The 57,671-nt window shown below is 43.8% G+C and carries 45 protein-coding genes and 1 riboswitch (1 of these 46 running past the window's edge); of the genes, 26 read left to right on the top strand and 19 right to left on the bottom strand.

Annotated features, from left to right (window positions below; translation table 11 throughout):
* Together MSG37_RS07575 and MSG37_RS07570 are read left to right on the top strand one after the other, a co-directional pair.
* Nucleotides 1-82, top strand: the final stretch of a protein-coding gene (locus tag MSG37_RS07575) for a VC0807 family protein (protein ID WP_248469973.1). Its footprint begins 614 nt before the window's first position; only the last 82 of its 696 coding nucleotides appear in the window; the start codon falls outside the window, past its left edge; the stop codon is at nucleotides 80-82.
* A 434-nt stretch (nucleotides 83-516) separates the two neighbouring features.
* Nucleotides 517-2,088, top strand: a complete 1,572-nt coding sequence (locus tag MSG37_RS07570) for a hypothetical protein (protein ID WP_248469971.1) — start codon at nucleotides 517-519, stop codon at nucleotides 2,086-2,088.
* 259 nt (nucleotides 2,089-2,347) lie between these two features.
* On the opposite strand, the gene MSG37_RS07565 is transcribed toward MSG37_RS07570, so the two are convergent.
* The gene (locus tag MSG37_RS07565; protein ID WP_248469970.1) at nucleotides 2,348-2,845 is read right to left on the bottom strand and encodes a GNAT family N-acetyltransferase; all 498 of its coding nucleotides are present in this window, start codon (nucleotides 2,843-2,845) and stop codon (nucleotides 2,348-2,350) included.
* Nucleotides 2,846-3,247: 402 nt separating this feature from the next.
* Nucleotides 3,248-4,402 carry a methionine adenosyltransferase gene (gene metK / locus MSG37_RS07560; protein ID WP_248469969.1) on the bottom strand — a complete coding sequence of 385 codons (1,155 nt, stop codon included), beginning with the start codon at nucleotides 4,400-4,402 and terminating at the stop codon, nucleotides 3,248-3,250.
* A gap of 505 nt (nucleotides 4,403-4,907) precedes the next feature.
* Between metK and tkt the strand changes: the two genes are divergently transcribed.
* The 8 genes from tkt (at nucleotide 4,908) to MSG37_RS07520 (ending at nucleotide 15,072) form a co-directional block, all read left to right on the top strand.
* Nucleotides 4,908-6,899, top strand: coding sequence for a transketolase (tkt, locus tag MSG37_RS07555; RefSeq protein WP_248469968.1), 1,992 nt, complete (start codon nucleotides 4,908-4,910; stop codon nucleotides 6,897-6,899).
* Between the two features lie 212 nt (nucleotides 6,900-7,111).
* The gene (epd, locus tag MSG37_RS07550; RefSeq protein WP_248469967.1) at nucleotides 7,112-8,134 is read left to right on the top strand and encodes an erythrose-4-phosphate dehydrogenase; all 1,023 of its coding nucleotides are present in this window, start codon (nucleotides 7,112-7,114) and stop codon (nucleotides 8,132-8,134) included.
* A 134-nt stretch (nucleotides 8,135-8,268) separates the two neighbouring features.
* Complete coding sequence (locus tag MSG37_RS07545; RefSeq protein ID WP_248469966.1) at nucleotides 8,269-9,444, top strand: phosphoglycerate kinase; 1,176 nt, start codon at nucleotides 8,269-8,271, stop codon at nucleotides 9,442-9,444.
* Nucleotides 9,445-9,740: 296 nt separating this feature from the next.
* Nucleotides 9,741-10,805: a class II fructose-bisphosphate aldolase gene (gene fba, locus MSG37_RS07540; protein WP_028765784.1), complete on the top strand. Its 1,065-nt coding sequence runs from the start codon at nucleotides 9,741-9,743 to the stop codon at nucleotides 10,803-10,805.
* Nucleotides 10,806-11,057: 252 nt separating this feature from the next.
* Nucleotides 11,058-11,798, top strand: a complete 741-nt coding sequence (locus MSG37_RS07535) for a DUF481 domain-containing protein (RefSeq protein ID WP_248469965.1) — start codon at nucleotides 11,058-11,060, stop codon at nucleotides 11,796-11,798.
* 329 nt (nucleotides 11,799-12,127) lie between these two features.
* A complete protein-coding gene (locus MSG37_RS07530) occupies nucleotides 12,128-12,865 on the top strand; it encodes a winged helix-turn-helix domain-containing protein (protein ID WP_248469964.1) in 738 nt (245 codons plus the stop codon).
* A gap of 4 nt (nucleotides 12,866-12,869) precedes the next feature.
* The gene (locus MSG37_RS07525) at nucleotides 12,870-13,385 is read left to right on the top strand and encodes a hypothetical protein (RefSeq protein ID WP_248469963.1); all 516 of its coding nucleotides are present in this window, start codon (nucleotides 12,870-12,872) and stop codon (nucleotides 13,383-13,385) included.
* Between the two features lie 223 nt (nucleotides 13,386-13,608).
* Complete coding sequence (locus tag MSG37_RS07520) at nucleotides 13,609-15,072, top strand: hypothetical protein (protein WP_248469962.1); 1,464 nt, start codon at nucleotides 13,609-13,611, stop codon at nucleotides 15,070-15,072.
* 384 nt (nucleotides 15,073-15,456) lie between these two features.
* On the opposite strand, the gene MSG37_RS07515 is transcribed toward MSG37_RS07520, so the two are convergent.
* From MSG37_RS07515 to MSG37_RS07490, 6 genes are all read right to left on the bottom strand, one after another.
* On the bottom strand, nucleotides 15,457-17,676 hold the full coding sequence (locus MSG37_RS07515) for a PAS domain-containing protein (RefSeq protein WP_248469961.1): 2,220 nt from the start codon (nucleotides 17,674-17,676) through the stop codon (nucleotides 15,457-15,459).
* Between the two features lie 354 nt (nucleotides 17,677-18,030).
* Nucleotides 18,031-18,639, bottom strand: a complete 609-nt coding sequence (locus MSG37_RS07510) for a TatD family nuclease-associated radical SAM protein (RefSeq protein WP_248469960.1) — start codon at nucleotides 18,637-18,639, stop codon at nucleotides 18,031-18,033.
* A 119-nt stretch (nucleotides 18,640-18,758) separates the two neighbouring features.
* Nucleotides 18,759-21,920, bottom strand: coding sequence for an efflux RND transporter permease subunit (locus MSG37_RS07505; RefSeq protein ID WP_248469959.1), 3,162 nt, complete (start codon nucleotides 21,918-21,920; stop codon nucleotides 18,759-18,761).
* A complete protein-coding gene (locus tag MSG37_RS07500; protein ID WP_248469958.1) occupies nucleotides 21,920-23,143 on the bottom strand; it encodes an efflux RND transporter periplasmic adaptor subunit in 1,224 nt (407 codons plus the stop codon). The genes MSG37_RS07505 and MSG37_RS07500 overlap by 1 nt, the downstream gene beginning before the upstream one ends.
* A 204-nt stretch (nucleotides 23,144-23,347) precedes the next feature.
* Nucleotides 23,348-24,574: an ATP-dependent RNA helicase SrmB gene (gene srmB, locus MSG37_RS07495; protein ID WP_248469957.1), complete on the bottom strand. Its 1,227-nt coding sequence runs from the start codon at nucleotides 24,572-24,574 to the stop codon at nucleotides 23,348-23,350.
* Nucleotides 24,575-24,650: 76 nt separating this feature from the next.
* Nucleotides 24,651-25,376 carry a methyltransferase gene (locus MSG37_RS07490; protein ID WP_248469956.1) on the bottom strand — a complete coding sequence of 242 codons (726 nt, stop codon included), beginning with the start codon at nucleotides 25,374-25,376 and terminating at the stop codon, nucleotides 24,651-24,653.
* 519 nt (nucleotides 25,377-25,895) lie between these two features.
* Between MSG37_RS07490 and brnQ the strand changes: the two genes are divergently transcribed.
* The 4 genes from brnQ to recJ all read left to right on the top strand — a co-directional run bounded on the left by brnQ (nucleotide 25,896) and on the right by recJ (nucleotide 31,177).
* Nucleotides 25,896-27,239 carry a branched-chain amino acid transport system II carrier protein gene (gene brnQ, locus MSG37_RS07485; RefSeq protein ID WP_248469955.1) on the top strand — a complete coding sequence of 448 codons (1,344 nt, stop codon included), beginning with the start codon at nucleotides 25,896-25,898 and terminating at the stop codon, nucleotides 27,237-27,239.
* 180 nt (nucleotides 27,240-27,419) lie between these two features.
* Nucleotides 27,420-28,322, top strand: a complete 903-nt coding sequence (xerD, locus tag MSG37_RS07480; protein WP_248469954.1) for a site-specific tyrosine recombinase XerD — start codon at nucleotides 27,420-27,422, stop codon at nucleotides 28,320-28,322.
* A gap of 290 nt (nucleotides 28,323-28,612) precedes the next feature.
* Complete coding sequence (gene dsbC, locus MSG37_RS07475) at nucleotides 28,613-29,338, top strand: bifunctional protein-disulfide isomerase/oxidoreductase DsbC (RefSeq protein WP_248469953.1); 726 nt, start codon at nucleotides 28,613-28,615, stop codon at nucleotides 29,336-29,338.
* Nucleotides 29,339-29,452: 114 nt separating this feature from the next.
* Complete coding sequence (gene recJ / locus MSG37_RS07470; protein ID WP_248469952.1) at nucleotides 29,453-31,177, top strand: single-stranded-DNA-specific exonuclease RecJ; 1,725 nt, start codon at nucleotides 29,453-29,455, stop codon at nucleotides 31,175-31,177.
* A 121-nt stretch (nucleotides 31,178-31,298) separates the two neighbouring features.
* On the opposite strand, the gene MSG37_RS07465 is transcribed toward recJ, so the two are convergent.
* Nucleotides 31,299-31,778: an Lrp/AsnC family transcriptional regulator gene (locus MSG37_RS07465; protein ID WP_220778627.1), complete on the bottom strand. Its 480-nt coding sequence runs from the start codon at nucleotides 31,776-31,778 to the stop codon at nucleotides 31,299-31,301.
* A gap of 217 nt (nucleotides 31,779-31,995) precedes the next feature.
* On the opposite strand from MSG37_RS07465, the gene MSG37_RS07460 reads away from it, so the two are divergent.
* The 5 genes from MSG37_RS07460 (at nucleotide 31,996) to MSG37_RS07440 (ending at nucleotide 37,755) form a co-directional block, all read left to right on the top strand.
* Nucleotides 31,996-33,306 carry an L-serine ammonia-lyase, iron-sulfur-dependent, subunit alpha gene (locus tag MSG37_RS07460; protein WP_248469951.1) on the top strand — a complete coding sequence of 437 codons (1,311 nt, stop codon included), beginning with the start codon at nucleotides 31,996-31,998 and terminating at the stop codon, nucleotides 33,304-33,306.
* An 831-nt stretch (nucleotides 33,307-34,137) separates the two neighbouring features.
* On the top strand, nucleotides 34,138-35,397 hold the full coding sequence (locus MSG37_RS07455) for an amino acid permease (RefSeq protein WP_248470233.1): 1,260 nt from the start codon (nucleotides 34,138-34,140) through the stop codon (nucleotides 35,395-35,397).
* Between the two features lie 694 nt (nucleotides 35,398-36,091).
* Nucleotides 36,092-36,454 (top strand): hypothetical protein, encoded by a 363-nt coding sequence (locus MSG37_RS07450; RefSeq protein ID WP_248469950.1) that lies wholly within the window; start codon nucleotides 36,092-36,094, stop codon nucleotides 36,452-36,454.
* Between the two features lie 110 nt (nucleotides 36,455-36,564).
* On the top strand, nucleotides 36,565-37,293 hold the full coding sequence (locus tag MSG37_RS07445) for a hypothetical protein (protein WP_248469949.1): 729 nt from the start codon (nucleotides 36,565-36,567) through the stop codon (nucleotides 37,291-37,293).
* A gap of 51 nt (nucleotides 37,294-37,344) precedes the next feature.
* Entirely contained in the window at nucleotides 37,345-37,755 is a 411-nt protein-coding gene (locus tag MSG37_RS07440) for an NUDIX domain-containing protein (protein ID WP_248469948.1), read from the top strand.
* 117 nt (nucleotides 37,756-37,872) lie between these two features.
* Here MSG37_RS07440 and MSG37_RS07435 read toward each other — a convergent pair whose 3' ends face one another.
* A complete protein-coding gene (locus MSG37_RS07435; RefSeq protein WP_248470232.1) occupies nucleotides 37,873-38,292 on the bottom strand; it encodes a hypothetical protein in 420 nt (139 codons plus the stop codon).
* A gap of 266 nt (nucleotides 38,293-38,558) precedes the next feature.
* Nucleotides 38,559-40,019, bottom strand: coding sequence for an N-acetylglucosamine-binding protein GbpA (gene gbpA / locus MSG37_RS07430; RefSeq protein ID WP_248469947.1), 1,461 nt, complete (start codon nucleotides 40,017-40,019; stop codon nucleotides 38,559-38,561).
* A 114-nt stretch (nucleotides 40,020-40,133) separates the two neighbouring features.
* Nucleotides 40,134-40,247: riboswitch (cyclic di-GMP riboswitch) on the bottom strand.
* A gap of 363 nt (nucleotides 40,248-40,610) precedes the next feature.
* Here gbpA and rarD point away from each other — a divergent pair.
* Nucleotides 40,611-41,549, top strand: coding sequence for an EamA family transporter RarD (gene rarD, locus MSG37_RS07425; RefSeq protein ID WP_248469946.1), 939 nt, complete (start codon nucleotides 40,611-40,613; stop codon nucleotides 41,547-41,549).
* A 102-nt stretch (nucleotides 41,550-41,651) separates the two neighbouring features.
* Here rarD and rpiA read toward each other — a convergent pair whose 3' ends face one another.
* Complete coding sequence (gene rpiA, locus MSG37_RS07420) at nucleotides 41,652-42,311, bottom strand: ribose-5-phosphate isomerase RpiA (protein ID WP_248469945.1); 660 nt, start codon at nucleotides 42,309-42,311, stop codon at nucleotides 41,652-41,654.
* 331 nt (nucleotides 42,312-42,642) lie between these two features.
* On the opposite strand from rpiA, the gene MSG37_RS07415 reads away from it, so the two are divergent.
* Both MSG37_RS07415 and MSG37_RS07410 read left to right on the top strand, forming a co-directional pair.
* Nucleotides 42,643-43,581, top strand: a complete 939-nt coding sequence (locus MSG37_RS07415; protein WP_248469944.1) for a DUF808 domain-containing protein — start codon at nucleotides 42,643-42,645, stop codon at nucleotides 43,579-43,581.
* Between the two features lie 44 nt (nucleotides 43,582-43,625).
* The gene (locus MSG37_RS07410) at nucleotides 43,626-44,768 is read left to right on the top strand and encodes an endonuclease/exonuclease/phosphatase family protein (protein ID WP_348984457.1); all 1,143 of its coding nucleotides are present in this window, start codon (nucleotides 43,626-43,628) and stop codon (nucleotides 44,766-44,768) included.
* Nucleotides 44,769-44,794: 26 nt separating this feature from the next.
* On the opposite strand, the gene MSG37_RS07405 is transcribed toward MSG37_RS07410, so the two are convergent.
* Both MSG37_RS07405 and MSG37_RS07400 read right to left on the bottom strand, forming a co-directional pair.
* Entirely contained in the window at nucleotides 44,795-46,354 is a 1,560-nt protein-coding gene (locus MSG37_RS07405) for an ankyrin repeat domain-containing protein (protein WP_248469943.1), read from the bottom strand.
* Nucleotides 46,355-46,419: 65 nt separating this feature from the next.
* Entirely contained in the window at nucleotides 46,420-46,920 is a 501-nt protein-coding gene (locus tag MSG37_RS07400) for a toxin-antitoxin system YwqK family antitoxin (protein ID WP_248469942.1), read from the bottom strand.
* Nucleotides 46,921-47,324: 404 nt separating this feature from the next.
* Here MSG37_RS07400 and MSG37_RS07395 point away from each other — a divergent pair, with 404 nt between their 5' ends.
* Together MSG37_RS07395 and MSG37_RS07390 are read left to right on the top strand one after the other, a co-directional pair.
* Nucleotides 47,325-49,088 carry an alkaline phosphatase D family protein gene (locus MSG37_RS07395; protein ID WP_248469941.1) on the top strand — a complete coding sequence of 588 codons (1,764 nt, stop codon included), beginning with the start codon at nucleotides 47,325-47,327 and terminating at the stop codon, nucleotides 49,086-49,088.
* Nucleotides 49,089-49,464: 376 nt separating this feature from the next.
* Nucleotides 49,465-50,025: a phosphoribosyltransferase family protein gene (locus MSG37_RS07390; protein WP_220778598.1), complete on the top strand. Its 561-nt coding sequence runs from the start codon at nucleotides 49,465-49,467 to the stop codon at nucleotides 50,023-50,025.
* 69 nt (nucleotides 50,026-50,094) lie between these two features.
* Here MSG37_RS07390 and MSG37_RS07385 read toward each other — a convergent pair whose 3' ends face one another.
* The 5 genes from MSG37_RS07385 to MSG37_RS07365 all read right to left on the bottom strand — a co-directional run bounded on the left by MSG37_RS07385 (nucleotide 50,095) and on the right by MSG37_RS07365 (nucleotide 55,763).
* Complete coding sequence (locus tag MSG37_RS07385) at nucleotides 50,095-50,307, bottom strand: hypothetical protein (protein WP_248469940.1); 213 nt, start codon at nucleotides 50,305-50,307, stop codon at nucleotides 50,095-50,097.
* A gap of 172 nt (nucleotides 50,308-50,479) precedes the next feature.
* Nucleotides 50,480-53,080 carry an aminopeptidase N gene (gene pepN, locus MSG37_RS07380; RefSeq protein ID WP_248470230.1) on the bottom strand — a complete coding sequence of 867 codons (2,601 nt, stop codon included), beginning with the start codon at nucleotides 53,078-53,080 and terminating at the stop codon, nucleotides 50,480-50,482.
* A 210-nt stretch (nucleotides 53,081-53,290) separates the two neighbouring features.
* The gene (gene lpoB / locus MSG37_RS07375) at nucleotides 53,291-53,884 is read right to left on the bottom strand and encodes a penicillin-binding protein activator LpoB (RefSeq protein WP_248469939.1); all 594 of its coding nucleotides are present in this window, start codon (nucleotides 53,882-53,884) and stop codon (nucleotides 53,291-53,293) included.
* Between the two features lie 23 nt (nucleotides 53,885-53,907).
* Nucleotides 53,908-55,275 carry a hypothetical protein gene (locus MSG37_RS07370; protein ID WP_248469938.1) on the bottom strand — a complete coding sequence of 456 codons (1,368 nt, stop codon included), beginning with the start codon at nucleotides 55,273-55,275 and terminating at the stop codon, nucleotides 53,908-53,910.
* A 275-nt stretch (nucleotides 55,276-55,550) separates the two neighbouring features.
* Nucleotides 55,551-55,763: a SlyX family protein gene (locus MSG37_RS07365; RefSeq protein ID WP_248469937.1), complete on the bottom strand. Its 213-nt coding sequence runs from the start codon at nucleotides 55,761-55,763 to the stop codon at nucleotides 55,551-55,553.
* Between the two features lie 484 nt (nucleotides 55,764-56,247).
* On the opposite strand from MSG37_RS07365, the gene fkpA reads away from it, so the two are divergent.
* Nucleotides 56,248-57,012 (top strand): FKBP-type peptidyl-prolyl cis-trans isomerase, encoded by a 765-nt coding sequence (fkpA, locus tag MSG37_RS07360; protein ID WP_248469936.1) that lies wholly within the window; start codon nucleotides 56,248-56,250, stop codon nucleotides 57,010-57,012.
* A gap of 154 nt (nucleotides 57,013-57,166) precedes the next feature.
* On the top strand, nucleotides 57,167-57,538 hold the full coding sequence (locus MSG37_RS07355; protein ID WP_248469935.1) for a YacL family protein: 372 nt from the start codon (nucleotides 57,167-57,169) through the stop codon (nucleotides 57,536-57,538).
* The last annotated feature ends 133 nt before the right edge of the window (nucleotides 57,539-57,671 follow it).

Here is a 57,671-nt window from a genome sequence, read left to right as displayed (position 1 = left end):
GATGGGCACTTTTTATTATTTATGGCGCACGATTCGAGATCTGACCGGGCTTAAGCTGGAAGAGGTTTTGGCCAACCAATAGTGGTTGTGTCAGGTTGCGTCTGACCTTTTAAGTTAGACTTCGTCTAACAACTAACGTCGTGGGATTCCATCCCAAACCCTAGCGGGTAATCAAACTTCGTTTGATAAAAGTCGTGAGCTTCCAGCTCACACCCGGGCAAGGAGGACTGCTCGTCCTTATCCTCCTTGCATCCACCATGACGCCCCTAACGAAGTTGTTGATCCTCAGTTATTTTCGACAATCGCTATCGCCTCATATTCGCCGTCCATGGCTCACCTAAGGCTATCTCGGCATCCATGCCTCGCTCACGCGATTGACTTCAATAACCTCGGCAACTCCGATGGGGAACAGGTGTTTTCTGTTAGCCTTTTATCAAATTAATATTCTTTTCTTTTATACACTTAATAGATAAAGTGTTGTGGTTTATTTATTTAAAATCACATAGGTTTCAGTGGATGGTTTCAAACCATAAAAGACATGACTTTTCTGATAAAACAAAACGCTTGCTGAGAGAGAATGTAGCAAGTTTATGCTCAAAACCAGACTGCAGAATTCTAACTGTTGCATCGAAAAGTGATGGGTTCTCGTCTTCAAATGTTGGGGTGGCAGCTCACATATGCGCGGCTGCACCAGGAGGGCCTCGCTACAAGTTGGAACAAACAGAAGCTGAAAGAAAACACTATGACAATGGTATTTGGCTTTGTAATACATGTTCTAAGCTTATTGATGTTGATGAAGCATCTTATTCGGAAGCTTTATTAAATAATTGGAAGAATCAAGCTCTTGTTTATGTGAGAGAGAATATTGGTAAAAAACTTCTTCCAGCAGAAGAAGTTGAGTCAAAGGCATTAATGAGCACTTTAGATTACGTATCTGGCAGGGGCTCTCTATACTCTAGCAGTACACCATCTAAGATGGTTGGCTTTATTGATGAACACCTCAATAATTTGGATAGTAGGTTTTCTGTTCAAACTAACGTTATTAATGGCTCTACATTTCGAAATATTACTGCTTTAACAAATGATGCTGGTTTTTCTATATCGATGAATCAAACGGATGGAGAAGCATTTAAAGCTAATCTTGAACTGATGAGAGAAACGGGGAAGCCTGTAAAGTTATCAGATGATAGCTTTAAGTTTACTGGCTCTAAATTGTTTGAGACGATTGGTAATGGCGAAGGTGTAAATAAAGAACTAATTATAGAGCCCAAATCTACGAAAATAATGGTCGACTTATATGCTATATCACCATCTAGCCAAATCTATTTAGGGAGCTTTAAAGGAAAGCAAATTTGTTTGAACGGTGGCCTTAAGTTTGAAGCGTATGCATTTAGTCAGTTGATTAAAATAACTTATTTTTACAATCTCACTGATGCTAATAACCCTAAAGCTACATGTAAGTTCATCATCAATACCTCTTTATGGAATGGAAAGAGCTTTAGACGGTTACCATTTTTTAGCAAGCTCCTAATGGCCAAAGATATTCTCCGAAATGGGGGAGAGCTAAGCCTTGGTTTGGAACTTGAGGAAGGTCAAGTTATTGGTCCTATGCTGATAGATGAAAGCCATTATTCCGAATTAAAGTTTTTCGAACGATTTGGTAACCTTATTCATATCATTGAGTGTTATATGAAAATTGCAGATAAATATAACCTTTCACCACCTGTTTATGGTGACTTTAATTTATCTGATGAGGATTTCAACAGTTTGTCTTATATATCGAGTTTACTTGAAGGTGAAGAGATTGTTTTAGGTGAAAATATAGAGCCTTTTGAGTTCAATACTAGTTTGACAGAGTATGAGAAATTTATGGAGAGTAGAAAAGCAGGCAGACCAAATCACTTGCGTATTTCTAACGTGGATTTTTTACCTGAAAACTTCGGGCTTGAATTGAAGTCACTGAAATTTGAACGTACCTATTTTGATATGGATATAGTTGCGACTGAGGGGGATGGAAGCGTGAAACTAAACTTTACTCCTAGTAGCAATTCAAAATCAGTTTCGACCTTGTCGTTCTCAGGTGATTAATTGCATATAATTAGTCATTTACAATGTAACTGACTTCTAGAAATGCAAATAAGGATAAAAAAGGTTTGGATAATACTGCTTTGCTAACTCGGTGTAGATACGGCCATGACGTCCATGACATGGACGTCATGGCCGAGCTTACAGGGATGTATTTATAGCGTGTCACGGCTGTGTCTGCACATGCGCTGACCGCAGGTCATTGGAACCCGTGTTGCCGAACGTTGCAACTGAGTATTACCATGGCGGTATAGCAACAGGTTCACTGAGAAGATGGGGTTAATCCCATTAACACCAACCTTTCACCATCCCCCAGATACTTTAAAAACAACTGCTGAATATCATTGGGCGCTGATGACACAGTGCTAAACCCATGTTGTGCGTAAAAACCTTCTAAATGCGCTAAGGCAAAAATATACGTCTTACCATCACAGAGAACTGATCCTAGTTCTCGCATCAAACGATGCCCCACACCTTGGCCGCGAAAATCTGGGTGCACTAACATGCCGGTTAAAATGGCTAACTGACCAATAGGTCGAATACGGGCACTAGCGACTATGTTGGAAGAAGTGATTTCGCCAACACTATCTATTTCGTCAACACTATCAAGGTTAGGGTCAGCTTGCGTTAATACACAGACAGACTCTTTCTGCAACAAGCGTGCATAAGGCATGTGCTGGCGGTAGAACTTCTTCACCTCTATACGCTCGTCAGGCGCTAACCAAGTTAATTGCAGCTTTGTATTTATTGCAGTTGTCATAAACAAAATGGTTGTGAGTCTATTTCTGAAAGTTAAATTGTCGCATTAAAGTCGGTTTTCTACTATCAATGGCGTATTAGTATAGCCTGCTCTAGTTCATTAATTACTTTGGTGGCAGGGATAGTGTTTTGTAACTTAGTGTAGATGCGGCCGTGACCGTCCATGACATGGACGTCATGGCCGAGCTTACAGGGATGTATTTATAGCGTGTCACGGCAGTATCTGCACATACGCCGACCGCAGGTCATTGGAACCACTGTAGATAAAATGAGCACTTAGTTTCATGTGCCTAACTAAGTTAGAAATCTTGCATTTCTTAATGTCTGCAATAGACATAAAAAAACCGCCAAGTGGCGGTTTTTATTAGCGTTGAACCAGCAACGCTAAATTAATCGATAACGATTATAGACCTGCGTCAGCGCGTAGTGCGTCAACTTTGTCTGTTGCTTCCCATGGGAACTCGTTACGACCAAAGTGACCGTACGCTGCAGTCGCTTGGTAGATTGGACGAGCTAGGTTCAACATTTCTGTTAGACCATATGGGCGTAGGTCGAAGTGACGACGTACTAGATCGATTAGTAGCTCTTCAGCAACTTTAGCAGTACCGAATGTTTCGATGCTGATTGATGTTGGCTCTGCAACACCAATTGCGTAAGACACTTGGATCTCACAACGGTCAGCTAGACCTGCTGCAACGATGTTTTTAGCAACGTAACGTGCTGCGTATGCTGCACTACGGTCAACTTTTGATGGGTCTTTACCAGAGAAAGCACCACCACCGTGACGAGCCATACCACCGTATGTATCAACGATGATCTTACGACCAGTTAGACCACAGTCACCTACTGGACCACCGATAACGAAACGGCCAGTTGGGTTGATGAAGTATTTAGTGTCTTTAGATAACCACTTAGCCGGTAATACAGGCTTGATGATGGTTTCCATTACACCTTCAATTAGGTCTGCTTGTGTTACATCTTCGCTGTGCTGCGTAGATAGAACAACTGCATCGATACCAGCAACGCTACCGTCACTGTTATAAGCAAAAGTCACCTGACTTTTCGCATCTGGACGTAACCAAGGCAAAGTCTTGTCTTTACGTACTTCAGACTGACGCTTTACTAGCATGTGCGAGTAAGTGATAGGTGCAGGCATGTAAACATCAGTTTCGTTGTTTGCATAACCAAACATTAGACCTTGGTCACCAGCGCCTTGCTCTTTAGGGTCAGCACGGTCAACACCTTGGTTGATGTCTGGAGACTGCTTACCAATCACGTTTAAGATTGCACAAGAGTCTGCATCAAAACCCATATCTGAATGAGTGTAGCCGATGTCACGTACAGTCTTACGGGTGATCTCTTCGATATCAACCCAAGCAGAAGTAGTAACTTCGCCGCCAACCATAACCATGCCAGTTTTGACATAAGTTTCGCATGCTACACGAGCTTTTGGATCTTGCTCCAAAATTGCGTCTAGTACCGCATCAGAAATCTGATCGGCGATTTTATCTGGATGACCTTCTGAGACCGACTCAGAGGTGAACAAGTGCTTTGCCATGATGGAAAATCTCGTCTTTAAACAATTCGAATGTGTAGAAGTATCTACATCTAGACGGCTATTCTAGTGTAAAACGGCGTTGATAACACCCCCTTCGCTAAATTTTGTGCGGTCTCTCGCGCTATTTATTTTATAGGTGCATCATGAATGTTATTTATGATTAGGCTTATCGTTATGTAACTTAAGGCTATTTTTGTACTTTACTTGGCAGTGTTCTGCATATAAAAAGATAAAAATTTACCCTTTATCGGTCAAATTTTACCTGCTCGTAGAGCGAGACATAAACTCTAGCACTAATATTTGCTTAGCTTTCATCGTACAAGCTTTATGCAAGCTTGTTATAAGTAGCAATATTTTTAATTGTTGGTGAATTAAATTTGCGTCCTACAGCCTAGTAGGCGAAAATATGGCTCCCTAATTTGTGTGTGAACGGCAGAGTGGCTTTAAAGTTACCGCCTTTCACTCAATCTAAGCCTCAAAACCTCAAAAACAAGCAGGAGAGAGCATGTCATCTCGTAAAGAACTCGCAAACGCAATCCGCGCATTGACCATGGATGCTGTTCAAAAAGCCAATTCAGGTCACCCAGGTGCACCAATGGGGATGGCTGATATTGCTGAAGTGCTATGGAATGATTTCCTAAAGCACAACCCTAACAACCCTGAGTGGGTTGATCGTGACCGCTTTATTCTTTCTAACGGTCATGGCTCTATGCTTATTTACTCTTTGCTACACCTTACTGGTTACGCATTGCCTATCGAAGAGTTGAAAAACTTCCGTCAGCTTCATTCTAAAACACCAGGTCACCCAGAATACGGTTACACACCAGGTGTTGAAACTACCACTGGTCCATTAGGTGCAGGTATCAGTAACGCTGTAGGTATGGCGATTGCTGAGAAGACATTGGCTGCACAGTTTAACCAGCCAGGTCACGACATTGTTGATCACTTCACTTACTGCTTCCTAGGCGATGGCTGTTTGATGGAAGGTATCTCTCACGAAGCATGTTCACTAGCGGGCACGTTAGGTCTTGGTAAGCTAATTGCATTCTGGGATGACAACGGGATCTCTATCGACGGTCACGTAGAAGGTTGGTTCACTGATGATACACCTAAGCGTTTTGAGTCTTACGGTTGGCACGTAATTGCTAACGTAGACGGTCACGACAGCGACGCGATCCGCGCGGCTATTGAAGAGGCTAAGTCAGTCACTGACAAGCCAACAATGATCTGCTGCAAAACCACAATTGGTTTTGGTTCTCCAAACAAGTCTGGCAGCCACGACTGTCACGGCGCACCACTAGGTGACGAAGAAATCGCAGCGGCACGTGAATTCCTAGGTTGGAACCACGGCGCATTCGAAATCCCTGAAAACGTTTACGCGGGTTGGGATGCTAAAGAAGCGGGCGCTGCTAATGAAGCAAGCTGGAACGACAAGTTCGCTGCTTATGAAGCTGCATTCCCAGAATTGGCTGCTGAATACAAGCGCCGTGTAATCACTGGTGATTTACCAGCTGATTTTGAGGAAAAAGCGCAAGCTTTCATTCAAGAGTGCCAAGATAAAGCTGAAGGTATTGCTAGCCGTAAAGCTTCACAAAATGCCATTGGTGCATTTGGTGCCATCCTACCTGAAATGCTAGGTGGCTCTGCAGACCTTGCTGGTTCTAACCTAACGCTTTGGTCTGGCTCTAAAGGTATCCAAGACGATCCTGCTGGTAACTACATTTTCTACGGTGTACGTGAATTTGGTATGAGCGGTATCATGAATGGTGCATCACTTCACGGTGGTTTCATCAACTACGGCGCAACGTTCATGATGTTCATGGAATACGCACGTAACGCTGTTCGTATGTCGGCACTAATGGGCATCCAAAACATCTTCGTTTACACCCACGACTCTATCGGTCAAGGTGAAGATGGTCCAACTCACCAGCCAGTTGAGCAGCTTGCTAACCTACGTATGACACCAAACATGAACGTATGGCGTCCATGTGATGCGGCTGAAACAGCTGTATCTTGGAAGAATGCAATTGAGCGCCGCACAGCGCCAACATCGCTAATCTTCAGTCGTCAAAACCTGCCTGCACAAGCACGTACTGCTGAGCAATTAGCTAACGTTGCTAAAGGTGGTTATGTACTAAGTGATTGCGCTGGCACACCAGACCTAATCCTTATTGCTACTGGTTCTGAAGTACAGCTAGCACTTGATTCTGCTGCTGCACTGACTGAGCAAGGTCAAAAGGTACGTGTTGTTTCTATGCCGTCAACTAACGAGTTCGACAAGCAAGATGCAGCTTATAAAGAGTCGGTATTACCAAGCTCTGTGACTAAGCGTGTTGCGATTGAAGCGGCTCACGTAGACTTCTGGCACAAGTATGTTGGTTTTGGTGGTGCAGTTGTGGGTATGACTACCTTCGGCGAATCAGCTCCAGGCGGCGACTTGATGAAGCACTTCGGCTTTACTGTTGAGAACGTTGTTGCAACCGTTAACGGCTTATAATCCGTAAGCGTGTTAAAGCAAGGGATGCATTGGCGATTTAAGCAAGTTATGCAACTGGCTAACTTAGTTAATGCATCATGCAATTGCTCAATGATACAGAATATCTGTTTAAGTATGTTTAAACTTAAACTTTTATGATACAACGGCTTACCTATTTAGGTAGGCCGTTGTTGTATCAATAAATCAGCTGTTAAAGGGAAAATAAAGCTTACATGATCAGAGTCGCTATTAATGGCTACGGCCGCATTGGTCGGTCAATTCTTCGTGCAGTGTACGAATCTGCAAAACGCGATCGCATTCAGATTGTGGCGATTAACGAGTTGGCAAAACCAGAAGCGATGCTTCATTTAACCCAGTACGACACCACTCATGGTCGTTTTCATACTCAGGTAAAGCTCGAAGATCAACATATGGTCATCGGCGATGACGCCATTAAGCTGTTGCATGAGCCCAATCCTGAAAACCTGCCTTGGCAAGAGTTAGGGATTGATATTGTTTATGAGGCAACGGGTGTACTTAACAGCAGAGAAGAATGTGAGGCCCACTTAAAAGCTGGGGCTAAGCAGGTGCTAATTAGCCATCCATCATCCCATGATGTCGATGCCACCATAGTATATGGTGTGAATCACGAATTGCTCAAAGCTGAACATACGGTAGTGTCGAATGCCTCTTGCACCACTAACTGTATCGTGCCAGTGATTGATGTACTTGATAGACACTTTGAAGTAAAAAGTGGCGCTATCACTACAATCCATTCTGCAATGAATGACCAACAGGTTATTGATGCATACCATGATGATTTGCGCCGTACTCGCGCTGCAGGTCAGTCAATTATTCCAGTAGATACTAAACTTGCTCGCGGTATTGAGCGCATCTTGCCGCACATGAAAGACAAGTTTGAAGCAATCTCAGTACGGGTGCCTACCATTAACGTCACCGCAATCGACCTTTCCGTAACGCTGAATAAGCGCGTCGATATCGACACCGTTAACCGAGTACTTAAGCAAGCGACTGAAGGCTCGTTCCTTGGTGTTGTTGGCTTTACTAATGAGCCATTAGTATCGTGTGATTTTAACCATGACCCACGTTCAAGCATTGTTGATGGCACGCAGACCCGAGTTAGCGATGGCCATTTGGTTAAGCTACTGCTGTGGTGTGATAACGAGTGGGGGTTTGCTAACCGTATGCTCGACACCAGTTTAGAGATGATCCGCGCGGTACGTGAAGCGCAATAAGAGCAACCTATTTTAACGCTGACTGAGTCTAGCTAAGCCTGATTGAGTCCGCAGTTTAGCTGTTTGAAAAAGCTTTTACTTTAGAATTTAACTTTAATTTTTAACTTTAACTTAGATAGTAAGGAAGCATGAACATGGCGATTCTTAATATGAAAGATTTGGACCTTCAAGGTAAGCGCGTGCTTATTCGTGAAGATCTAAACGTACCAGTAAAAGACGGTGTGGTCACTAGTGATGCACGTCTGCGCGCATCATTACCGACTATTAAGCTTGCACTTGAAAAAGGTGCAGCTGTAATGGTTATGTCGCATCTTGGTCGCCCAACAGAAGGTGAATTCAACGCTGAGTTTTCAATGCAGCCAGTGGTTGATTACCTAACTAAAGCACTTGATTGCAATGTGCGCTTAGCGGCTGACTACCTTGACGGTATTGAAGTTGCCGTTGGCGAAGTGGTTGTTTTTGAAAACGTACGTTTTAACGTAGGTGAGAAGAAGAACGACGAAGCATTGGCTAAAAAGATGGCAGCACTGTGTGACGTATACGTAATGGATGCATTTGGCACGGCGCACCGCGCACAGGCATCTACTCACGGTGTTGGCCTGCACGCGCCTATCGCTTGTGCCGGCCCGCTACTTGCTGGTGAGCTAGAAGCTTTAGGTAAAGCACTTGATAACCCAGCGCGCCCAATGGTAGCAATTGTTGGTGGTTCTAAAGTGTCAACTAAGCTAACAGTACTTGAAAGTCTTTCAACTAAAGTTGACCAACTTGTAGTGGGCGGAGGTATTGCTAACACTTTCGTTGCTGCAGCCGGTCATCAAGTAGGTAAGTCACTTTATGAAGCTGACCTGATTGAAGAAGCTAAGCGCCTAGTTGCAAACGCGCAAAGCCGCGGTGGTGACATTCCAGTACCAACAGACGTGGTTGTTGCAGGCGAGTTCAGCCCTACAGCGGCAGCAACGCTAAAAGATGTAAGCGCAGTATCTGACAGCGATATGATTTTTGATATCGGCCCTGACAGCGCTGAAGCACTTGCTGAAATCATCAAAAATGCCGGTACTGTTGTATGGAATGGCCCTGTAGGTGTATTTGAATTTGATCAATTCGGTGAAGGCACTAAGCGTATCGCTCAGGCGATTGCAGAATCAAATGCATTTTCTATTGCGGGTGGTGGCGACACATTAGCGGCAGTAGATAAATATGATATTGCTGATAAAGTGTCTTATATTTCAACAGGTGGCGGCGCATTCCTTGAGTTTTTAGAAGGCAAAGAGCTTCCAGCTGTAGCAATGCTTGAAAGTCGCGGTCAGTAATTATTAAACAATAAGCGCAAGCTTACAAAATAATTACCAAACTGTTTGTTGGTGGGCTTTAAATCGACATTTGTCGGGGTTACACTAGCCGCCAACAAAACAGTGATGATAAACGCGTATTACAGCGATAATAAAAGCCAATAAAAAGCTGTATATAGCGACTGTAAATAATACTCAAAATTAAAAGTAACCGCTTTAATGTTAGTCGGCTTAAAACTGACAATGTTAGAGCATAAAAATCCATCCAAACGATAGTGACCTTGGTGAGGCGACTCACCCTATTATTGGAGTAAAAAATGGCCTTAATTTCCCTACGTCAAATGTTAGATCACGCAGCAGAGCACGGATATGGTGTTCCTGCATTTAACGTGAACAACCTTGAGCAGATGCGCGCAATTATGCAAGCTGCTGAAGCAACAGATAGCCCTGTTATTGTTCAGGCGTCAGCTGGTGCACGTAAGTATGCACGTCCACAATTCCTTAAGTATCTAATGGCGGCTGCTCTTGAGCAGTATCCAGATATTCCTGTATGTATTCACCAAGACCACGGTACTGATCCTGATATTTGTCAGCGCTCTATCCAGCTTGGTATGTCTTCAGTAATGATGGACGGTTCTTTGATGGCAGATGGCAAAACACCTGCATCATACGAGTACAACGTTGACGTAACTCGCCGCACAGTAGCTTTTGCTCATGCTTGTGGTGTGTCTGTTGAAGGTGAAATCGGTTGTCTAGGTAGCCTAGAAACGGGTATGGCGGGTGAAGAAGACGGTGTTGGTGCAGAAGGCGTACTTAGCCATGACCAACTACTAACTACTCCAGAAGAAGCTGCACGCTTTGTTGCTGACACTCACGTTGATGCACTAGCTATTGCTATCGGTACTAGCCACGGCGCGTACAAGTTTAGCCGCAAGCCTACCGGTGACGTACTACGTATTGACCGTATTAAAGAGATCCACGCACGTATTCCTAACACCCACCTTGTAATGCATGGTTCGTCTTCAGTACCGCAAGAGTGGTTAGAGATCATCAACCAATACGGTGGTGCTATCCCTGAAACTTACGGCGTACCTTTAGAAGAGATCGTTGAAGGCATCAAGCACGGTGTGCGTAAAGTTAACATCGATACCGATCTACGTCTTGCATCAACAGGTGCGGTACGTAAGTTCCTAGCTGAAAACCCAGCTGAATTCGACCCACGTAAATTCCTTAAAGCGTCAATGGAAGCAATGGCTGACATCTGTACGACTCGTTACGAAGCGTTCGGTTGTGCGGGTATGGGTTCTAAGATCAAGCCGAAGTCACTACAAGCTATGTATAAAGCTTACCAGTCAGGCGAACTTGATCCACAAATCAAGTAAGTTTTACGGTTAATGGTCTTTGTGACCAGCAATAAAAATACCTGCCCAGTGCAGGTATTTTTTTGTCTGCAATTTGTTGAGTTAGCGTAGGCTGAAAGCAGCTTTGTTCTGATTACGAAATAGCTGCGATAGCGCCCTAATTTTTAGTATTAGCTAAGGCGGTGCATTTGTAAGCAAGGTTTTCAATTGTTGGTGTTAAATGTTAATATTGCGCGGATTTTTAGGGAACTAGGTAAACGGAGTACAACAAATATGAAAAAAATGCTTACAGCTATGGCAGTGGTAATGGCAGCTCCTTTTGCTGTGCACGCTGGTGCCGATTTTGTAGAAGGCGATAAGACTTTCGCAGGTGAAGCTGAACTGGGTGCTACATTAACCACTGGTAACACTGATACTTCTTCAGTTAAAGCGCGTTTGAAGATGATGCAGGAGCTAGGTAACTGGGAAAACGTTTACCTATTTGAAGGTCTATATAAAGAGGACACTGATGAAGTAACTGCAAAGCGTTACTACGGTGGTGTTCAAGGTGATTATAAGTTCGATGAGAAGAACTATATGTATATCACCGGTAACTATGAAGTTGACCCATTCACCGGTTACGATCATAAAGCTGTTGTTTCTACCGGTTACGGTCATAAGTTTATCGATAGCGGCGATATGTTCCTAAGTGCTGAAATTGGTCCTGGTTATATCTATAAAAAGCTGGATGACGAGCAGTCTGCATTGTTAGGCTACGATAGTGAAGACAGCGTCGTGGCTCACGGTGCGATGAACTTTACTTATGACATTAGTGATAGCTCGCGTTTTAGCCAGTTATTTGTTGCCGATTACGGTGATAGCTTTGAAGGCCGATCTGAAACTGCAATCACAGCCAATATCATTGGTGCGTTAGCAATGAAGTTTGCGGTTATCGTACGTTATAACGATTCTCCGCTAGATGATAAGAAAAGTACTGACACTGAAACTAACATGACACTGTTATACGCTTTTTAAAAATGTTAACAGTTGCTCAAGGGTAGCTGTTCATTTTTTGACAGTTTATGGTTAACTGTGAAGTTAAGTGGGTATAAGGCATCGATAAGATGCCTTTTTGTTTTGTACTTGATTGATTTTGGTTTGTCTGTTGTGTGTTTTTAAATCGCTATTTAACTTTGTTATTTCATCTGTATCAGGTTGTTTCGCTTAACTTTTTAATATTGATAACATTTATGTGCGAGAACTCACGAAAGTAGCATCAGCTTGGCTAAAGCAGCATTAAATCGCGGACTCAGGCTCAGAATAACAGTAAACTGTTGCTCAGTTATTTAGTTAGAGTTGTTAATGTGTATATAGGTCCATATCGATTCGACCTCGAGTTACGGGAGCTGATCCATACTCGATCCGAATCAGTTTCATCACTCAAATTATCCGACATCGAATATCTTGTGCTGCATCAACTTATGCAGGCTAGAGGTCAAGTTGTGTCTACAGAATCGATGTGCGACAAATTTCAGCCTAAAGTTGTTAGCTTTCAAGATATTGCTACAGCAGTAAATAACATTAAGCGCTTTTTAGGTAGAGAGCATTCTGCCTGGATTGAAAATGTCGCTAAGCAAGGCTACTTGCTACATGTTAAGGCCAAAGAAAGGCCAATGCTGACGTGTGCATTAAGCTCTATTTCAATAAAGAACTACGTTCTTTGCCTGATCTTAGGTGTTTTATTGATTATCTTCTTGGCAATGAACCTAAGAACCACCTCTGATATTAGCCTATCTATGCCCGATAAAGTGGCCATTAAAGGCACAAACTCAATCTTAGTGCCTATTTATGGTTTAGATGAAGACAAAGCTAAATATCATTCTCGAGTGAAAGAGTTAGCTTTAAAGATAGCTAATTGTGAGCAGGTAAAATGGCAGCGAATTTATGTTGCGCCGTCAAACGACGGTAACAAGCTAGAATTTGTAATGAATAACTTTGCCGATGACGGTAAGGCTTGTTTGAATCTAAAAGTTAAAAATGTCGGTGATGATTGGCACTTTATCGACGATGCCTGGCTAAAAGAGGCAGGTATTTGTGAATAAGTATATGAACAAAAATCCTTTTGTAGGTTTTAAGGCTACACCTATTTTAGCGACCTTAACGTTGATTTTTGCAATGTGCTTATTTCTAGACCACACAGTAGATGATGATAGAAACACCAGTTTGCACTGCGTTGCCAATGCTTACCAGGTAGGCAGCGGTTTTGGGGATAGCCAGCAGCTGAGAATAGAAAATAATGGCCGAGGTGTTAACGTATCAATGAGCTATTACCAAGGCGATAAGCTTACTAATAAGATTAGCGCAGTGGGTACGGTTGAAAAGATTAAAGCGCCAATTTTAACTTACTCAATTGACTTGTCCGCGGGTCAGTACGCTAAAGGGCTTCTACAACCTGAGCCGAATGAGTCACTGCAAGAGGCGATTCAATTAGCTCAATATATGGTTGCCGATAATGACAGTGAGCCGTTTTTGGTAAAAGTGCTAGAAATGAATAAAGCAGCAGGTATGGTGACGATTCAAATCGATCCCGGTAACAGCTTGTGGGCTTGTAAAATCAAATAAGCTCATACATCTGCTTAATCAAAGCCGTTGGGTCAATGGTGAACATTAGTCCAACGCGCTCGTTTTAAATCACTTGCGATAAAAGCTTTTTAGATAAAGTATTCAAGCGCGCAGTAAACTCAGCCATAATGTATAAGTCATCAAACGTTGAATTGAAACCTATCTTACTGAGATGAGTTAACTCATTGACCTCATTTCTTTTACTCAAATGAATAAGGTGTCTGTGTCTAAAGTCAGAATTAAGCAAGAAGAGTCACTGTCGATTAAGTTTCTGCATCAGATGGAAGCCGGCGATAATCGTAGGCTTGATCTGTATTTTTTCCTGCCCAAAGAGATGGGCATTAACCCACAAAGCCTCAATGAAGAAGAGTATTACCACTCATCAATTACTGGGCGTCGCTCCTATTATTCATCGGGCTTACACCTGCCTTTGGTGCAAAGCCGTTTCGCTAGCCAGAAAAAGCGCACAGTTGAAGAGTTTAGGCTGTACCTAAACCTGTTTGCCTACCAATTTGCAGTGGCCATTGAAACCGACTGTAAGGAACTTGGGCAAGTAGAAGACTTTGAGCAGTTTTACAGTTTGCTCGACGAGTTGAGCGAACAAGTTGTGCACCTGCTAAAACGTTTTAGGCGTAATGAGCCAAGTGATGAGAAGTGGAAGTCGTATTTTGAAAATGCCGATAATTATCTGTCTTGGTTTTGTGAGCAGCGCTTACTAAAACTGCTGGCTCATGCCCCGCGAACCAGTGATTTTAATGAGATAAACGACCGCGTGTTAAATCTGTGTCGAGCTGAGGCGCAGTATCGTAAAGAGCGTAATTACAACTCATCGCAAACGATTAAAGATCCTAACCGTATCGCTAATAAGATGTTGTTACTGCGTCGACTCATTCAGCAGGGGGTAGTACTTAAAGAGGATTTAAAAACCTTAGGCGTAGGACTTAAAAAGATGACCACAGGCATTGCTACCGCTATGGTGATGTTAGTGGTATCGGCACTGATTATTAAGGCTCAGGGCTTTTTCAGCGGCCTGACAATAGCATTGGTACTGACACTGGCGGTGATTTACGGCTTTCGTGAGATCTTTAAAGACGATATTCGCAACGCGCTGTGGCGTATCATTCAAAAGGGCCGTCCACGCTGGAGTAGGGCGTTAAGCGATACAACCAGCAAAAATATTATTGCTAGGCAACTTGTTTGGCTGGAGTTTATGCGCAAGAAGGAGTTGCCGAAAACGGTCGCTGAGATCTTAACTAAGCGCCATAGCCAGAATAAAGTAGACGCAGAGATCTTACATTACGGCATTCAGACTCGGGTATCGCAAAAGGATTTCTTGTCGGGTTACTCAACGATTCAAGAGCAGGTGAACTTTAGTTTTGTGCCTTTTGCTCGCAATTTAGAGCGCGGTAAAGATAAGATCTACAAAGAGCACGACGGCAAGATAAGTAATGAGTCGGTAGAGCGCCGTTACCAAGTCAACTTAGTGCTGGTGCTTAAAGAGGGCAAACAAGCGCAGCAATATGCTCGTTATAAAATCACCATGAACCGCTCAGCGATTATTGAGATCACTGAGAGTGACTTACCTTCAGGTGTTGAAAACATGGAAGAAGCACCGTTTAAAGATGAGCTAACAGATAACCTCAAAGATAAACGGGAAGACAAGGTAAAGGATAAGGCAAAACACTAGATCCAAGATAAAAGCCCGTTAGCGGATTAATGGTTTTTGTTTATAAAAAAGCCCTTTAATACCAATCAGTATAAGAATTTGATCTACTCAGAGCGGCTTTTGGCAAACTAATTCAAGACGAATAGCTGCAATAATGGTTATTCCCTTATAAAGCTATTCAACGCAGAAGTAGGCAGCCAAAAGCGCTCCAGAATGGCGAGTTTTAGCGATTCTGATGCTGTGTTAACGAGCTTGAACGTAGAGCAACTATGCTCTTCACTCGTTGCCTTGCCTCAAAACCGCTAAACTCTCGCTGAGTGACTAAATGTTTATACTGATTGGTATAAGTTAAAGGGCTTAACTGCTGGTTTTAGGCTGTTTTTAATCGCAAGGGATTAGCCGCAATTAGCTATCAAAACGGGTAAAGGCTTGGCAGATATTTTGATCACCGGTTTGCTTTGCACGTTTTAGTGCAACTCCCGCATTGGCGATTAGCTGCTCTAAAGTTTGCCCCGCTTGATACGAAGCAATACCTATACAAATCCCGTCACCTAAGCCATTATCATTGAGTTTATTTAGGCTCTCTAGGGCAAAGTAGTGCGCTTGATCTGAATTAGTATCTGGCAACACCACAATCAATTTACCCAGCTGCCAATGAGACATTTGATAGCGGTGTGGTAAATCGCGCAGTAGGTGAATTTCGACTTCCTTTTGGCGCGATTCAAGCTGACCTAAATCACTCATATGGCTAAGCATTCCATCGGCACTAATATCTATCATTAGCAAGCTAGAGAAGTCTTTGCACTTTTGCGTTAGGTTAGTGAAATAACGCTCTAAGTCATCTTTGTGATTAAAGATGGTGCTGCGCTTTGGCACTAAGCTGCCATTTTCTCTGGCGAATGCTCTTTGCTCTGCTAGCTCAAAACTGCAGTGAATGTATTCCAGTTCACCTGAGCTATCCAAGTGGCCTTTTAGTGTTGCTTGTAAGAATTGATCTGGCGCGTGACTAAGTACAACAAATACCTGTCCTTTCCAACAGCCTTGAATTTGCAGTTGCTGTGAAATTTGTGGCCATTGCTGACTAAACTCATCACTCAATAAAGTGCTGACATTAAGCGTGGTGCTATCTTCAATCTGTAAAAGTTGGTTAAAGGCGTCGTTTGCTTTTAGCACAAGGCCTTTGGCGTCAGTTAACACGCTGGCCATTGGTACGTCATTCAATAAGCGGCACAGAGTCGCTTGCTGCTGAACTTGCTTGAGCTCGCTAATATCTTCAAAGGTGACCAGCATGTAACTGCGTTTATTGTCGGCACCAATTTCGGTGCGACTGTGAATAGCTAGCCACTTATAGCTATCAGGATCGATAAGTAGCTCGCCACGCCATTCTTTTTTAGTTTGCATCTGATCTAAGAATTGGCTGTATTCATCTTCATCCATTTTCAAAATTCGCTGCAAACTGCGATCTGATAGCTCGTCAATGGGCTGATGAAGTAGCTTTGATACTGTGTTGTTGGCAATAACGACTCGGCCACTATCGCTGGCGATGATACAGCCTTTATCTGAGTCGAATAAGCGGTTGGTCATATAAATACTAAACTCACGAGAGCGCTGCACTAAGCGATATAAGTGAGTTAAAAAGATAACAATAGCGGCAAGCAAGGTTAGCGTTGATGCACCTAAGATAAGAATGTTGCGCCATTGCGAGAACTTGGCTGCAATTTCATCATTCTTAATATAAGACACCAAGAAGTACTCTCGACGTGTTTCATATTGAGTGGTTAGCTCAACTTTTAGATAAACAAAACTGGCGGCGTCGCCATGGAATTGACCGAAATTGCTCATGGCCATTTTGCGCCATAATGCTGGGTAGGATTGCTTTAAACTGCCCCCCATGGTTTCAGGTAAACGGCCCACACTGCTACTAGATTGTGCACCGGCATACAGTAAACCTTGAGTATCAAGCATCATTAGTGGCGCTTGCTCACTAGAATAGGCTGGCTTAATGTTTCTTAGCATTTTTGCCATCGAGTTATAGGTAACAAGATAGCCACGAACGCTTTGGTCTGGATTTTCTAGCCAAGCAAATTGGTACAGATAAGGCTCAAGCTGGCCATTGATTGGCGTGAACTCAAGCGGGGAGGTATAAATCTCATTACCGCCCATATTACGGGCGCTACCTAATAAAGCTGATGGCAAACTCTCTTTACCAAAGTCATTGCTACTGGCAAACCTGTGTTGACCTTGAGGATCGTAAAGGGCGATACCTAATAACTCAGGCACGTTATTAACTAAGGTATCCCAATTATTGAGCAGCTTTTTTTGGTTTTCAGCGGATGGCAGGGCTAAATATTGTTTTAATAATTCAGACTTAGCAAACATTTGGGTTCTGAATTGCTGAAAAGTCACCTTGTCAGAGATTAATGCGCCCACAGCTTGCAGCTCACTATATCGCTGAGTTGCCCAGTCTTCTTGCAAACGTCTTTCACCTAAGGTGATGATGATATTAGTCAGAATGATCACTGTCACTAGTAGCATACAAAGCTGACTGGCGATGGCTAAAATTCGCGGCTGAGACCAATGGATCCCTTGAGCACTGATTAATAATGGTAGTTTGCGGCTTAGCATGTATCGATTTTTATTACGGTTATTATGCGCAATATACTAACACGAATTGTCGGCCTAACCAGTTTTATAAGCTTTATACCTATTAGTATAAGTAGTTGTTCTACTCAGAGCGTTTTTGGCAAACTAATTCAAGGCGAGTAACTGCAAGAATGGTTGCTCCCTTATAAAGTTATTCAACGCAGAAGTAGGCAGCCAAAACCGCTCCAGAATGGCGAGTTTTAGCGACTCTAGTTCTGTGATTATGAATGAACAAGAGTAGGCTCTTAATGGCCTTGTCTCAGTGCTACTAAACTCTCGCTGAGCGACCAAATCTTTATATTAATAGGTTATAGTCTATTAATTCGATTAGCTTAACTAGCCGACAATATCCAGCTCTCGTTGCTTAAACACAGCGCCTCTAGATTCGACGATTTGCCGGCAAGCGTTAATATCCACTCCAGCAAGACCGTTAATGGCTGATACTTGCACATCGTTTATATATTCAGGCGCCAGCTTGATAAAGTCTAATAAGGCTTCATAAGAGCCTGCGAGCTTAGGGCGGCAATGCTGCAAATAACTTATCTCTGTATCGGCATTAAGTGAAATGGATAAGCTATCTACGCAGTTGGCTAATTCTGGTAAAATATTGCGCCTATGGAATAAGTTACCTAAACCATCGGTATTGACCCGCACCTTGCCGGCCCGATTTTTAATTTCGCTGGCAACAGTAAGCAAGGTTGCCAAGTTCAGCGTAGGCTCGCCGTAGCCACAAAATACATATTCATCAAACTGGCTAACATCACCGAGCTGGCTAATGAGTTCATCTGCTTTTGGTTGACGATTTAGATCTAGTTGGTACTCATGCACCTGTTTACTGCCATTGTGTTTAGGACAAAACTGGCATTGCAAAGTACAGCGCCCAGTAATATTGAGGTAACGGCTATTGCGAATATCGTAAACAAGAGTGGGTTGTTGAGCTTCCATGGGGGACCTATCTAAAAACGGTATAACCACAGAATAAAGCTTTCAGCAGGTTAAATCTGTTTGCTGGATCGAGTTGCGGTATAAAAAAGGGAGGCTAAGCCTCCCAAGTTTTTTAATCGTTAAGCTGACACCTCATCGGTTTTTGGCTTCCACCACCAATTGAAAAAGCGACGCAAAGTACGCCTAATATCATCTAAGATGATGTACAGCAAAGGCACCAAGACTAAGGTGACGACCGTCGAGAATAAAATACCAAATGCTAAAGACGCCGCCATTGGAATGACAATCTGCGCCTGTAAACTCTTTTCAAGCAAGATAGGCACTAGACCAACAAAGGTTGTCAGCGAGGTTAAGATAATCGCTCTAAAGCGGTAACAGCCTGAATCAACAGCCGCTCTAATAATACTGTGGCCTTCAGCGCGGGCGCGGTTAACAAAGTCCACTAAAATCAGCGAGTCGTTTACTACCACACCGGCTAGCGCCACAATGCCACAAAGACTCAAGATGCTCATGTTGAGGCCAAGAATAAAGTGACCAAACAGCGCACCAATCATGCCAAATGGGATCACCGACATAATGATCAGTGGCTGGCTGTAGGATTTAAGCGGAATAGCCATTAGCGCGTAAATAGTAAATAGCGCAAAGAAGAAACCTTGTAGCAAGCTAATCAGGGCGCTTTGCTCATCTGCGCTACCGCCATCAAGTGCGGTTGAGATATTAGGATATTTAGCCTGCAGCTGCGGTAAGAAATCGTTTTGTATTTCACTCACCACTTTTGACGGCTCAACCTTATTGGTATCAGCATTGGCATTAATCGTAATCGCGCGGCGACCATCAACGCGGGTGATAGACGAGTATGAATCACCCAGTTGTAAGTCTGCTACAGTTGAGAAAGGTACTGCTACGCCACTTGGAGTGCGGATCAGCATATTCTCAAGGTGGCCTACAGTGCGGCGCTGTTCTAATGGGTAGCGCACCATCACTTTAACTTCTTCTTTATTACGCAAAATCCGCTGAGCTTCATAGCCATAGAATCCATAGCGAACTTGGCGCGCAAGATCTGACAAAGTTAAGCCTAAGGCTTCAGCTTCTGGACGGATTTTCAGTTTAATTTCTTGGCTAGCTGATGAGAAGTTATCAGCAATGTCATACACGCCTTCATAAGTTCTAAGCTTTTGCTTGAGCTCTTCAGAGGCTTTAGATAGTTGGTCTAGATTGCTCGAGGTTAGCCTAAATGAGATATCTCCACCTTCATTAGTACTGGCGTTAATATTAAGCTTTTTCACCGCGAGTAGTTCAGGCAGGTTTTTACGCCATGCGGTAGCAATGGCTTCGCCGTCGACTTCACGGTCTTCGCCTTTGGTCAGCTCAGCAAACAAGAATGCTGAAGTGCGTGAACTCATATTAATGAAGCTGTGTTTAACCACAGGGTAACCAAGCTCTTGCTCCATTTCATCGTTCATGGCGTAGAGCGCTTCTTCAACTTCTTGTACGACTTTTAAGGTATTTTCTTCCGAGCTGCCTTCTTCCATTTCCAGATTAACCTGAATAAAGTCAGATGGCAGATTAGGGAAGAACACCCAGCGCACTTGGCCGCTGAGCACTAGTGAGATTGATAAAATCAATACGCCAATAAACACGGCAACCGCGTTATAACGCTGCACAATACAACGCTCTAAAAACGGGCGATAGTAGTTATGAATAAAGCTTTGTAGCTTGTCATTAAGCTTAGCTTTTAAACGGCCTAGGGTACCGAGTTGCTCACGAGGCTTACGCGGTTTCATATGTGCTAAGTGAGCTGGCAAAATCAGTTTTGATTCAATCAAAGAAAATATTAGGCATAACACCACCACCATACCGATGGATTTCCAAATAATTCCCTGTGGGCCTGAGACCATTAGCATTGGCATAAATGCCGCAATGGTTGTGAGTACACCAAAGGTGGCGGGCATAGCGACTTTTTTGGCGCCTTTAATGACGTTATCTAAAGAGTGGCCTTTTTCTTCTATCTCACTATAGGCGCTTTCACCAATCACAATGGCGTCGTCCACCACTATCCCTAGCACCAGAATAAAGGCGAATAGTGTTAATAAGTTAATTGATAAAGAAAACGGCTCAAGTGGCATAAATAGCATGGCACCAAGGAAGCTAATTGGTAGCCCCATCATGACCCAAAACGCCAGTTTAATTTCTAAGAACAGCGCTAGAATCAAAAATACCAGCAAGGCACCGTAGAACATATTAGACAGCATCATGTTCAAACGACCCTTAAGATAATGGGTCAAGTCACCCCAAGTATCGAGCTTTGCCCCTGTAGGCAAAACGTCACGCTTTTGCTCAACATAGGCTTTAACTTGTTCTGAAATATCCAGCGCGTTTTGATCGTCAACACTAAGGACTTCAATAATCGCTGATGGTTGACCATTAAAACGGGTGTACTCTAAACGCTCTTCAAAACCATCATTAATCGTAGCCACTTGTGGCAACATAATACGGCTGCCATCAGGGCGGGTACTGACAACGATTTGCGAAAAGTCTTCACCGGTATAAGCTTGGCCTTTGGTACGCAGCAAGATGTCGCCATCTTTAGCGCGAATTGAACCGCCGGGTAAATCTATCGATGAGTTTTGTACCGCCTGTGCTACTTGCGAAAAGGTAAGGCCATATTCACGTAGTTTATCTTCAGACAGTTCAATGCCAATCTCGTAATCACGTACCCCAGTTACTTTTGCTTTAGTGACTGCAGGAAGTGCGGCAATATCGTCGCGGATCACCTTGGCCAGTTCTTTCATCTCTTGCAGTGACTGGTCGCCATAAACTGAAATCCAAATGACATTGTTTTCAGGTTTAACGCGGAAGATATCCGGCTTTTCAATGTTTACTGGAAAGGTTGAGATCGCATCGATACGTAGTTTGGCTTCATCTAACACGTCTTGTGGATCGTAGCTGTCTTCTACCTCAATTGACACAGAGCCAACACCTTCGCTGGCGACAGAGCTGACTTTTTTGATGCCATTAATGTCTTGAATAGCTTCTTCGATTTTAATGTTAATACCTTCCTCAATTTCTTGAGGTGCGGCGCCAGGGTAGGCGACGGTGATATTAATGTAATTGAGCTCAAACGATGGAAACACCTCTTTGTTGATTATCAAGGTGCTAAATAGACCACCGATGATCAAAATCCACATAAGTAGATTTGAGGCAACATTATTACGGGCAAACCAGGCAATAATGCCGGTTTGACTCGATGCGCTTGTTGACGTTGGAGTTTCTGGGTTCATTATTGAGCTCCTGCGTTAGCAAGTTGCTCTTCATTGCCTGTCTCGGTTGCTTCATCTTGTGATGAGTTGTTTTGCTCGCCCAAGACTTTCACTAATTGACCATTTTCGGCATTGGTAAGGTTAGTCAAAGATATACGCTCACCATCGGCAAGGCTGTCTTTGATGTATACGTTTTCAAGATCGCTTTTTACGATGTTAACTTCTCTAAGCTCGATACTATTGTCATCGTTAACAACCGTTACTTTATTACTGCGTACTAAGTGACGTGGCAGTTTAACTATGCCTGTTACGGTGCGGCCTTTAATTACAGCAGTAACAAAGGTGCCGTATTTAAGTGGTAGCTGGCCTTCAAGGCGTTCACTGCGTAGGTAGGGATCTTTCACTTCAGCAACTAAGTAAACCATGCGGTTTTCAGCATCAATCACGCCTTCGCTGCGAATAATTTGTCCTTGCCAAGTAATGGTTTTGCCCGCGAGATCAGCGCTTAAGCTAACATCAGTGTCTGGGTTATCAACCGACTCTAAGTAGGCAAGATCATTGTTTGACAGTGGTAAGCGAACTTCTGCAATTTGCGTGTCGTATAACTCACCTAAGTTTGTACCTAAGGTAACGTACTGACCTAAATCGACGTTACGTGCTTTGATTATTCCGTCAAATGGTGCACGAATAACTGTGCGCTCTAAATTACGCTGGGCACGAGCAAGAGCTGCTTGCTGGAACTTCACATTAGCTTGCTCTTGTTTTAGCTGAGGTAAACGTAAACCAAGCTCTGGCGGAATGCCGCCGTCATAACCTTTCCAGTCATTTTTAGCGACTTCACCTTTGGCACGTTCTTCTTCAAGCGCGGCTTTTGCTTGAGCAAGTGAGGCTTGCGCTTGCATCAAGTCTGCCTCGTAATCAGATGGTTCAATAACCGCTAGTTCATCGCCTTTTTTGACCACGCCGCCAGCAACAAAGTTTGCTGAAATAGACAGCATGCGACCTTGAACTTCAGTTACTAGTTGGGTTTTGTATTTTGGGGTCACAACACCATATGAGGGCAAGTTAAGCGAAACGGTGCGCTGCTCAACCTCTGTCACATCAATAATCGGTAGCGGCACTTCATCAGCCTTTTGCTCTGGTGCTTGTTTGGTACCAATAAGAATTATCGCAGCGATTACAAATGCGGTAAGAATAAAGAATGGCATCATTCTTCTAAGAATTGTTTTTATATTAAAGGTCATCTGATCTGCTGGTCCGTGCAAAAGGTATCTTGATTGATGCCTAAATTACCAGAGTCAAAGCCAAGGTTAAATCATTATTTGTAAATGAAATGTTTCTAATTGTAGGGTGTTGCAAGAAAATATATCTTGCGATGAGTGGATAAAAAAAGGGTCACATCACTGTGACCCTTTAAATATTGTTGTTAAAGAATAGATGAAGCGATTTTACTTCTTCTTTTTCTTTTTATTCTTTTTGCTGAAGTTTTTGCCTTCAGGACCGGCTTTCTTCTTTCCTGGTGGCTTAGCTTCTTTGTTCTTTGGACGCAGATCTTTGACGAAGCGACGCTTCAGTGGCTGACCGATATAACGCTCAATTTTACCCACAACGCGAATGTCGTGTGCTTCAACTAACGAAATCGCAGTACCTTTAGCGCCAGCACGACCAGTACGGCCAATACGGTGAACATAAGTGTCTGCAGAGCGAGGCATATCGAAGTTGATAACGTGGGTAATACCGTCAATGTCGATACCACGTGCTGCAACGTCAGTCGCTAGTAAGATGTTTACTTCACCTTTGGTAAAGCGACCTAGCGCTTGGAAACGCGCTTTCTGCTCCATATCGCCACGCATAAAGGCACAAGGTATACCTTCTTTCTGTAGCAGACCTTCAAGGCTAGCTACAGCTTCACGGGTCTTAACGAAGACAATCGTACGTTGTACTTCTTCTTGCTTTAACAATGCTGCAAGCAAGGCAAACTTATGCGCTTTGTCATCGGCTAAGTGGATCCACTGATGGATCTTAGCTTTTTCGCTGCGTGGTGCTTCAGCTTCTAACTTAACTGGGTTAGTCAGTAGATTGTGTGAGAAACGACCTACGTCACTGCCTTCAAGGGTGGCTGAGAACAACATAGTTTGTTTACGGCCAACAGATTCGATAGCAATACTTTCAACAACAGCAGAGAAACCCATGTCTAGCATGCGGTCTGCTTCGTCGATAACAAGTACTTCTACTTCTTCAGCGTTGAAGTGACCTTTATCTAGGTACTCCATTAAACGACCTGGCGTAGCAACTAAGATATCAACGTTCTTTTGTAGTGCTTCTTCTTGCGGGCCGTAAGGTACACCACCAGTGATAATCACTGTGTCTAGACCTAAACCTGTTGCAAGGTGACTCGCATAACGGTGAATTTGGCTAGCAAGCTCACGGGTTGGCGTTAAGATCAATACTCGTGCGCGGCCGCCGTATCGACGAGGGAAGTCGATAAGGTGTTGCAACGCAGGCAGAAGGAAGCTTGCTGTTTTACCCGTGCCCGTAGGCGCGCGAGCTAAGATATCTCTTTGCTCCATAGCGACTGGGATTGTTTGCTGTTGTATCGTAGTGGGCTTGTTGTGGCCCATTGCTTTCAGTGACTCTAACAAACAAGGGTCAAGCTGGAGATCTTCAAATTGCATGCGTGGCATCTCAATAAATAATAGCCGGACATTATAAAGCTTATAGCAGAGACTTTAAACGATTAGATCGCTGCATCTAGAGCTTTAAATAAAAATCCTGACTAAGTTGGATAAATTCATCGCTGTACTGGCCGTTTTTCTGGCGGATAGTCAGCTGTTGTTCAATGCTTGTCGCCTCAAATGTGTTTGATGCATGACCAAGCAGCAAGATCTGCCGATTAGCTACTTTGCCCTCAACGCTTGCGGCAAACAGTTTGCCTCGAAGCGCTAGCTGGTAGTGCTTAAGTTTAGCTTCAAGTTGCGCGACTGACTCGCTAGGCAAAATCAAACTCACCACACCATCATCGGCCAATAGGGTTTTAATGCACTGCAATAAAGTGTCAAAGCTTAAGCTGTCAGTGTGTCTGGCTGTGGCTCTGGCGCTGTTATCTGACTGCGGCCCATTAGCAAAATAAGGCGGATTACAGATGATATGCTCAAATCGAGGCGAGTTAGACTCAAGCTGGGCTGCGCTATAACTAGCTATGTCAGTGCACACTAATGCTAAGCGAGCAGACCAAGGGCTAGCGCTAAAGTTATTTAAGCAATCTGCAGCCGCTAATGGATCAAGCTCTACTGCAGTAATACAGGCTTTGCTGCGCTGAGCGGCCATTAGACTGAGTAGCCCACTACCTGCGCCAATATCTAAAATACTTTTCGCCTTAGCCAGTGGTGCCCACGCACCAAGTAATACACCGTCAGTGCTAACTGGCATACCGCAGCGACTATCGTCGATATGAAAACGTTTAAAAGTAAAAGGCATCTAGAAAAGGTTTATTAGAGAAATTCGCGTAATTGTACGCTAAACAAGCCGAGGCTGAAATTAGCAAATTATCAGAAGTTGTTAACTATTAGCCGCAGATTTTACCTTGCTGATGGTAAGTGGTTACTAGCTTTATAGTGCTTGCTGGCTATTAAAGCAGATGTGTCGTGTTGTGTGGGCTAATAGGGTGAATGTAAGTTATGAAAATGCATTGTTAATATAGGGTTGCGCCTTGTATCGAGATCGCGCTTTATTCCGCATGCTTGCTTGTTTATTAGGTTTTACTCTGCTAATAGTATGCTCTCTTTGCTGGGTAAAAGCCCAGTTTTAGAGACGGTAAACCAGTTTTCAAGCAATTTTAGCGTTAGTATCTTCCGCTGCTGTTCAAAAACTCGCCAAGAATCGGCCGTATTTACCACGGAACCATGTAAAGTAATAATTACACGTTTTTTTGTTGTCATCCTAATGTGGTGCCGCTGAGGCGTGATGGCATTAAATAGTTAACTAAATAAAATCTAGATGGGGAATAAAGTGCAAAACAATCAGTTGAGTATCGCAGATACGTTAGGGTTAGGGTTTATGACCTTCGCGTTCTTTTTGGGCGCAGGTAACCTAATTTTCCCGCCTTTGGCTGGCTTTTTAGCTGGTGAAAACATCACTCTTGCCATGTTTGGCTTTTTAATTACAGCTGTCGGTTTACCACTGATCACTCTTATTGCTGTCGCTAAAGCGAACGGCAAAATTATGCAACTGCTGCCTCCCATCGCTGCAACTGCATTAGCAGTGTCGATCTTCATTATTATAGGGCCTGCATTTGCGGCACCAAGAACTGGCCTAGTTGCTTATGAAGTCGGTTTTAAACCTTTCCTAGAAGACACGACAGCCTCATTTATGATCGCTGGCTTAACGTTTAATATCACTCAACTATTTTATACGTTAGGGTTTTTCGGCCTTTCAATGGTGCTTGCTCTATTCCCTGGCAAGCTTCTAGATAGCGTGGGTAAAGTACTAACACCAATCTTGATTTTATTATTAGTCGGTCTAGCAATCTCTGTGATTGTGATCCCAGGTAGCGACATTGGCGCTGCAGTTGGCGACTACCAAACTAATCCGCTAACAAAAGGTATCTTGGAAGGCTACAACACCATGGACACCTTGGCATCGTTGATTTTCGGTATCCTAATTATCGATATTCTACGTAAAAAAGGTATTAGCGAACCTGCTGCGCAAACTAAGTATCTGATCAAAGCGGCTTTAATTGCTGCTGCAGGTCTAGCCTTTGTTTATGTTTCACTATTTTTCTTAGGTGCTACAGCGGGTGATTTAGCGACAGGCGCTGAAAACGGTGGCGTAATTTTAACTAATTACGTAATTGCTAAGTTTGGCGCAAGTGGCATGATCTTGTTGTCATCAGTGGTAACCCTTGCTTGTTTAACTACATCTGTTGGCCTAATCAGTGCTTGTGGTGAGTATTTTAACGAGCTAGTACCTAAAGTTTCATACCGCCGTTTTGTGGTATTAGTTAGTGTTGTTTGTGCAACGGTTGCTAACGTAGGTTTGGCGCAGTTAATCGACATTAGTGTTCCAGTGCTAATGACTGTTTACCCTGTTGCGATTGCATTAGTAGCGGTAACTTTCTTAACTGAACGTTTTGCACACCCTAAGATGGCGCACCGCATTGTACTAAGTGTTGCATTGTTCTTTGGTATCGTTGATGGCTTTAAAGCCGCTAAAGTGGATGTAAGCTTCTTTAACTTTATGCCACTGCATAACGAAGGCATGGCGTGGTTATTACCAACTGCTATCGTGATTATTGCTTGTCTAATGGCGAAGAAACCAAGTCAGCCAGTAGCTGCTAGCTAGAAACTGATATAGCCTAATTGCTGGTTTGATTAAGATAGCGAACCATAACGCAATGGCATAATATTGAGGCGATGATTCATTGAATCATCGCCTTTTTGTTTAAACAAGGTTTAGAAGAAGGGGCTAGGAAAAGCTGGTCCTAGGAGCTAGGGACTTCTTTTAAAGTAAAAGGAATGAGAAGTGTCAGATAAGTACACGCCTGATAGCATTATTGATATTTTCTTAGATGATCTTTGGTCAACTAAGGGGCTAAGTGACAACACCTTAAGTGCCTATCGCACTGACTTGCGGCATTTAGACCGATATGTGCAGCGTAAAGGCGGTGAACTGCGCACTTGTGATCAATTAGAGATAAGAGACTATCTTGCCGAGCGTTTTGACAAAGGCAGTGCTAAAACCAGCAGCGCGCGCATGATGAGCAGCCTGAGGCGCTTTTATGGCTACTTGGTCATTAAAAAGCAGATTGAAACCGACCCTATGGCGTTAATCGAGTCGCCAAAGTTGGCGCGTAAACTGCCTGACTCGCTGAGTGAACAAGATATCGACCGTTTGTTGGCAGAACCGGTTGATGACGATCCGCTAGAAATCCGCGATAAAGCCATGTTGGAGCTTTTGTACGCCACAGGTTTGCGTGTGTCGGAGCTGGTGGGTCTGACCATGGAGCAACTCAGTTTGCGCCAAGGGCTAGTGCGCATTACCGGTAAAGGCGGTAAAGAGCGCTTAGTGCCACTAGGTGAATTAGCGGTAACGGAGCTAGAAACTTACCTTAAGTTTGCTCGTGCAGAGCTATTAAAAGGTAAGCAAAGTGATGTGTTATTTCCCTCAAAAAGGGCGCAACAGATGACGCGGCAGACTTTTTGGCACCGGATTAAGCTATACGCTTTAAGAGCTGGTATTAACACTGAGTTATCACCGCACACATTACGCCATGCATTTGCCACCCATCTGTTAAACCATGGTGCAGACTTACGTGTAGTGCAGCTCCTACTAGGCCATAGCGACTTATCAACCACGCAAATTTATACCCATGTTGCCACTGCTAGGCTTTCAAGTTTGCATAGCGAGCATCATCCTCGCGGTTAGTTACTTGTCTGGTTTTTAATTGATTGGTTATAGCCACTAGCGTTAGCTGCTGGCCATTTTCTGCGGTTAAGTTGAATTGATTACGCGCTTTAACTTTGTTGAATAGCCAACCGAGCCAAGGGCGTTTAGGCTCTGTTCTAGATAAATATTTGATGGGTTTCACGTCTGAATGATTTAGTTACAGCAAATAATTTGCTTTAACTGGATGGAGTCTGTAACTTTTCAGCTCCAAGCTAGGTCTAATCATTTATACCCAAAAGTCTGACCCTTATATAAAAGTAGGAATATCCATGAAGTTCACCCGCACATTCTCTTTGATTATGGCAATGTTAATTGCACCGGCAGCTAGTGCAGCAACCAGTAGCGGTGACGATACCGCAGCGCTAAAGCAAAAGCTCAGCGACACACTTAGCGTTAACGTAATTTCTATTAAGCCATCTCCAGTAGCAGAGCTTTATGAAGCCTTTACTGACCGCGGCGTTCTTTATATAACGAAAGACGGTTCAAAATTACTTCATGGTAACCTTTATGACTTAGATAAAGGCATGAAGAACCTTACAGAAGCCGCAATGGCTGGCCCACGTGTTGACATGATGAAGCCGCTTGAAGAAAACATGTTGGTTTACAAAGCTAAAAACGAAAAGCACGTCGTGACTATTTTTACTGATGTTAGCTGTGGTTACTGCCGTAAGCTACACAACGAAATGGATGGTTATAATGACCTAGGCATTACTGTTCGTTACCTAGCGTTCCCGCGTGCGGGTATTCCATCGGCAAATGCTGACGAAATGGAATCAGTTTGGTGTGCTAAAGACCCACTAAAAGCCATGGGCGATGCTAAAAATGGCAGAGCGGTTCAAAAAGCTTCATGTGATGCGAAGATCAAAGAGCAATATGAGCTAGGTCAAGCGATTGGTATTAACGGTACACCGGCAATTATTTTAGAAGACGGTACTTTAATCCCAGGCTACCAGCCACCACAGGCGTTACTACGTACACTTGAATCGCAGCAGTAATTGCGATTTTAGTTAAGCGAAAAAAAGGTGAGCTAATGCTCACCTTTTTTGTGCCCCTTTGGCGGCAGTCTTGTTATGCTAATACTGTTTTTAATTTTGAGGATTTAATCTCACGTGATCCATCAGATAGTACGCCGCCCACGAGTGGATGATAGCCACCTTCCCGATACGTTTTCGCCAATCTTAAAACAGATTTATGCCAGTCGTGGTGTTGCTGCCTCTGACTGTGAATTGAGCCTAGCTAAATTACTGCGCCCAGATACCATGGCCGGATTAGCGCAAGCAGCGAAAATTGTTGCCGATGGCATAGAAGCGCAAAAAGCGATTCTTATCATGGGCGACTTTGACGCCGATGGCGCTACCTCTACCAGCGTATGTGTGCTTGCGCTGCGAATGATGGGTGCACAAAAGGTCGATTACTTAATTCCCAATCGATTCGATTACGGTTACGGTTTAAGCCCCGAAATCGTCGCGGTTGCTGCCAGCAAAAACGCCGAGCTGCTGATCACCGTTGATAACGGCATATCATCTATTGAGGGTGTTGCCGCTGCCAAAGCTCTAGGTATGACAGTGGTCATTACCGACCATCACTTGCCGGGCAATACTGTGCCGGATGCCGATGCAATTGTGAATCCTAATCAAGATGGTTGCGAGTTTGCCAGCAAATCGATTGCCGGGGTTGGCGTAGCGTTTTATCTGATGTCAGCGCTTCGAGCCGAACTAAGAGCACGTAACTGGTATCAACAGCGGGGCATAAGCGAGCCTAATCTTGCGCAATTATTAGATATTGTTGCTCTTGGTACGGTAGCCGATGTGGTGTCGCTCGATACCAACAACCGTATTTTAGTTGAGGCGGGTTTGCAGCGCGTTAAAGCGGGTCGCTGCCGCGTGGGCATTACAGCCTTACTAGAAGTGGCTAAACGCACCCCATCGCGCATTGTCGCCTCTGACTTTGGTTTTGCCGTAGGGCCAAGGCTAAACGCCGCGGGGCGATTAGATGAAATGGCATTGGGAGTCGAAACCTTACTGTGCGATGACATCATGCTAGCAAGACGCATGGCATCAGAGCTTGATGGTTTGAATGCTGAGCGACGCGATCTTGAAGCGGATATGCAGCAAGAAGCGCTCAAAAGCCTTGAGAGTATCGAACTGAATGAAGCCGAGCTGCCTTGGGGCATCGCTATTTATCAAGCCGACTGGCACCAAGGGGTGATCGGTATTTTAGCCTCGCGGATAAAAGATAAATATCACCGCCCAGTGATTGCCTTTGCTGAAGCGGGTGAGGGCGAAATTAAAGGCTCTGCACGCTCAATTAAAGGTCTGCATATGCGCGATCTGTTAGAGCTAATCAACAGTCGCCACCCGGGGATGATCTTAAAGTTTGGCGGTCACGCCATGGCGGCGGGGTTATCGATTCAAGCGGGGCAGTTTGCCCAGTTTGCTGAGGCTTACGATAAAGCGGTACGTGAAGTGCTAGCACCCGAGTTATTAACTGGTGAGCTGGTATCTGACGGCGAGCTAGTGCCTGAGCAGTTCAAACTGGAGCTTGCCACTGAGCTTAGAAATGCCGGCCCTTGGGGACAGTCATTCCCAGAGCCGTTATTTGATGGCTACTTTAGAGTGGTGCAGCAGCGCATTGTCGGTGAAAAGCATTTAAAGCTGATTCTAGAAACCGAGTGCGGCAGAGTGATGCTCGATGCTATCGCCTTTAATGTGGACTTGAAGACCTGGCCCGATGCCACGATTCAATATGCACAGGTGGTGTATAAACTCGATGTAAATGAGTTTAGAGGCAATCAGAGCTTACAGTTGATGGTTGAGCAGATAGAGCCTAAATAGGCGAGATTTACTAGGTTTTAGTCGGCAATAGTCTAGTTCTGAACTTAGTTAAATAAAAGGATGCACAGGTTGCATCCTTTTTTGTTTGATTTTACAGAAGACAACTAGGAATATCAGCGAACTAGGCAGGTTTTAGAGGCAAAACCGTGCTGAACTTCAATGACTCCATGGCAAAGGTTGAGGTGACATTGGTGAGACCTGCCACTTGATTAACTAAGCGCTTATAAAAGTGGTCAAAGGCCGCCATATCTTCAACTTGTACCCGCATCATATAATCATATTCCCCCGCCATGCGGTAAAACTCCATCACTTCAGGCATGGCGTACACAGCTTCAATAAAGGTTTCATACCAAGCGTGAGAATGGTCGCAAGTCTTAACCTGCACGAATGCGGTGAAATCAACGCCAATTTTACTTGGATTGAGCAGGGCAACGCGCTTGCTAATAACGCCTTCTTCTTCCAAGCGTTTTAAGCGTTTCCAGCAAGGTGTGGTGGTTAAGTTAACGGCTTTAGCTAACTCGTTAAGCGATAAGGTCACATCGTGCTGCAGCATGGTGAGCAATTGTCGGTCGACTTTATCCAGTTTTACTTTTTCAACCACACGCGGCTCCCTAATGCGTTTATTAATTGATTATCTATTGTTGCTTAATTAAGCATCTCTATAGTTTCATAATGTATTTTAATAGAAAAATATTCTCTTTGATGTGTTATTTGTAGAAAAAATGGAAAAATATTTCTTCGGTCAATCCACTACAATGAATCAAAGATTGCAATGACGTTATTCCCAATAGCGTCGATGACTAAAAGCGAGTAGAACGATGAAACAACACCTATGGCCTTTATTCCTTGAAACAGTTAAACGCGATGTCGTACCAGCCCTTGGCTGTACCGAGCCTATTTCAGTGGCATTGGCTGCAACTATTGCTATTGATGAGCTAGGGATAACAGACCAAGCCAGCATTGTTTCATCGGACATCAAGATTGACGTTAGTGTGTCTGCAAACTTAATGAAAAATGGTATGGGTGTAGGCATTCCTGGCACTGGTATGGTGGGTCTACCTATTGCTGCTGCAATCGGCGCGGTAGCGGGCGATCGCAATGCAGGCCTTGAAGTATTAAAGAATCTCACCGCAAACGATGTTCAAACCGCTAAGCTAATGCTGGATAACAATCAAGTGACAGTCGGTGTGGCTGATGTGGCTAATGTCTTGTACGCTAAAGTCACGGTTTATTACCAGCAGCAATCAGCAAGTGTGACCATTGCTGACAGTCATACCAAGGTTATTGCGATTGAAAAAAATGGTCAGCAATGCCTAGTAACGCCAAAGGTAGAAACGACTAAAGCGAGCAAAAAAGACAGCCCATTTACCGAGGCCAAGCTACAAGATATTTATGATTTTGCGATACATGCTCCGTTAGCCGACATCAGCTTTATTCTGCAGTCAAAAACCTTGAATGATGCCTTGTCGAATGAAGGGCTAACGGGTGACTACGGCTTAAAAATTGGTGCGACGTTTATTAAGAACCAAGAGCGAGGCTTATTGTCAGGCGGCTTACTCACTGAAGTGCTAACCCGCACCGCAGGTGCGTCTGATGCCCGCATGGACGGCGCTATGATGCCAGCCATGAGCAACTCAGGCTCAGGCAACCAAGGTATTGCGGCAACTATGCCTGTGGTTGTTAGTGCCGATTTTCTAAAGTCGAGCGAAGAGCAAACTATTCGCGCGTTAATGCTATCGCACCTAACCGCTATCTATATTAAGAGCTATCAGAACAAGCTGTCAGCGTTATGCGGCGCAACCACGGCAGCAATGGGTTCGGCTGCAGGCATTACCTATCTGCTTGATGGCGAGATAGAGCAAGTCAGCGCTGCTATTTGCAGCATGATTGGCGATGTCAGTGGCGTGATTTGTGATGGCGCCAAAACTGCTTGTGCCATGAAAGTATCGTCATCGGCAGGCGCTGCGGTAAAAGCGGCCTTAATGGCGATTGATGGTATTCGAGTTACTGGCACTGAAGGGATTGTTGCTGATGATGTTGACCAAACCATTCGTAACCTTGCAGCATTAGCCAATGGCGCGATGACCCAAACTGATGTGCAGATCTTAGAGATCATGATGCATAAATAAACAAGGTTTGGCTCAAGCTAAATAAAAGCTAAGTGCAAGCTTAAGGCAAATGTTTAAGTGAATAAATAAGCCAAATCGGTTCTGAGTTGAACGCCGATTTGGCTTTTTAGTTTCTGCTATTTGCTCCGTCCTCTGTCCACATTATTTTCTCACCAGATTATCTTCCAGCATTAAAATCTCATTCAAAAATACCAATAATTATTATGGTATGAGTACTGGCTTTCGACTCTCCTTCAACGACTGCCAAATTAAGCGCGCGATAAAACACACTAAAAGTATGATTTTTATGCTTATTTGTCATTGCTAATGAATGGGTGATATTGCTCACGCATAGATTTGGTTTAGCAGTGGCTATCACTTTAATTGGCAAAATGTGCGCTACACCTCTCTAAGTTAAAATCTAAAATATTGAAATGAATCACATTTTTGCGCTGTTGTAAGCTGAAGATTAATGACTAATAAGGTGAAGGGCATCAAACTATTGGGCAGTTAAAAGTGATTAACTCTTGATCTGGATCAGTACGGATAAATCATCTGAAAAATTCACTGAATTGAGAGCATGTTTTGCTAAATTCACTCTGATTGATAGCATTTTAAATAAAAAAATTCTCTCTATCCTTGAGTATGCTTCGGTCAAGCAAACGCTATAAAACCATGCTTTCTCATAAGCATGGGCATAAACATAGTCATAAAAATAGTCATAAAAATAAGCATAATTTTTATCATATCAGTGGCTCTAGCCAAATTTAATGGAATTGATATATGAGTGAAGTAGTTCAAGGGGCACCAAGTGGTGGCACCCAAGCGCAATCCCTACATGAGCGCGCCAATATGACCAAAACAGAGTGGCAACAGGCAACCAAATTCGACAGTGTCGACCTAGGTTGGATAGTGATGAGTATTGGTATGGCGATTGGTGCAGGTATTGTGTTTTTACCAGTGCAAGTTGGCGTGATGGGGCTTTGGGTATTTTTGCTGTCATCGATTATTGGCTACCCAGCCATGTATCTATTCCAAAAACTATTTATTAATACCTTAGCTGAGTCAAAAAAGTGTACCGATTACCCTGGCGTGATTGAAAACTATCTTGGTAAAAACTGGGGCATCGCACTTGGTGTGCTGTACTTCCTGATGTTGGTTATCTGGGTGCTGGTTTACTCGTTGGCGGTAACTAATGACAGTGCCTCTTATCTGCATTCATTTGGGGTGACAGAGGGCAAGCTGAGTGACAATGTATTCTACGGTTTAGGTTTAATCTGCGTACTGGCCTTTATCGGCTCAAAAGGTGAAAAGCTGCTATTTAAGCTATCAGGTTTTATGGCGGTAACAGTACTGACATTAGTTGCGGTAATGGGCGTATTGCTGATGGCGCGTTGGGATATGGCCAATATTCCAAGCATGGGTGAATTTGGTCCAATGCTGAAAAACGCCATTATCACCCTACCATTTACCTTAACCTCGATTTTGTTTATTCAGTCGTTAAGCCCAATGGTGATCTCGTATCGTTCACACGAAAAGTCGATTGAAGTGGCGCGCTTTAAAGCTGAGCGAGCAATGAAAATAGCCTTTGCTATCTTGTTCGTGGTGGTGTTTTTCTTCGCAGTATCGTTCACCTTTGCTATTAGCCAAACCCAAGCAACTGAGGCGATGAACCAGAACATCTCAGCGTTGGCGATTATTGCGCAGTACTTCCCGGGTAGCTGGGCGACCATTACCGGTATCGTGATCAACATCTTTGCGGTGGTTACTTCTTTCTTCGGCGTGTTCTTAGCCTTCCAAGAAGCCTGTCGTGGCATTGCAATGAACATCTTGCTGCGTAGCCGTAAAGAGTCTGATATCAACAAAGAGCTAGTGAATAAACTGATCACTGTTTTCATAATCTTACTGGCTTGGTCGGCGATTGCGTTAAATGCACCAATTCTGTCATTCACCTCTATCTGTAGTCCGATCTTTGGTTTAGTGGGCTGTTTGATCCCAGCTTATTTGGTGTACAAGGTGCCACACTTGAACAAGTATAAAGGTTGGGCGACTAACTTGATTATTGTGACGGGTGTTTTGTTGTGTATTTCACCGTTGTTGGCATTCATGTAGTTACTTCTCTGTGATTATGGGAGATAGTCGCTGATTAGCGATTGGATAATCAAGCTGGCGCTTGGGCTTTAGCAATCAAACTTCGTTTGATAAAAGTGATTAGGTTAGACTGCGTCTAACAACTAAAGTCGTGGCGCTTCGCTCCACCTTAGGGGCATCAGGCTGCGCCTGACTTCTAGCAATCAAGCTGCGCTTGATAAACGTCGTGGGATTCCATCCCACACCCGGGCAAGAGGGGGACAACAGCTTCCCCCTCTTGCATCACCCCAGCCGCCCCAGACGAAGTTGTCTTCCTCATACTTATTCGAAATAACCTAACGCTTCCGATGGGACATCCTGTCCCGCGAAAGCTATGCCCACATCCGTGTGGGCATTACGGCTATTTCTTCAACGTACTTCGGCAACTTCGATGGGGGATTGGTGTTTTCTTTATCTCTGGTTGTGAACCTTACTGTTTGCTAGTCATTAAAAGAGGGATTCGCTTTGGCGTTTTAATAGGACTGTAGCGTTGCGATAATTTTCTACTGATATTACTACTACCCATTAAAACAATAGGTTATATTCATGTTCAGCGTTTTGTCGAGACGCACAGATAAAATTTAAAGATGCAGCACCGATAACTATGTTATCGGTGCTGCATCTTAATAAGCTGTTATGTTTTTAATAGAAATTTCAACTAAAACAAGGAGGTATTGTGGGGAAATTAGTTAAGCCGACCATAGTAGTTGTGATTTTTCTAGTTTCAGCTTGGGGAGCAATGTGGTTAAAAAACAATGTCAACTTATCTGAAGCGTCATTTATGGTTCTCATTACTCTCGCAGCTATTTTTAGCATTCTCTTGCCAAATTTAAATCAGTTAAAGTCATTCTCAATTACTCGAGGGGAACTGATTCTACAAGAAATCAAGGACAGTGAAGTTGCGGTGAAAGAGCTCGCTTTAGCTACACTAGAGCTTGTAGAAGCAAGCACAGAAGCAGCAATTGTGACCAATGATTTTGACGAAGAGCGATACAAAAGGGCTATTGAAGAACTGAAGTCTCTGACAGCCAAAACATAACAAGCCCATTAAGGCGGGACAGCTAACAGTTTGCTCGGTTCCGCTCCGCTTCGCATTTTAGCAAACAATTATCAGCCTCTATGCAGGCGTTAGCATTTGAAGGATAGAGAGTGTCAGAAAATCAACTTGAAGTAGAAAAATTCATAAGTAAACTCGAAGGCCAAATTACTGAAGGTCTGGATAAAGAAGTTCAAAAGCTGTTTGGTAAGCTTATGAATTTACTCAAATACATTCGAGAAGATGATTATCAGTATCTGCTAGGTCATGCAAGGATTGCTGCTAAATGTTTACTACTTCCCAGTCCAAATCTCCAATTAGCAGAGAAAACTATTGACTCCATATCGTTTGCTGTCAAAGGAGCACATAATCCTTTCGTAGCTATAATTCGCGGTGGCACTCCACCTACACGTGTGATTCTTGGGCTGGGCATTCTGCTTTACCTGGCAATACCTCTCATGACAATGTTTTGGCCAGATTTAAGCAAACAAGACAGTATTTTGGGTGTTAGTGTAAGCCTTCTAATCATGGTTTCGCTGGCAGGTGCACTTGGTAGTATTGTTAGTATCATGGTCAGGCTACACGAGTTCACCACTAAAAAAGATGCTGACCCTTCAGTGTTACTTTTCACAGGATTCTTTAAACCCGTTGTAGGCGCGGCATTTGCCATGTTTGTCCTTTCCGTCATCAAGGCTGGTTTAATACCAGTTAAAATTGATCCTGACGTCGAGAACTATTTTTATTTGGCTTTGGCATTTGTGTCTGGTTTTAGTGAGCGATTCGCTAAAGATGTTGCATCAAAAACAGAAGCAATTGTTGGAGGCCGAAATGTTAACAATTAAAGACAGCGGACGCTGAACACGCCGCTGCTTTTATCGTTCTAAGGAATAATAATGAAAGTGATTGATAAGCTTGCTTGGGTGTTGATTCGAGATGGTAAGTTGTTGGCGGTGCGCTCTAAAGGCAAAGAGTTGTTTTATCTGCCGGGTGGTAAGCGTGAGGCGGGTGAGAGTGATGAACAAGCTCTGATGCGTGAGATTAAAGAAGAGTTATCGGTTGAGCTTGAGCCAGCTAGCATTAAGTATATGAACACCTTTACTGGGCAGGCGGATGGTAAGGCTGAGGGCGTGTCGGTTAAATTGACTTGCTACTTTGCTGACTTTAGCGGTGAGTTACAGCCTGATGCTGAAATTGAACAGCTTGAATTTGTTGATATGAATGATGAAGCGGTTTGCTCGTTGGCGGCGTTAGTGGCTATGGGTTGGCTTGAGTCGCAACAGCTTCTTAATAGTAAGACTGCTTAATAACAAGCTGAGTTAGCTACAAGAGTTAACTCAAGTACTTGGCAAAATGCGCTAATAGAGTAAGCTAATGGGTTTAGCTTGCTCTGATAAAACAGATTATCTCTCGCAGCGAATAGGCTAGAGCAGCTTACGCCACACTTCGTATTCTTTAATACCTTCTACTTCGCCTTCATGGTGCCAGTAGGTGACGGTTTTGCCGTTTTCTTCACGGGTTTCTAGCCAGCCTTTGAAATGGTAGTTTTTACCGTGATGCTTTGCGCGGGTGCCGGTTTTTACCGCTTCGGTGTAGTTGTCGCCATCCACTATAAAGTCACCTGCTAGATAACCTAGAAACACGCCATCTTCGGTGTTGGTTAGCGAGAATATATCGCCTTTAATTGATTTAACTGCCACTAGGCTACTGTTGTCGGCTTTTAAAACGGTGCCGTCTGGTTTCTTGTATTCGCCTTTTACAAAGTACCAGTTGCCCTCAAATGTGTGGGCTGACACTTGGGCTGATATAAGTACTGTTAGCGCGACAATGGCACTACTAATCATCTGCTTCACTGTTTACTCCTTTAAGTGACTTTTAATACTGCTAGGTATTAGTGAGAACTTTCCCTGTACCTAGTTTATAAGCGGCCTTTTATAACAAAAGGATAAGTAACTTAGCATTAACATAAAAACGGGGCAACGCAGCTTTGCTGCTAGCAATACTGGTTTAGCGGCTGATAGTGGTTGTTGGCTTTTTCTTACGATTATAAAAAAGCCCCAGTGTTTTACTGAGGCTTGGTATTAATGGTATTAACGCTTAGGGCTGGGATTTAGTTCAGCTTATCCCAAGCCATTTGCCAGTGTGAACCGATTGCTGGTTGGTACTGAGTCGCTGTGCTTGTCCACTGCATGCAGTAACCTGAGTATGGGAAAGGCTTACATTGGTAAACCTTACCGTCAGTTGCAAGTACCTTAGTACCAGCGGTGTAACTTAATAGCCCTGCAGGGAATACAAAGTCATAATCTCCGGCTGGTGGGGTTACGGCTTCATCTTCTAGGTGGAAATCTAAGGTTTGCTGATCAACTAACTTGCCGTCTTCATCTTTGATGCGCGCCACTAGCATATGGTGACCTGCTTCTGACTTAGTGAGTGTTAGCGCTACAGCTTCATTTTGACCATCGAACATCTCTGCTGTCCAGCTTGCTAGCGGCTCACGGTGATGGTTGTAAACTGTTAGCTCTGTGGTGACATCGCCTTGTGCTGTCAGTGTTAGCTCAAGCGTGGTTGGCTCGCTCGTGATGGTGTAAGTCTGTTCTAAACCATCAACTGTTAACGAGTATTCTGGCTCTGGGGTTTCGATGTTGTAACCCACTTCGATACGCTCGATGCCGCTGCCCGCTTTGATGTATACCGGGTTAGCGCCGTAAACTGGGGTGAATTTACCTTGGTTAAACTGGCCGGCTTGTAGCTGAGTTTGCTGTTGGTTAACTTTGCTTGCTAGCGCATGAGTCCAGTTTTTAGCTTGGCCCATGTTGGCACCGCTAATGGTTAGCTCAGTGCGGTATGCCGAGTTTTCACCTGTTTGGTCGAATACACGGGTATACACTGAATCACCAATATTCAGATCCATGGTTGGGTTGATTTGCCCTGCTTGTGTCCAGTCCGGTACAACTGGGCCTTGGCCATCAAATTTCACGTCAATCACGTTATAGAAAGACGCTGCAGTATCACCCACATCCCAAACCGCCAAGATCACTTGGTAGCCTTCACGCTCAGGCACAACACAGTTGTGGCTGACTTGTTTAGGCGGCTGCACCATGTTGCCTTCAATCACACAGAATGGGGTTAGATCGAATGAGTCACGAGACAGCGAAGCATTTGGGTTCCAATCTGGTTTAGTGATGTAGTATTTCCAGTCGTGGGTAACGTGGTTGGCGGTGAAGGTCCACTCGAAGGTTTGTGCGCCTGACTGAATTGGGTTTTGGATCCAACGATCTGCGGTTTGCTCGTCTAGCGCTGTTGCTAGTGCAGACTGAGCACTGGCAATTTTGCCATCTCTTGGGCCAGCTTCTGGGAATCCGTCTGGGCCTTCTACACTTTGCGGCTCATATTGAATCGCACCACAGTTGCTATTTTTTTGGTTGGTATCTGTAGTTGGAAACTTACACAGTGCTACGCGGCTTGCTGCAACACCGTCGCTATAGGTTGATACATAGCCGTGTGCTAAAGCACCTGAGCTAAGACTGGCTAATGCTAGCGCGACTAACGATTTTTTTGGGAATGATTTCATCACATGTCCTATGTATGGTTGACAAATTAATGCCACACCTCGGCGCATGCTGAGCACTAAAAACAGCCGGACTTTGCCTAGGCACAATACCTTGGTAACAAGTCCGATTTATCTAGTGGCAACCCCGCTATCATAGGCACAGTTAATCATTAATAAATGACTATTCACTGCGCCGACAGACCGGAAGCTTTGCGTCCCACCTTTTCAAGTGGTTTGCCGAAATGTGATTTAGCAAATGGAATCTATCGTAAAAAGCTGTCAGGAGGAAGCGAATTATTGAACGCTTAGCTGATTATTTGTTTGTAAAGTAAACACTTAAGTAGGTTTTGTTCAAAAAAGCGCTAACGATCGTGCCTCGGATGGTACGGTTTTATGTGATGGGGTTCTCTTAACTACTTAAAAGTTTGTGCTGGTAAATCGTCAAAATGCGCTTTGATGAAAAGGGCTATGACAAGGGCTATCACAATGATTACCGAAGGGCTATGGCAAGGAAAATATCGATAACGCAGGGTGAGCTTTGTCACGCTTTTATTGAGGGGTAAATGCGACAATAGCGTACTCTAATTTTGTCTCTAGCCTTGTAAACTTTCTATGCAACCCTCTACTGCTACTCATGCTGCCTCCTCATTTAAAGGCAATGCGCTTGCTGCGTTTTCGTTTTTATTATGGGGCTTAATGCCGCTGTATTATCAATTTCTGCCTAATGCGGATATTAACGAATTACTGGCGTTTAGAATTTTGTTTTCTGTGCCGTTTATGGCATTAGTATTTGTGCTGTTGGGCCGCAAAATGCCGTCGCTGGCGATGCTAAAAGCGGATAAAAAGTCGGTGCTCTTGTGCGGCTTAGCATCGCTGATTATGTGTGTGTCTTGGTATAGCTTTACTTGGGCAATGACCCACGGCCAAGTATTGGCTGCAAGCTTGGGCTTTTTTATTAATCCGCTGTTCGCCATTGGTTTAGGCGTGCTGTTCTTGGGCGATAAGCTGTCTGCTGCGCAAAAGATGGCAGTGATCTTGGGCGTCTGCGGCATCAGTTATATGGTCTATAGCTATGGCGAGTTGCCGTGGCTGGCATTGAGCATGGGCAGCTTTTTTGCGCTTTATGGCCTGTGTAAAAAGTTTATCCGTTTTGACTCGCTAACCTCTGTGACCGTTGAAGCACTGCTGCTTATTCCTTTTGCTGCGCTGTATTTGTTGTGGCTGTGGGGCTCAGATCAAAGCGTGGTTATTTCATCGGCGTTAGCGGGTGATGCAACTATGCTGTGGCTGTATATCGGCTCTGCGCCTGTGACCTTGATGCCGTTAGTGTTCTTTGCCTTAGCGATTCGCGCCACCAGTTTGTCGATGATAGGACTGATGCAATACGTTGAGCCTAGCTTGCAGTTTTTGCTGGCGGTGCTGGTGTTTAACGAACATTTTGACCAAGTGAAAGCGATAAGCTTTGCATTGATCTGGACCGGATTACTGCTTTGTTCACTAGAGGCATTACCCGCATTAAGAAATAAGTATCGCAGTAAACGTCATGCTTAGTGAGTATTAGTGACTAGCTGTGTCGAGTTCTAAATGAAAAAAGCCACTCATCGAGTGGCTTTTGCTATTTGCGGTAAGCGGTTATCACTAAGCGAATAAGGCTTAGAAAGTAACGGTTTTCACACCGTCTGGCGTACCCACTAATAATACGTCTGCGCCGCGCTTAGCGAATAGACCGTTAGTCACAACGCCAACAATGCCGTCAATCTGCTCTTCAAGTTCTTTTGGCTTCATGATCTTCATGTTGTACACGTCAAGAATGATGTTGCCGTTATCGGTAACACAGCCTTCACGGTAAACTGGGTCGCCGCCAAGCTTAACAATTTGGCGTGCCACGTATGAGCGTGCCATTGGGATCACTTCGATTGGCAGTGGGAATTCACCTAAGATATCCACTTGCTTAGTGTTATCAACGATACAAACGAATTTTTCAGCAACAGCGGCAACGATTTTTTCGCGAGTCAGTGCTGCTCCACCGCCCTTAATCATGTCCATTTGGCTGTTGATTTCATCGGCGCCATCAACGTAAACAGATAACTCATTAACACTGTTTAAATCGAAAACTGGAATACCTAGCGCTTTCATTTTTTCTGTTGATGCTTCAGAGCTTGATACTGCGCCTTGGATATCGAACTTCATTGTTGCTAGCGCATCAATAAAGTGATTAACCGTTGAGCCAGTTCCTACACCAACAATGCTGTTCTCTTCTACGTACTGCAATGCAGCCCAACCGGCAGCTTTTTTCATTTCATCTTGAGTCATTATGAAATCCCTTATTTAAGATAGAAGTTAAAGATAAAGTAATAGGCAAGGTTAAAATATTGGCGACAGTATACTCGTTTAGCAGCTTGAATGGGGCTGAATTTTAGCGGATCTCGGTTAAACATTTAGCTAATAGCTGAAGTAGAGCAATAATGTAAGTTAGCTAACATTATATTGTCATTAGATTATTTAGCATAAGTGCGGTACTTTTTCAGATATACCGTTTTTAATGGTGTGGTGAGATGGATTTTCGGCGCGGTAATAGCGAGCGGCTATGGCAAGTCGTTATAGCAAGTAGTATTACCCGCCTTTAAGCGATAAAGGAGTCGATATGGCTGGGGCCAGTTTATTAACCTTGTTAGATGATATCGCGACGATTTTAGATGATGTCGCCGCAATGAGTAAAATTGCTGCCCGCAAAACCGCAGGTGTATTAGGGGACGATTTAGCCTTAAACGCCCAGCAAGTGACAGGCGTAAGTGCCGACAGAGAGCTGCCTGTGGTGTGGGCGGTTGCTGTGGGCTCATTTAAGAATAAATGTATTTTGGTGCCAGCGGCAATGCTGATCAGCGCGTTTATTCCATGGGCGGTGACACCGCTGCTGATGTTTGGTGGTTTGTTCCTGTGCTATGAAGGCTTTGAGAAAATCTATCACAGCTATTCTGCCAAAAGGCATCCGCAAGTGGATAAAGAGGCAAGTGAAGCAGCAATCACGGATTTAAAAGAGTATGAGAAAAACAAAGTCAAAGGCGCTATTCGCACTGACTTTGTGTTATCGGCAGAGATCATCGCCATCACCTTAGGCATTGTGGCCGACAAGAGTCTAAGTACTCAGTTTTTTACTTTAAGCGTTATCGCGATTGTAATGACCATAGGTGTATATGGTCTTGTGGCTGGGATTGTTAAGCTTGATGATGCAGGGCTGTATTTAAGCCAGCGCCCTGGCGAAAGCCTGTGGGCGCGATTTAAACGTCGCTTTGGCATGATGCTGCTAAACTCAGCGCCCTATTTAATGAAGACACTATCGGTTGTCGGCACTATCGCCATGTTTATGGTCGGTGGCGGCATTTTAACTCACGGCTGGCATTGGATTGGCGATAAGATTAGCGCAGCAGCCGCTTGGGTTGCCGCCTTTGATTTTGTCGGGCCTGTGGTGGCGTTTATCACCCCGAGTATTTTGAACGCGATCTTTGGCGTGCTAGCTGGTGCTCTGGCGGTGTTATTGATGCAGCTTTTTATCAAACTGAAAGGTAATAAAGGCGCTGCATAGCTTGCTTTTATCTCAACTTAAGCATCCATATTTAAAAGGTAGTAATGGCTGACATGGTAAATTCGAATACAGATGCTAAAACCAATAGAGTCAAACTGGCGAGCTTTAACCTGTTTAATTACATTGAGCCACCATTAGCCTATTACGATTTTGAAAATATCTACAGCGCAGAGCAGTGGCAAAAAAAGCAGGCTTGGTTAGCTGAGTTTTTAGTGCAGCATCAGCCAGACATTATTGGCTTGCAAGAGGTGTTTTCTGCGGAGGCTCTTGCGGAGCAAATGCGCGCTTCTGGCTATGAACACTTTGCCGTTGTCGATGAGCCAAGCGTGATTGACGATTATATCTGCCGTGATCCTGTGGTCGCTCTTGCCTCAAAATATCCTTTCACTGAAGTCACCGCGATTGAAGCTGAGCCTGAGTACATTTATGGGCTCGGCCTTAATGCCAACTTTGCATTTAGCCGTAAACCTCTTCGAGTCACGGTGCAGTTACCGCAAATAGGCCTTTGCGATATTTACGTGGTGCACTTTAAATCAAAGCGGCCGCATCTGGATGAATTGCCAGCGCCTAAGTTTGTTCAGGCAGCAACTCGCACATCCGCCGCCCCTTTGGTTAACTTTGGTGAGCTATTAGGGCGCAACAGTCTCGGCCAATGGGCGTCGAGCATTCAGCGCGGCAGTGAGGCGGTTTTATTGTTGCATGCCATGCTGCAAAGACGGATTGAGACCAATCAGCCTATGGTGTTAATGGGTGATTTTAATGAAGAACTCACCAGCTCGGTGTTATCGCCACTAACAAATCGCGAGCTGCGTTTTGAAAAAGAGGGGCTCGGTGAGTTAGCAAATTACCCATTAACTGATGCATATAAGCTGTTTCAACAAGGTTTGCAGGACTTATTTGGCGAAAAGACTAGCGATGCAAGCGCTGATGAAATTGCCGTGGAAGAAGAGCGAATGCTGGCTAAAGCACGGGCATCGCGGGCGCCGACTCATTACTACGGCGCGCAAGGTAATGTGCTGGATTACATATTACTTTCAGCAGACTTTGACCCAAGTTTTGATAATAGCGTTGCCGAGGTTTGTGACTATCACACTGAAGATAGGCATTTAGTGAATCCAAGCTTTGAGCGTGATAGCCAAAGTAGCGACCACGCTCCGGTTGTTTGTACCTTACGTATTAGAAGCTAATTGCTAGCGTTTTTCAGCAGTAGCTATTAAAACTGCTGTAAAAACTGCAACAGTTCAGGCTTGGAGTCGGCGTAGTCTAATGCTGTTTTACCTGAGTTATTTACAGCTTTTAGATCGGCGCCATAGTTAATTAGCGCCGTGATCACCTGCTTGGCATTATCGTCTAGCTGCTCAATATTGAGCACTGCAATATGCAGCGCATTGTTACCATTTAAATTAGTGCGCTTTATGTCAGCGCCGTTATCCATTAGTAACGACAGCATAGGCGAGTCAAGCTTGCTGCTAGCTAACACTATTGGCGGCCAGTCACCATAGCTATCGCTAATATTGATATCAGCACCTTTTGCTAGCAAGAGCGTGGCTATTTCTAGATGATTAATATCAATGGCTGTGGCAAGTGGTGTCCAGTGCTGTTTAGTTAGCTCATTGATATCTGCGCCAGCTTTGAGCAGTAATTCAACCGCAGCTTGGTTTTGCAATCCTATGGCGTACCTAAGCGGAGAGGCACCTTGAATATCCTGCTGATTTGGGTTGGCGCCAAGCTGTAAAAGTCGCTCAATCATTGGGTTACTTTGAATATAGATGGCTGACATTAACGGAGTGGTATATCTCTCAAGGGTTGCTAATGAAGGATCGGCTCCCGCTGCAACCAATTGATTTACTAGCTCGATATTATTGCTTTCAACGGCAATTACTAACGGCGTAGCCTCAGCGCCATGGCTATTTACATCCGCCCCTGCGGCAATCAAATTGTCTATTATCTGTTGGCGGCTTTCCCTTCTGAGTAAGGCGTCCATTAACGGTGTCGTATCATGATAGGTTTTGGCATTAACGTCCGCGCCTAAATCGAGCAACGCTGATACGATTTTGGGCTGATTAAAGTCGATTGCTTGTATTAGGGCTGAAAAACCATCTTCAGTGAGCAGATCTAAATCGGCATCTTGAGCGGCTAACGCCGTGAGCATGGGAATATTATTATATTTGGCGGCAACAAAGGCTGGGCTTTCACCTTCATTATTTTGCTGATTGATATTGGCGCCATGCTCAATAAGCAAAGCTAGTGCTTGTTGATTAAATTCATCCCTTGGCAAACAGCTACTACAGCGGCTTTGGGCTAAATAATGCAGTGCCGAAAGACCTTTATAATCGACACCATTTGGGTTGGCACCACTGGCTAAAAGCTGTTTGAAACTGTCAATATCGACGTTGAAAATGGCAAACATTAGCGGTGTTTGATAGCCAGAATATTGATTGCCGAGGTTAGGGTTGGCTCCGGCATCAAGTAGTGGTTTGACAAGCTCTGGGCGGCGCATAGTAATCGCCGAATATAAAGGGCTATAACCATCTTTAGGGTTAAGGCTTTGGCTAACTGAGCTTGCTAACAGAGTTGTAAATGCGGTTTTATCGTTTTGCTCTATAGCTGCTATTAATGCCTCAGTAGCGGCGTTAAGCTCACCTTCACTCAAGCTGTTGGCTGAGGAAAGAATTATGGCTTGGTTTGTTTGCTCAGGTTTTGGCGCATTAGATGATTGCGCGCAGCCGCCAAGCACTAAACCTAGCATGATTACTGCGGTTAGGCGTCTCACTTTTTCCCCTAAAATATCCGTGTGAATAGCTGCAAATCAGTGGTACTCGCTTGGCTGCACAATATTTAAATTTGCTGTCCGTTTTTATAAGTTCTTATTTCTTTGATGGTTCCATCTTCATTAAAATAGGTCCATTGTCCATCAGGGCGGTCATTTTTGTGAAAAGACTCACGCGCTAAGGCGCCAGTTTCATAATAAAGCAGCCATTTGCCGACCACTTCACCCGCTTCAAATTGGCCTTGTTCTTCTATGGTGCCATCTTCATAAAACTGGGTGAAGATCCCATGGGGTTTGCCATCTTTAAAGTGTTCGGTTCTGGTGACTCTGGCATAAATGTCATAGCTAACAACTTCTCCCTGAAGTAGACCGTCTTTGAGGTAACCTTTAGCCCTAAGTCTTTGCTGGCTGTCTTTACGCATAAATGTCCCTGTATAGAGAGCATCTTGATAGTAGATAGCATCGCCTTTTTGCTCTAAGTCGCTATAGAGAACGGTTTGCTCTGTGCTGCTACAGCCTGTAAGCAAGATGCTTAGGCTACTTAATACTAATATCATTTTATAAAACATAGACATGGTCCTTTCTAGTCGCTCGACCTTAATTGTCTACATGTTAACTTTTTTAGTCGCGATAGTTTAGTGGCCAAATTAAATGTAACTTCAAAATATTTTCCATCTGATTTTTGTTACCTAAACATCTATACAAACATAGGTTAACTGCATTGGCTTTAGGGTTTTGTCGTACGAAAATTATGGGGCTTCAATAACATTGCCGCATTAATGAATGATGCTTTGGATGCCGTTTTATAGGCGGGTTAGGCAAGATGGCTGCATATTTTAATGGTAATTGGTTGTGGTTAAATCTACTTTTAACTGCCTATTAACATCTTGTCACCTTCGTGTAATAGTGGGTTATTAGTATCCACACTCATTAGACCTCGTACCACCAAACTAAAAATATTAAAGGAATAATAATGAAAAGACCTTTTACGCGAAGAGATTTCTTGGCAATGTCGGCCAAAGGCGTAGGCGCTGCAGTTGTATCATACGGCTTAATGGGCTGTAGCAGCGATGATGACAGTGGCATTTATGCTGAATTTTTACATGGTTTAGCCAGTGGCGACCCTAGCCATGATGCGGTGATTATTTGGACTCGGATAACCCCTGAAACAGACGGTGATGTAAGAGTGTCATGGGAAGTAGCAACCGATGCAAACTTTAGTCAGCTGGTGGTCAGTGGTGACACCATCACCAATAGTGAACGCGACTATACCGTTAAGGTCGATGCAGTAGGTCTTGAAGCTGGGACGCAATATTTCTATCGCTTTAAAACCGGTAATAAAACCTCACAAGCGGGACAGACTAAAACCTTGCCGCAGGGGGCACTGTCGCAAGCTAAGTTTGCGGTTATGTCTTGTGCTAATTTCCCTGCTGGCTATTTCAATGTTTATGAGATGGCATCGCGTATGGATGATCTCGATGCGGTTATTCACCTTGGCGATTACATTTATGAATACGCCCGCAGTGAGTACGCCAGTGATCGTGCTGCTGAGCTGCAACGTGAAGTTGTACCTGAGGGCGAGTTAATTAGTCTTAGCGATTATCGTACCCGTTATGGCCAGTACCGCAGTGATTTAAGCTTACAAAAACTCCATGGAAAAACCCCGTTTATTACTGTGTGGGACGACCATGAAGTGGCTAATGATAGCTGGCGTGACGGTGCGGAAAACCATAATGATGGTGAGGGTGACTTTGATGCGCGCAAAGAGGCGGCGCTACAAGCTTACTTTGAGTGGCTGCCCATTCGTCCTTGGCGTGAAGGTAACCATGAGGAGATCTATCGTTCATTCCAATATGGTGATCTTCTAGATCTACATATGCTAGACACTCGTCTTGTTGGTCGTGATAAACAGTTAGATTACGCTGAATATACAGATCCTGCGACAGGCGGCTTGGACAGCGCTCGCTTTATGGCTGATGTCACTGACACTAACCGCACCATGCTGGGGCAAGAGCAACTGGCATGGCTACAAACTGCGTTATTGACCTCTACAGCAAAGTGGCAAGTCTTAGGTCAGCAAGTGTTGATGGGGCAAATGATGCTACCGGCAGCTATTGCGACTCAGCAACTGTCAATTCCAGAGTTTGGTCAGTTAGCAGCTTTGGCACAGATTGCGGCAAGGCAAGCGGCAGGCGACCCGACTTTGACTGAAGATGAGCTTAAGTATTTAGCATTCTTTGGTGACAAGCTAACGCCTGAAGTGATGGCGTTACTGCAATTGCCATCTATCCCGTATAACTTAGACGCGTGGGATGGTTATGCCTATGAGCGCGAAGTGATTCTGGCTACGGCAAAATCACAGGCTAAAAACTTAGTGGTGATAGCGGGTGATACCCACAACGCTTGGGCTAATCAGCTTAAAGATACTGCTGGTGACTCAGTGGGTGTTGAGTTTGCGACTAGCTCGGTATCATCGCCAGGGCTTGAGTATTATTTGGGGATTGATGAAAAGGATATTCCGGCAACTGAGGAAGCGATAGTGGACTTAGTGGATAATCTTGCTTATGCGAATTTGATGAATCGCGGTTTAATGACGCTAACTTTTAATCACGATGAAGTGCGCTGTGACTGGCGTTTTGTTGATACGATTTATACTCGTGCATTTGTTGAAGATACCGCGCGTAACTTCTCCATGGTTACTAAAGCCGGTAGTCATGGCCTAGAGGCTGCAAGTTAATACTTGCTAACTTATTGCTTGAAGCATGATTGATAACTTAAGGCTGCCAGTTTGGTAGCCTTATTTTTTTAGTGATTCTGGTGTAAGTTTTTGGCTTTTTTACAGCAATACTTGTTGATTTAGTATAGAATCCGCCTCCAAAATCCGGTGGGTGTTTAGATGTTGAGCGGTTAATGGTTTTTCGCTATTAATCAGCGCCTATTACAGATCTTGGAATAGACATCGTCACCTGCCTTTTTTGTACTCTTCAGCTTATATATTTTGATCTATTCTTAGTGGATACAGGCGATTTAGCACTGCCACTAATGGGTTAGACTTTAATGCGATGGGTATAAAGACCTAATTTAGATATTAATAACAAGATGGGGACGCTCAGATGTCAGAGAAACGCTTTATTACCGCACAAGAATTGCTAGAAGATTCATTTCGTTTAGCAGCGCAAGTTTATGAAAGCGGTTTCCGTCCGCAGTTTATTGTGGGCATTTGGCGTGGTGGTGCTCCAATCGGCATCGCAGTACAAGAATTTTTTGACTTCAAAAAAGTGGAAACTGACCACATTGCCGTGCGTACTTCATCTTATTACGGTATCAATAAGCAAAGTAAACAGATCAAAGTTCACGGTCTGCATTACATTGTTGAAAATGCTAATGCTGGCGACGGTCTATTGATTGTTGATGACGTTTTTGATTCTGGCCGCAGTATTCATGCATTAATGGAAAACCTAAGTGACTTGATGCGCCTAAATATGCCAAAAGATGTGCGTATTGCTTGCCCATACTACAAGCCACAAAACACGGTTGTACCATTAAAGCCTGATTACTTCATTCATGAGTCTGACGAGTGGTTAGTGTTCCCGCATGAAGTCTCTGGTTTGTCGCCAGAAGAACTTGCCGAAGGCAAGGGCGACTTGAAAAACATTAAGCACTTATTTGTATAATGTTTAATTGATTCCCACTGGGATACGTTAATACTAAGCCACCTTAAACGGTGGCTTTTTTGTTAGTCGTTAAAGCTTGTCGATTTCATCATGCAGCTGATAAGACTTATCTGTGACAATCTTTTCTAAGGTCATTACCCGTTCTTTTAGCTCCTTGAGCTCTTTATTCACCAGCACTAATTCGTCGGCATCAATCCGCCCTTTTTGTTTGTTATATTCTTTATATGCTTTCAATAAAAACACGGCGACAATAGCAATCGCTGCGATAGTAAAAGGCCCCATAAATCGCTCCTCAATACGCTTAAAAAGTGGTATTCCCATCCATTATAGTGGCTATAAAGCGGATTGGGCTGAGTGCGATAGCGAGCTTTGCTTTGGGCGAAATGAGCAGTAGGCGTAATTGCTTATGCCTACTGTGATTGTGTGGTTTAGGTATACAGCAATAAGATTTTTATCAATGCTTCATGTTGGTCTTAATCAGCAAGCAGGTTTGTTCCTGCTGTATGGCATCTTTAAGCGCGCGCTGAGTCGATATTGATAAACCTTTTTCTGCTGCTAAGGTTTGGCTAAGGTTACTGATACTGGCATAACTGCAATCTGTAGGGATCAATACGGCGCTATAACTGCGCATAAATACAGGGCTTTGCTGGCTATCTATCTGGGCTAGACTCGACAGCCGCTGCTCTGCGGTTGCAGCACTTAATCGCTTTTGCTCACTTGGGTAGAGGTTTTCCATTACCGTGCGCACTTTGGCAAAAGGCAGATTGGTGGGCTGCTGAATACGCGTCAGCCATTGGCGTTTTTTAGCGGCACCAGGGCGGCTGGCCTCGGCGGCTAATGCGGCTTTTTGACCACTATCTGAATTATCCGCGCTTTGCTCTTTATTCAGCCAGTAGCGAGCATTGCGGTGATCGTGGCGATTTAACTGCACAATCATTTTCCAGCGCAATGTTTGATCTATCTCTAGGCCGTTAATAGTTGCGGTGCTATTGAGTAGTGCATCCATATGGTTAAGCGCGGCTTTACTCTGGGCAAACTCGATATAGCTATCAAACCAGATGCGTTGTAAATCTCGCTTATCTTTATTGGCCATGACTTTTCTTAAGCTCATTTGCTCCATGGCGCTGATGGCTTTACTTGCGTAGCGCTGGTTATTAGGATGCATCTTGTCTAAGTAGACCTTTGCTTGCGATAAGCTGGTTAATACTTGATCCAAAATGATTTGATCTTGCTCTGCAGGGAGATTAATCAATACCGTGCCCATGTAATCATTGAGCGTTAAGCTGCCGTTTTTAACGCTGTCCCATAGGCTTTGCCACAACATGGAGCGCAGCAGTGGATCTGGTACTCTTGTTAGCTCGGTTTGCGCCGTCTTAAATGACTTTTGATCTAAGCTGACTTTGACATAGCCCCAGTCTTGATAGTTAGGGTAAACCAAATCTGGGCAGTGCAGACCAATAAGCTGCTTAACGTGAGTCTTGGCACCCTTATAGATAACGGGAACACTAATATTGTGGTGCAGCTGTCTACGACCTTTAGTAAATAAGCCTACTAGCACTTTCTGTTCGCGCAGCGTTGGTTGCTCAGGGTTAGATGCCGTTTGTTTTAGGCTAAATTGCGTGATGCGGCCATTACTGCAACTAAACTCCGCTTGAACCGTATTTACTCCTGCTTTGTATAACCAATCTTGACTCCACTGGCTTAAATCACGTTTGGCGGTCTTTTCAAGGCTAGCGATAAAGTCGCTGAGTTCGGCATTTTGGTAACTGTACTGAGTGAGATAGTTTTGTACGCCTTGCTGAAACACTTTTTCGCCGAGCAAATGACTTAACTGCTTTAATGTTGCTGCGCCTTTGGAGTAAGTAATGGCATCGATATTATCGAAAGCATTTTTACTGCTTGGCACGGGGACTTCAATTGGGTGGGTGCTGGCTGAGCTATCGAGGGCATAGGCACTTTGTTTGCCTTTAGCGTAAAAGCTACGCCATGCTGAAAATTCGGTGGTTTCGCTGGTGGCCATCGTTGCCATAAACGAGGCAAAGCTTTCATTGAGCCATAGTCCATTCCACCATTTCATGGTCACTAAATTACCAAACCATTGATGCGCCATCTCATGCATGATTACATTTGCTAGGCGCTGTTTTTGCTCAGTGGTCATGGCGCTATCGCTGAGGAAACGGCTTTCGCTGTAAGTAATTGCGGCGGCATTTTCCATTGCACCGTACAAGAAATCAGGCACTAGTACTTGGTCATACTTGGCAAACGGATACTCGATGCCAAAGTAATTATTGAAAAAGTTGAGTCCTTTTTGGGTGTAGTTAAACCAGTCTTGTTGATTAACTTGTTTAGCAATGGACTGACGGGCAAACAAGCGCAGTGGGTATTTTCCAGAGTTATCTTGCCAACTATGATAAGGCCCTGCGTGCATGGAGAAGTTATAGGGGCTGAGTTTTGGGGACTCTGGGAATTGCCAGCGGCGCTGCTCGCCTTGGTCAGTTATTTGGTTTTCTCTCATAGCACTAATTACGGTCCAGTCTTTTGGCGCTGTGACGCTTAACTGAAATGTGGCTTTAAGATCGGGTTGGTCAAATAGCGCAAACATCTGCTGTGCGGCTGCTGGCTCAAAGTGGGAATACAGGTAAACCTTGTTATCAACCGGATCGACAAATTTATGCAGGCCTTCACCATTATTGCTGTAGTCGCGGCGATAGGCGACTTCAATGGTGTTGTTGCCACTGTTTAATAGTCGAGGGTTAAGCTTAATATAGCTGTTGTTGTAATTGGGGTAGACCTTTTTACCATTGATAACAAAGCTTTGGATCTGCGCTTGGTTTAGATCTAAGCTCAGGGCTTGGTCATTATCGCTGAGATCAAAGCTCATCTTGGTTACGCCGTTAAAGCCGTTGTGCTCGGTTAGGGTTAAGTCGAGCTTATAGTGCACATCGGTTATCTTTGCGGCGCGTTGTGCTGCCGCTTGCTGGCTAATGTAGGCACTATTGTCGCGCAAAAAATTGCCGTCATTGGTGTTGGCATGGCTTGCAGTGGTAAGGCACAGTAAGGCAGTGGTAAAACCGATAAACAACAACTTCAAAACAGCATCCTTTTCTCATTATTCGGGGAGCGACAGCAAGCGCATACGTTACCCTATTTCCTTTGTATTCAGCCAGACTAATTTTGTATAGCAAAAAGCCAGCTAAATGCTGGCTTTGTTACCGATTAAATTCGTCTGGCTAGGCGAGTTTAGTCCAATCAGCGCCTTGCTGGCTTATAGACCTAAAAACGACTTAGACTTAACTTTACGAATTTCTTTTTCATCAGACCATTCGATTAGACCTGTTTCTAGGTCCATTAAGCGCATAGTCATCTTGTAGTAAACATCTTTAGTGCTGCCATCTTGTTTAACGATGCTAGATAGGTTGCCGTATAGCATGTACTGAGCACCGATTTGACGACCAAAGTTAATTGCGGTTGATGGGTCAACCATGCCTGAGTTGTTTTGGTAATCAAGCTGCTTACGTACCGAGTCAACCTTGGTCATATCGATAAAGCGGAACTTACCTGAGCGTAGTAACTTGTTGCTGATTGAATCGGTAACAGATTCGGTATCAATATGCTCAGAGGTTTTGTTCTTAATTTTATCAACGAAGATAATAGGGCGATCGTTTGCTGTTATGGCCACAACAGGTGGGAAAGTCAGCATGCTGTCGACCATCTTAGCCGCGATAGCTTGTAGATCGGTAGAACCGAAGTTCTCGTTAACGGTTTCCACTTCTGTGGCATCACCGTATTCAACTTTGGATTGGCAGGCAGATAAACCGATAACTGCTGCAAGAATAAAAACGACTTTTAAATGTTTCATAGTTAATTCCATACAAGTGATTGCTAAATGATTATTGAATAAAAACGGGTGTAATTGCCAGTGTCAATTATCCACACTAAGGTTGTGCGGCCACTTTTTACTTCAATGGGATCGGCAGGGTTATTGTCGAGCATGAGCGAATAGCTGCCCGGTTTGACATATGAGCGAGCGATTTGAGCTTGCTCGGGTAAGGTTAGCCAACTGCGTCTGTCGGCTTGTTCGGTGACCACATTAAAAATTTGCATAGCAATTGAGGCGTAATCAGTTTGATTACGGCGCTTTTTAGTCTCACTTTCAACGCTCTGTGCCATTTCTGCCTTGGCATAAATACGCGCGGCTTGGCGGACGAGGGCTGCAGGCAGCTCTTCTTTTAACGCGGTAATGGCTAAGGCATCGATATTGGCAATTGGTGCGGTTTTTAATACTGTGCCTAAACCTTGGATTTGCCCTTGGCGTACAGGTTGTCGATTCGGATAATAGGTTGCTAACGAGGCGGTTTGCCAGTTTCCTTCAATAGTAAACGGTACTGTAAAACTTTGCTTTTCAGGCACAAAGCCGCGCTCGAGCATGATAATCACTTGGCCTTGCTCTTTCGTTGGCTCAACAGCGTCACCCCAGCGGCGTTTAAACTCATCGTATTGCGGCATTGATAACTCTTTGGCGAGCCTGACGAGATCTTTTTGCAGGTAAGGATTATTAGGACTGATTTGCGCCGCTTTACGGTAGTCAATAAAGGCGTCGTTTGGCTCGCCTAAAATTTCATGCAACATACCCGTTGTGTAATAGCTATAGGCGTTAAGAAATGAACTTGTGGTGCTGCCAGCGGCTTTACCAAGTTTGTTCATTTCAGCGTCTATGGTGCCGTTTGCCATAGCTTGCACTGACTTATTGGATTTTTGATATCTGGCTTGCTCTTGGCTTTGTAGCTCATTACTGCGACGAACTTCAACCAGTGCCCCTTGTGGATCGCCAGCAAATAGATAGTTAAGAGCTTGGTATTGGTGCAGCATGATGCGCTCATAGCCAGGGCCACGATAAGGGATAACATTATCGTTTAAAAATAGACTACTTGCGGTCGCGCCAGCATCACTTAGACTGACTTTTGCTTTGTCATCGAATGCGCTATAGGCTGCAACTGCTTGTTGGTAGTATTGCTTACTGCTAGTAAAGTCACCGGCAATTTGTGCGCTGCGGCCAGCTTCCTGGGCATAAAGTAAACCATCGGCACCACTTATTTCATCAGCAACTATTTTTGCGGCATTTTGCGGGGTAGCAGAGTTTAGCTGGGCTTTAACGGGAGCAATTTGCGAAGGGTAATTGATAAAAATGCTATTAAACGCACAGCCGCTTAGGCTTAGCATCATAGTTGCTAGCAGTAAAAAACTTCTCATTAGCAAGTCTCTTTAATTCGCATTGTTATACCAGCTTTGTTGTTATTGACTCAATCAGACTTACCGCTTAGTGATAATAGTAGACCTTAGTCAATTTATAAAAACATATAATATCTGAGCGTTATTTCAAGGCTTTTTATAGCGTTATGAAGCTGAACATAAGATGAATACCTTTAAGTGTTGCATAAATATTGCACATTTGAAGGCTATTTTGACCGATTAAAGTTATTCATCTTAGTTTTATACAAGCTATGACGATAGGTTGTGACTCATATTTAATAATGTGGCGGTGGCGTTTCATCAGCTTGGCTAGCCATATTACTTGGTTCTACAGCCTGCAGTTTATTAACCAGTATACGTAGTTGATCTTGTTGCTCGGCAAGTGCCTTGTTCAATTTAATTACTTGCTGATCTAGTTCTTCAATGGTGCCATCTTGGAAAGCGATTTTCATTTCTAGCTCTTCGACACGGCTTTCTAAATTATCCAAGTTAACCTCGTAATGGATAGGGGTCTTTGCATGCAGATACCAAGATTGGTACTGGTTTATGAAAGACGGTAATTTGAGAATAATCGATCCTCAAATTAATGACGGTTGATGCTGATGAGTATACAGCATCTACTTATGTTTATAGAAACTTACTAGCGCGTAAGCTTGCGCAGTTATTAAGCTAAAAGCTGTATGTAAGCTGACAAAGTATAAACTCTGACTGATAATCTCTGAACTTGGCTAAATTTCTGCTGTCTGTTAGATGACTAATAAGATAATCATTGCTAAGTTATTAGGCCAAACCATATCTACTGATATGTAACTGTACATAATTGATTAATTTATCTGAAAAAGTACGGTTAATATCAGTTAGCGGGCTTTTCGCTGTTCAGATTGGAATAACCTATTTAACTAGTATAGAGTGGTTCGCCTAAATAAAAGTATTAGGTTAGTGTAACCACGTGTAAATGCTGAGGAAGCTTTAATGAAATCGATTTATAAATATTCACTAGTGGCCTTGGCCGTTGTTGGTTTAACAGCTTGTAATCAAGAGCAAGAGGCTGTTGCGGCTACTGCTCCAGTTGAATTGAAAACTGAAGCTCAAAAAGAAGCTTATAGCGTTGGCGCGTCAATTGGTACCTACATGGCTGGCCACATTAAAGAGCAAGAAGAGCTAGGTTTAAAGGTTGATAGAGAACTTATCGTTACTGGTTTTAGCGAAGGCCTAAACAGCGAGCTAAAACTGACTCAAGAAGAGATGCAAACTATTTTGCAAACTCTTGATGAAAAGCTAAATGAAAAGCGTCAAGCGCAAGCAGCACTACTAGCAGAAAAAGCATCAGCTGAAAGCAAGGCTTTCTTAGACGCTAACAAAGCTAAAGAAGGCGTTGTAACAACTGATTCTGGTCTACAGTACGAAGTGATTACTGAAGGTACTGGTGACAAGCCAGTAGCTGAAGACACAGTTAAAGTTCACTATGTTGGTACACTAACTGACGGTACTGAGTTTGATAGCTCTGTAGCACGTGGCGAGCCAGCAACTTTCCCACTAAACCGCGTAATTCCTGGTTGGACTGAAGGCGTACAGCTAATGTCTGTGGGTTCTAAGTACAAGTTTGTTATCCCAGCAGATCTAGCATATGGCGATCGCGATACAGGGACTATTCCTGCAAATTCAACACTAGTATTTGAAGTTGAGCTGTTAGACATCGAAAAAGCTGGCGCTGCTGAAGCGGCTCACGCTCACTAATCATTACCGCTGACATTGTAAAATGTTGAGCTGATATATGGTTAATAGAAAGGACGCATTAAGCGTCCTTTTTTATTTGCGTAAACAAAACATCATAGACGCAGATTAATAGGTTAAAATGATCTCTGAAAGAGATTTTAATTTTGAGCTGGATATGGAATACGAATTTTTACGCAACACCATCACAGATACGGTTTTTGCTCGTTTTAGTATGGACCACGAGGCGTTAGGCTTTTGGTTATCTGAAGAGCTGGCTGATAATAGCCAACTATTTGAGCAGATCTGTCAGCAAATTGAGCGCTTACAAAGTGGTCAAGGCAATGAGTGGCGCTTAGTGGGTAAGGCTATCTCGTTGGAATTAGATAGCGAACAAGCGCGAATTTTTGCTAACGATATTGAAGATAACGAAGACCAAGAGCTTGATGAATCTATGTCTTTTTATGATGGTGAGTCTGAAGCGTTTTGCGGTTTAGAAGATTTCCATGAAGTGATATTAAGCTGGCGTCGTTTTATCGACGAAAAATGATTGCCGATCTTCAGATTTATTTATGCACAAAAAAGGCAGCGATTAGCTGCCTTTTAATTTTCAGCCCTAAACCACCTACTTCAGTAGGTGGTTATCATCAATTAGGCTTTGCCTGAAGTACGTTTAATGGAAT

Origin of the sequence: Shewanella sp. 1CM18E, from assembly GCF_023161665.1 — a bacterium.
GTDB lineage: Bacteria > Pseudomonadota > Gammaproteobacteria > Enterobacterales > Shewanellaceae > Shewanella.
Note: the sequence above shows the minus strand (reverse complement) of the source record. Positions and strands in the feature narration are given on the sequence as shown.

Bases quoted from the DNA above. Each gene is read 5' to 3' on its own strand.
- MSG37_RS07570 (WP_248469971.1), top strand. From the start codon at position 517: ATGGTTTCAAACCATAAAAGACATGACTTTTCTGATAAAACAAAACGC.
- MSG37_RS07565 (WP_248469970.1), bottom strand. From the start codon at position 2,845: ATGACAACTGCAATAAATACAAAGCTGCAATTAACTTGGTTAGCGCCT.
- metK (WP_248469969.1), bottom strand. From the start codon at position 4,402: ATGGCAAAGCACTTGTTCACCTCTGAGTCGGTCTCAGAAGGTCATCCA.
- tkt (WP_248469968.1), top strand. From the start codon at position 4,908: ATGTCATCTCGTAAAGAACTCGCAAACGCAATCCGCGCATTGACCATG.
- epd (WP_248469967.1), top strand. From the start codon at position 7,112: ATGATCAGAGTCGCTATTAATGGCTACGGCCGCATTGGTCGGTCAATT.
- MSG37_RS07545 (WP_248469966.1), top strand. From the start codon at position 8,269: ATGGCGATTCTTAATATGAAAGATTTGGACCTTCAAGGTAAGCGCGTG.
- fba (WP_028765784.1), top strand. From the start codon at position 9,741: ATGGCCTTAATTTCCCTACGTCAAATGTTAGATCACGCAGCAGAGCAC.
- MSG37_RS07535 (WP_248469965.1), top strand. From the start codon at position 11,058: ATGAAAAAAATGCTTACAGCTATGGCAGTGGTAATGGCAGCTCCTTTT.
- MSG37_RS07525 (WP_248469963.1), top strand. From the start codon at position 12,870: ATGAACAAAAATCCTTTTGTAGGTTTTAAGGCTACACCTATTTTAGCG.
- MSG37_RS07515 (WP_248469961.1), bottom strand. From the start codon at position 17,676: ATGCTAAGCCGCAAACTACCATTATTAATCAGTGCTCAAGGGATCCAT.
- MSG37_RS07510 (WP_248469960.1), bottom strand. From the start codon at position 18,639: ATGGAAGCTCAACAACCCACTCTTGTTTACGATATTCGCAATAGCCGT.
- MSG37_RS07505 (WP_248469959.1), bottom strand. From the start codon at position 21,920: ATGAACCCAGAAACTCCAACGTCAACAAGCGCATCGAGTCAAACCGGC.
- MSG37_RS07500 (WP_248469958.1), bottom strand. From the start codon at position 23,143: ATGACCTTTAATATAAAAACAATTCTTAGAAGAATGATGCCATTCTTT.
- srmB (WP_248469957.1), bottom strand. From the start codon at position 24,574: ATGCAATTTGAAGATCTCCAGCTTGACCCTTGTTTGTTAGAGTCACTG.
- MSG37_RS07490 (WP_248469956.1), bottom strand. From the start codon at position 25,376: ATGCCTTTTACTTTTAAACGTTTTCATATCGACGATAGTCGCTGCGGT.
- brnQ (WP_248469955.1), top strand. From the start codon at position 25,896: ATGGGGAATAAAGTGCAAAACAATCAGTTGAGTATCGCAGATACGTTA.
- dsbC (WP_248469953.1), top strand. From the start codon at position 28,613: ATGAAGTTCACCCGCACATTCTCTTTGATTATGGCAATGTTAATTGCA.
- MSG37_RS07460 (WP_248469951.1), top strand. From the start codon at position 31,996: ATGAAACAACACCTATGGCCTTTATTCCTTGAAACAGTTAAACGCGAT.
- MSG37_RS07455 (WP_248470233.1), top strand. From the start codon at position 34,138: ATGACCAAAACAGAGTGGCAACAGGCAACCAAATTCGACAGTGTCGAC.
- MSG37_RS07440 (WP_248469948.1), top strand. From the start codon at position 37,345: ATGAAAGTGATTGATAAGCTTGCTTGGGTGTTGATTCGAGATGGTAAG.
- MSG37_RS07435 (WP_248470232.1), bottom strand. From the start codon at position 38,292: ATGATTAGTAGTGCCATTGTCGCGCTAACAGTACTTATATCAGCCCAA.
- gbpA (WP_248469947.1), bottom strand. From the start codon at position 40,019: ATGAAATCATTCCCAAAAAAATCGTTAGTCGCGCTAGCATTAGCCAGT.
- rarD (WP_248469946.1), top strand. From the start codon at position 40,611: ATGCAACCCTCTACTGCTACTCATGCTGCCTCCTCATTTAAAGGCAAT.
- rpiA (WP_248469945.1), bottom strand. From the start codon at position 42,311: ATGACTCAAGATGAAATGAAAAAAGCTGCCGGTTGGGCTGCATTGCAG.
- MSG37_RS07415 (WP_248469944.1), top strand. From the start codon at position 42,643: ATGGCTGGGGCCAGTTTATTAACCTTGTTAGATGATATCGCGACGATT.
- MSG37_RS07410 (WP_348984457.1), top strand. From the start codon at position 43,626: ATGGCTGACATGGTAAATTCGAATACAGATGCTAAAACCAATAGAGTC.
- MSG37_RS07400 (WP_248469942.1), bottom strand. From the start codon at position 46,920: ATGTTTTATAAAATGATATTAGTATTAAGTAGCCTAAGCATCTTGCTT.
- MSG37_RS07395 (WP_248469941.1), top strand. From the start codon at position 47,325: ATGAAAAGACCTTTTACGCGAAGAGATTTCTTGGCAATGTCGGCCAAA.
- MSG37_RS07390 (WP_220778598.1), top strand. From the start codon at position 49,465: ATGTCAGAGAAACGCTTTATTACCGCACAAGAATTGCTAGAAGATTCA.
- MSG37_RS07385 (WP_248469940.1), bottom strand. From the start codon at position 50,307: ATGGGGCCTTTTACTATCGCAGCGATTGCTATTGTCGCCGTGTTTTTA.
- lpoB (WP_248469939.1), bottom strand. From the start codon at position 53,884: ATGAAACATTTAAAAGTCGTTTTTATTCTTGCAGCAGTTATCGGTTTA.
- MSG37_RS07370 (WP_248469938.1), bottom strand. From the start codon at position 55,275: ATGAGAAGTTTTTTACTGCTAGCAACTATGATGCTAAGCCTAAGCGGC.
- fkpA (WP_248469936.1), top strand. From the start codon at position 56,248: ATGAAATCGATTTATAAATATTCACTAGTGGCCTTGGCCGTTGTTGGT.
- MSG37_RS07355 (WP_248469935.1), top strand. From the start codon at position 57,167: ATGGAATACGAATTTTTACGCAACACCATCACAGATACGGTTTTTGCT.